The organism is Gottfriedia sp. S16(2024) (assembly GCF_050473765.1).
GTDB lineage: Bacteria > Bacillota > Bacilli > Bacillales > Bacillaceae_G > Gottfriedia.
Window position 1 is genome coordinate 1726544 of sequence record NZ_JBFLUO010000001.1, and the last position, 57671, is coordinate 1784214.

The window sequence follows — 57671 nt, forward strand, 5'->3', positions numbered from 1 at the left end:
TATTGAAGATATCGATTATTAATTTAAATAAACAAAATCATTTTAGATAATATAAAAGTAACGAAAGAAAAATGGATAGAAAAGTTTTGGAGTGAGTATATATGAGAGTAACAATGCCGAAGCCATTTACGTTTGAAGGTGGAGATCGAGCAGTATTATTATTACATGGATTTACAGGACATTCTGCGGATGTACGAATGCTTGGCCGTTTTTTAGAAAAACAAGGTTATACTTGTCATGCACCGCACTATAAAGGACATGGTGTACCACCAGATGAGCTTGTTCATACTGGACCAGAAGACTGGTGGAAGGATGTAATGGAAGCTTATCAGTTTTTAAAGGATAAAGGACATCAAAAAATTGCGGCGGTAGGTCTATCTTTAGGAGGAGTATTTGCACTAAAGCTAGGTTATACTGTTCCTTTGAATGGTATTGTCACAATGTGTTCGCCGATGTATATAAAAAGTGAAGAAATTATGTATGAAGGTGTCTTAGCTTACACAAGAGAGTTTAAAAAACGTGAAGGGAAATCTCCTGAACAAATTGAAGTAGAAATGGAAGAGTTTAAAAAAACTCCGATGAATACATTAAAGGCTCTTCAAGGTTTAATTAAAGAAGTGCGTGAAAATGTTGATACAGTATATGCACCAACGTTTGTCGTACAATCTACTGTAGACGAGATGATTAATACTGACAGCGCAATTATTATTTATAATGAAGTGCAATCTGATCAGAAAAAATTAAAGTGGTACGAAAATTCAACACATGTTATTACGCTTGGACAGGAAAAAGACATGTTACATGAAGATGTACTAGCATTTCTTAATGAATTGGAATGGTAGAATGAAATCTTTCTGGACAAACTTAAACTAAATATCCTTTAAGAGTTAGAAAAAAGGAGGGAAAATTATGAATCAACAATGGAAAGAAAAATTATTAGAATTGATGAAAAGTGAAGACTATAAGCCTTTAAATATTCAAGGTATTGAAGAGGCTATGGAGCTGACTGAAGCAAGTGACTTTCGAGAAGTAGTAAAAACGCTCGTTATTTTAGAAGATGAGGGTTATATTGTACGTTCTCGAAATAATAAATACAGCTTACCTGATCAATCTCATTTAGTAAGAGGTAAATTAACTGGCCATGCTAAAGGCTTTGCGTTTGTCATTCCAGAAGAAGCAGGGGCAGAAGATGTATTTATTTCGCCGTCAGATTTAAATGGTGCTTTACATGGAGACATCGTTTTAGCTCGTATTACAAAAGAAAAAAGTGATGCACGTAGAGAAGGGACAATTGTAAAAATTATTGAACGTGGTCAAACGAAAATGGTAGGTACATACCAGGCTCAGAAAAGTTTTGGCTTCGTAGTTCCTGATGATAAACGATTCGGAAGCGATATTTTTATTACAAAGAGCAATTCTCAAGGTGCTGTAGAAGGTCATAAAGTTGTTGTAGAACTTACTCAATTTCCAGAGAATGGGAAAAGTGCAGAAGGAATTGTAGTCCAAGTACTTGGACATAAAAATGATCCTGGTGTTGATATTCTATCGGTTATTCATAAGTTTGATTTACCTCAAGAATTCCCTAAGGAAGTAATGGATCAAGCAAATGCAGTACCGGATGAGATTGATGAATCAGCTATTGGCACTCGTCGCGATCTTCGTGGTGAACAAATTGTAACGATAGATGGAGCAGATGCAAAGGACTTAGATGATGCCGTTACAGTAACAGCGCTTGAAAATGGTCATTACAAGTTAGGAGTACATATTGCAGACGTTACTTACTATGTGACAGATAGCTCACCGATTGATCAAGAAGCACATGATCGTGGAACAAGTATATACTTAGTTGACCGAGTTATACCGATGATTCCGCACCGTTTGTCTAATGGAATTTGTTCATTAAATCCAAAAGTAAATCGATTTACACTTTCATGTGAAATGGAAATTGACCAAAAAGGTGAAGTTGTTAAGCATGAAATTTTTGAAAGTATCATTAAAACAACTGAACGAATGACATATAGCGATGTTAATAAAATATTAGATGAGCAAGATGCTGAATTACGTGAACGTTACGAACCGTTAGTCCCAATGTTTGAGGAAATGGCTAAGTTAGCGAAAATCTTACGTAATAGACGTATGACTCGTGGAGCAATCGATTTTGATTTTAAAGAATCGAAAGTATTAGTTGATGAAGATGGTCATCCAACTGATGTCGTCATACGCGAGCGTTCAACTGCAGAAAAACTAATTGAAGAATTTATGCTAGTAGCGAATGAAACAGTTGCTGAGCATTTCCATTGGTTAAATGTACCGTTCATGTATCGTGTTCATGAGGATCCAAAAGAAGAAAAGTTACAACGATTCTTTGAATTTATTGCATCATTTGGTTATACAGTAAAAGGTGCTGGAAATGAAATTCACCCGAGAGCGTTGCAACAGGTTCTAGATATGGTTCATGGGCAACCAGAGGAGACAGTCATTTCAACAGTTATGCTTCGTTCAATGAAACAAGCGAAATACGAAGCTGATAATCTTGGTCATTTTGGATTAGCAGCGGAGTATTATACTCACTTCACATCACCGATTCGTCGATATCCGGATTTAATTGTTCATCGATTAATTCGTAAATATTTAATCGAAGGAAAAATGGATAATGAGACTAAACGTGAGTGGGATGATAAATTACCTGCAATCGCAGAGCATGCATCAAATATGGAGCGTCGCTCAGTTGAAGCAGAAAGAGAAACTGATGATTTGAAAAAAGCAGAGTACATGCTTGATAAAATTGGTGAAGAGTATGAAGGTATTATTAGCTCTGTAACAAATTTCGGTATGTTTATTGAACTGCCAAACACAATTGAAGGATTAGTTCGAGTTGCTGATTTATCAGATGACTACTATAACTATGACGAGCGTACGTACGCGATGATTGGTGAAAGAACAGGGAAAATCTTCAGAATTGGTGATGAAGTAGCTGTTCGAGTAGTTAACGTTAATAAAGAAGAACGAGCAATCGATTTTGAAATTGTTGGCATGAAATCGAATAAACCTCGTAGAAGCGGCGGTAGAGGACCAGTTAATCTTGGCGGCGGCTCTGGTGGCGGTAGAGGACGAGGTGGACGCGGCAGAGGTTCTTCTGATCGAAATGGAGATAGCTCTCGCAGTGGCCGTTCTCGTGGAAGACGTGGAGATAGTTCTTCACCTCGAAATGAAGAGAAAGAAAGCGGACGTGGTGGTAAATCATCGAGAAATAAACGCGATGATCGTTTTAATCCAACGAAAAGTAAAAGTAAGAGCAAAAAGAACAAACCTTTTTACGAAAAAGTAGCAAAAGGTAATAAAAAACGATAGTAAGTAAAAAAGCAGTGGATAAAATGTCCACTGCTTTATGTATACAGACATAATATATGGTAAAATAAGTAAAGATAGAGAGGTGTTATTTATGCCAAAAGGTGAAGGGAAAGTAATTGCTCAAAATAAAAAAGCGTATCATGATTACTTTATCGAAGAAACGTATGAAACAGGTATCGTTTTACAAGGTACTGAAATAAAATCATTACGAGCTGGAAAAGCTAATCTAAAGGATTCTTTTGCACGTGTTCAGGGCGGAGAAGTATGGCTTCATAATATGCATATTAGTCCATATGAACAAGGAAACCGTTACAATCACGAACCATTACGTACTAGAAAATTACTACTACATAATAGAGAAATCGTGAAATTAATCGGTTATACAAAGGAAACAGGTTATACGTTAGTACCTTTAAAAATTTACTTGAAAAATGGCTATGCTAAGCTATTGCTTGGATTAGGTAAAGGTAAGAAACAATACGATAAACGTGATGATTTAAAGAAAAAAGAAGCAAAACGTGAAGTAGAACGTGCATTCAGGGATCGTCAACGAATTTAATTGGATAATTGTTGAAGCATTGGAATTCTGTTTTTCTTTTAGAAACAATTGTTAATTGCAACTTGAGTTGGATATGCTATAATAAGTTTGTAAGTTAATCAGCAACACAAATTGCACGATGTGCAGTTTTTATAAATTATGAAGCCTTTGCTTTATGCTTCGTAAGTCACTCATAGCGAACATATCTGAATAAGTTATGTGAGCATTTTATATGGGGGCGTTACGGATTCGACAGGGGTAGTTCGAGCTTAAGTCGCGAGTCGAGGGGTCGGCCTCGTTAAAACGCAAAAGCCAATAACTGGCAAAAACAACAATTTCTCTTTAGCTGCTTAATTGCACTAAAGGCTCCTCCTATGTATCGCCCATGTGCATAGCTTAGAGGGGTTCACTCATTAGTGGGCTACGCCGGACCTCACCGTCTGAGGGGAAAGGAAGAGATTAATCAGACTAGCTATCAGGAAGCCTGTCATTGGGCCGAATGGTATGCGAAATTCTAATACAGTGACTACGCTCGTAGAAGCTTAAGTGCCGATATTCTTGGACGTGGGTTCGACTCCCACCGTCTCCACCAATACATACTGTTTGGTGGTTTTTTATTGTTTAAATATCAATAATGAAACCTCTTTAAACATTGATATATCAGTGTTTAAAGGGTTTTTTCTATTTAGGAGTAACTGCAGATAATTATAGTTTTATAAATATGCTATATTTTTAGTACGTTCATCTATATAAAATAATAACCTTTCTTGAATTTAAATTAGAACAATCAAATAGTGAGCTAAGGCGATCTATCAATCGTGAATATATAAGTTGATTCGGATAGAGGCAAGCTAGAGGAATGAATGGAATGTTTAGAAGTTAGACATAAAATGTTTCTACGTAGGAGGGGAGAGGATACTATCTTAAAGTTCTGATCGTCAAAAAATCAAAATGGATAATTGTTGAAGTATTGGTAACTAAACTAATGTATTAGAAACAATTGTTAATAGCAACTTCAAGTGGATATGTTATAATAAGTTTGTAAGTTAATCAGCAACATAAATTGCACGATGTGTAGTTTTTATAAATTATGAAGCCTTTGCTTTATGCTTCGTAAGTCACTCATAGCGAACATATCTGAATAAGTTGTGTGAGCATTTTATATGGGGACGTTACGGATTCGACAGGGGTAGTTCGAGCTTAAGTTGCGAGTCGAGGGGTCGGCCTCGTTAAAACGCAAAAGCCAATAACTGGCAAAAACAACAATTTCTCTTTAGCTGCTTAATTGCACTAAAGGCTCCTCCTATGTATCGCCCATGTGCATAGCTTAGAGGGGTTCACTCATTAGTGGGCTACGCCGGACCTCACCGTCTGAGGGGAAAGGAAGAGATTAATCAGACTAGCTATCAGGAAGCCTGTCATTGGGCCGAATGGTATGCGAAATTCTAATACAGTGACTACGCTCGTAGAAGCTTAAGTGCCGATATTCTTGGACGTGGGTTCGACTCCCACCGTCTCCACCAATACATACTGTTTGGTGGTTTTTTTATGCTTAAAAATATTAATGCGAAAACCTCTTAAAACTTTGATTTATCAATGTTTTAAGAGGTTTTTCTATTTAGGAGTAACTGCATTCAATAACTTTGCCAAGTTAATGAAAGAATCCCCCACTCACACTACGTGTTGAAGTGGGAGGATTCTGGTTAAAATTGATAAAAAGGAACGAAAAGCAACAGTGTTTTTGCTATTTCGTTCCTTTTTGTATCTTTATTGTTGTTTCATCAACTTCCCCAGTTAAGATTTGTTCATGATAAATAGAACATCAATACAAACATTTGGTATTTTAATCCAAAATTAACATTCATTACTTAGTAAGGAAAACAAAAGAAATGGAAAAATAAACATAACTTTTGAATTGGAGGTTCTTCATGAAAACGGAATCTTTTCTAGATTTAAACGAAAAAAAACTCAGAGAGATGTTATGCGATACCTCCGATTTTAAAACAAGTGATGTTCGAGTTGGTGAACAATGGTACCGTCTTTACTACTTTGATACGATGGTTGATACAACTATCGTGCAAGAACACATTATCCGCCCGTTGCTTCATAATCAACACACGAGTGTTCGTGAAGCGGTCACTATTCTAAAATATCAAGAAACTGAATGGTTATCAGAAGTATCAAAAGCACTAGTCGCAGGAAAAACAGTGGTTCAAAGAAATGGAGAAACCATTTGTTATCTATTAGACACTGAAAAAACAAATGATCGTTCGATTTCCATTCCGATGAATGAACGTGTGTTACGCGGTTCTTATAAGGCACTAAACGAAAATATCGATACAAATATAAACATGTTGCGCAAATTAGTTGAAACACCAGATTTTATCGTGAAGAGTTACTCACTTGGGCGTCGTTCAAGTACAAAAGTAGCCATTTTATACCTGCATTCTTTGGCAAACGAAGTCGTCTTAATGGAATTGGAGAAAAAAATCGAAAGTATCGATATCGATTATGTCGAGTCACCTGGTTTTATAGAGGAATTAATAACAGATGATAAATTTTCACTATTTCCGAAATTTCTCATTTCTGAACGGTCAGACCGTATCCGTTCTTATCTAATGGATGGGAAAATGGCTATTTTAACAGATGGGTCGCCTCAAAGTGTTATACTACCGGTTTCATTTTGGTCCTTTTTTCAAACACCAGATGATTATCAAGTTGGTTGGATCGTCGGTAGTATGTTTCGTTTCCTTCGGATTATTTGTTTCATCTTTGCCGTTTCATTACCAGGATTGTATGTAGCGCTCGTAACATTTGATCCACGAATTATTCCATTTGAAATTGCCTTAACACTTAAGAATTCAATGCAATTGGTTGCTTTACCTCCGATTTTAGAAGCGATAATCATGCTTGTTACGCTTGAAATCTTACGCGAATCAGCCATTCGACTACCAGGTCCAATTGGTCAAACAATTGGAGTAGTTGGTGGAATTGTTATTGGTACAGTCGTTGTTCAAACGAATCTGATTTCAAATATGATGGTAGTTGTTACTGCTCTCACGGGTGTATCTTCCTTTATTATTCCTTCATACGAAATGAGTAATGTCGCACGAATCATGACTTACCCTTTCTTAGTGATGGCGTCTATTTTTGGATTAATCGGGTTAGAGATTAGCTTCTTTTTGTTATTAACACATTTAGCTCGGATTCACACGATTGGTATTCCTTATTTTTATGCGTGGTTTACCAAAGATGCGATAAAAGATACCTTATTTAGAGCACCAATCAAACGTCTAAAAAAACGGCCAATAGAAAGTGTCGCAAAAGATCTGACGAGACTAAATGATCCAAAGGGGTAGTTGACGATGATCCATCTAAAAAAGATTTCAATTAACCAACTGATATGTCTTGTGATTACAACACAAATTGGTGCACACGTTTTGTCGATCCCATACGCAGAATCTCGCCATACAGGACATGATGCGTGGATGTCTGTTTTGGTTGGAGGTGTGTTCTCACAAGTAGTGATATTTGTTATTTATGGACTTGGTAAGCGTTATCCTACATTAACATTTCAGCAGTATCTCTATCAGATTGTTGGAAGACCAATTGGTGTCATGTTAAATTTTTTGTTTGCCTTATTTTGCGCGCAGAATTGTATCATTGTTGTAATTTCTTATGCAGATATCCTTCATCGGTGGGTTTTGTATGAAACACCTTGGATTGTAATTGTCGGTTTTTTGTTTCTGATGTCAGCCTATACTGCATCATCTTCTTTAAGAAGTATTTCGACTGTCTCACAATCCGTCCTTACATTGGTTGTTATTTGTGCGGTGATTATCATCATAAGTGGCATGGGTAAAGGGAATTGGCTTCATTTCTTACCGATTGGCACACATGGAATCGTGTCAGTCTTAAAGGACTCGATTCCAACATTTTGGGCGTATACTGGATTCGAATTACTTCTATACGTTTTTCCATTTGTCCAGTGCAAAAAAAAGATTGAGATTTTATTTGCGATGTCAATAGCAAACGGAATTACGACATTATTTTATGTGTTGATAAGCGTCATCGTCATCTATAATTTTAGCGAAAGCCAATTGGATACTATCACAGAACCGATGGTGTTCATCCTTCGTAAATTTAGATGGCCTGTCGTGCAGAGTTTAGATATCGTCTTTATCACAACTTGGATATCTGTCATAACAGCAACCGTCTATATGTATTTGTTTTTATCCGCACGGTATGTCGCAAGTATACGAAAAAAAGAAATCAATCGTCATTCTTTATTGGTTTGGGTGATTGGCGTTTTTGGCTTTGTCATTGCTTGTTTTTGCGCTGATCGACAACGAATGTTTCGTTATTCAGATGTTCACAATGTACTTTCTTTCATCATGATTGTCGTGATACCAACATTTCTTTTACTTGGTTCGATTCTACGTGAAAAGGTGGCAAAAGTATGAGAAAAGTTGCCATTTTACTTTTATTGTTGCCACTTTTAACAGGCTGTTGGGATCGCTTACCTTTAAGAAATTTACAATTTGTCGATATAGCAGGACTCAATTGGAATGAAAAGAATCGTGAAGTCGAATTAGATTATGTCATCACCAACATAAAAAGTACTGGTCCGGGTTCAGGTGAACCACTTTCTGAGACGGTTGTTTTAAAAGGACCTAATGTTATTGAAGCCGTTAGTCAAGGGCAGTATATCGATCAAGCGCCTTTTTTAGGGATCAACACAGGGATTTATTTGATGAGTGAATCTTTTGTGAAACACGAACCAATTTTACAACTTAATTTTTTATTACATGCACCGTATACGTCTATTAACTCACCGGTTGTAATATTCAAAGGGGACTTAGGAACTTTTTTAAAGACAACTCCAAAACAGAATGGAAAATTCGCTGGTAATTTTGTTAGGTTTAACTCGGCGTTAGATAAAAATAATATCATTAATAGTGTGACGATGATGCAATTATTAGAATCAAAAGAATACGAATTATCAAATCTTGCGATTCCAATTGTGAAACAAAATGAGAAAGGTACAGAATTAGAAGGTGGGCTATTAATTAGCCACGGGAAGAATACAGATGTAGAACTTAATAAAGAACAATTGCGTATGATGATGTTAATTACCGGGAAAGAAAAAGGAAGACAACGATATAGTGGTAAATTAGAGAAAGTTAGCGAAGAAAAGAACGATTATCGAAGTTACAGCTTTTCATTAAAAAAAGGAACTTCAACGATTCGTGTGATACCGCAATCAAAAAGACCACCAAAAGTGAATCTCAATGTTAACATCGACATCGTTGTCATCAAATTAGGAAAATCATATCACCAACTTAATGCAAAATATGTGAATAAAACCGAAAAAGAACTAGGTAAACAATTAGACAAAAAAGCGTTAGAGACAATTCAAATCATGCAAAAAGCGAATTGTGATTTGCTTGGGATCGGTGAAAGGATTAAGGCATTTCATCCTAAAATTTGGAGGAATTTAAATTGGGAAGTGGACTATCCTAAAGTGAAGATCAAGCCACATTTCAAGGTACATATCTTAAATGTGGATCGAATGTAAATTTCGCCTATCTTCTGGTAATTTGGGTTACAAACAAAGCACACATGAATAGTAAAACCTCATAAAAATGCACCTCCAAATGTTAGACACCGTCTAATATAAGGAGGTGCATTTTTATGACTTAACTTACAATTGAGAAGAAATTAATTGCCGTAAAACGCTACTTAGAAGGGGATGAAGAGGAAGGAACATTCGAAATCTATCGGAGTAGAGCATTCTGTATTTCGAACATGGATACAACAGTAACACGTATATACCTGGGTTTTAAAAGGTTTTTATTTTTTTAAACTCCTTCCGTTTTTATTGAATTAGATTAAATCACCTAGCATGAAATTCATTTTCCATTTATGTAGATTGAAAAAAATGTCGAAAAACTAATAATAAAAAGTAAATTTTATTAATGAAAATAATGGAATATAGAAATACATAATCAAGATTTTAATAAAAAAGTGAGAATTCCCCCAAATTTGACTATTTTGATATTAATTTACCAAAAAGTCAATTTAACTGAATTTTTAGGTCCTTTAGGGTGAAAAAACGGGGTAATAAGACTAGTTTCGAAGGGAAAATGATAAAATATGATAATTTTCATTTAAATACTAATGTATTTGTTCGTCGTTTAACTACAATTTTCTGCAAATTCCCCCAATGTAGCTTCATTACTTTTTAACGTATTATTAAGTCACAGATATAATTATTTAATATTTTTAAATATTATATTAAATAATTATCAGGACGACTAATAGTGGGGGGAGTAACATGAAAAAGAGACAAAAGAAACGAACAATATCGGCTGTTGCGTTAAGTAGTGCGATGTTACTAAATGTCGTATTACCACAAAGCGCCATTCTAGCACACGCGGAGTCGAATGTTGATCAGAAAAATTCATCTGATGGGAAATTTACAGCAGATGAAGTGAACCGCATTTTGGCCGGATTAACACCAGAACAAAAAGCAAGCATCAATAAGCTGACTGGTGCGGATAACACACAAAAAATCCACGTGGATCAGAAAGATTTAAAAAGCGGAAAAAATATTGATGTAATCGTTCAATTTAAGGTGGATCCAGCAAAGATCCAAATCATAAAGCAATCACTTGAAAAAGGAAGCGCAAGTGCGCAGACATTCTCTGATGATTACGCAGAAGCAAAACAAAAAGTTGCGGATGCACATGCGAAATTTAAAGCGTTTGTAAAGACGCAACCGGCTAAGCAAATTACTGGTGGAAAAGAAGTTCAAACGGGTGTCCGCATCACAAGAGAATACACAGATGCATTTAACGGGGTTGCACTAACGGTACCACCGAGTATGGTTGAAGCGATTGCCAGCCAGGCGGATGTTGCATCTGTCTGGTCAGTAGTTCAATACGAAGTAGAAGAAGGAACCCCTTCATCTGGCGAAACACAGACAGCGACTGAAGCGACAGCAACCGGAAAACCAACTGCAGGACTTTCATTATTGGGTGTTGATAAACTACACGCAGAAGGGAACACAGGGAAATTCTTGTCAGGTCCAAAACAAGGTCAACGAGTAAAAGTAGGGGTACTTGATACAGGGATTGATTACAACCATCCTGATTTATATGAAGTAACACACGATGCGGACGGACATTTATATGAAGGGCACGACTTTATTAACTCAAAAGTAGATGCAGATGGAAATGTGGTTCAAGTAGATGATCATGACCCGATGGAAACGATCTATCCGGATTGGGAAGCAGCAAGAGAAAATCCGAATCCAGAAGAAGCGTCACCGTCTCCTAATTACAAAGATTATATTACGGAGCATGGTACTCACGTATCAGGTACGATTGCAGCGAGTACAACAGATAATAATAACGTTTATTCAGCGGACGGTGTTGCACCAGATGTTGAACTTCACGGGTACCGCGTACTTGGACCGGGTGGACATGGTTCTTCTTACGCTGTACTAAGCGGCATAGACCAAGCAGTAAAAGATAAAATGGATGTAGTGAATCTATCACTCGGTGCAAATGTTAATGACCCATTTTACCCGACTAGTATCGCGATTAACAACGCAACATTACAAGGTGTCGTTTGTTCAGTCTCTGCAGGAAATGCAGGACCAGGCGTCGCGACACTTGGGTCACCAGGGACTTCACCACTTGCCATTACGGTTGGTGCAAGTACTGTTCCAGAACAAATTCCTGTGCAAACCGTAAAATTCGGTAATACGCCTTATCAAGCGCGTTTATTCGGGAAACATTTTGCAGACGCTGATGATGCGTTCAAAGGATTGTCGATTCCAATCGTCGATGTTGGTCTAGGAAGCAAAGATGATTATGCAGGAAGAGACATGAGCGGAAAAATTGCTCTTGTGAAACGCGGAGTCGATACATTAACTCAAAAAATGGCCAATGCGAAAGATTCTGGGGCAAAAGGGATGATTATTTGGGATAACCAAGCGGATGAAGAAACCCAAGGGTATAATCCAAACTTTTTAGGGATTAGCGCTGACAATGTATATGCAATTTCTATTACACAAGCACAAGGTGAATCACTTGCGAACGCAATAAAAGCCGATCCCGGGAACGCTAAGATTACGTTCCCAATGACGCTTGATGCCCCACTCAACAAACCGGCTGATCAATTGGCGTCGTTCAGTTCAACAGGGCCAGTAAAAGATTGGAGCATCAAACCAGACGTCATCGCACCAGGTGTTGACATTTTCTCAACTCAACCATACGATGTGTGGGAACCAAATGCTGATAAAGATTATAAATATGCCTACCAATCAATGTCAGGTACATCAATGGCTGCGCCTCACGTAACAGGGATTTCAGCACTTGTATTAGCTGCACATCCAGATTACACACCAGCCGATGTGAAAACGGCATTAATGAATACAGCAAAAGACGTGAGTACCGATTCAAAAACATACAGTGTGTACCAAGTTGGTGCAGGGCGTGTTGATCCAGTTCGAGCGGTACACTCAGATATCAAAGTACAAGTATTAGATAAAGCAACAAGTACTACAAATATAGATGGGCAAGATCAGTATACTCCAATCGATAACACGACAGGTAGCTTCTCGTTTGGTTTTAATGGACGCGGAGAAGGAGCGAAAACGGGCTCTGATGATGTTGTCAAATCAAAAGACTTCACGATTACAAACCAAGGTTCAACAAGTAAAACGTTCAAACTCAGTTCAAAGTTTATCACAACAAAATTTGCGAGTTCAAATCCAGTTGGACAAGGTACTGGAAATAATGTGAAAATCGACTTTTCAACTGGTGAGTCAAATGTAACGTCTGTCAGTGTGGACGGAAAAAGCTCAGTGAAAGCGAAAGCGACAATTACCGTACCAGCAAACGCATTAGACGGTACGTATGAAGGATATGTAAATGTTGTGAATGCAAATGATGCGAACGAATCATACCGCATGCCATTTACCATCACGATTGCTGAAAAAGGAATTGATTTTAAAGTAGACATCAAAGCGATGACACTATCTGAGCGTTATACTGGAAACTATAACCCAAATGCGGGACAACCTGGTTCAGGATACACCTTTTCTGTAAACGGCTCAATGGATAGTGCCTATGTTCTATTGAAAGATAAAGATGGAAACTATATCGGAGTCGTACAAAATGTGAGCAATATCAGTGGGGCTGGCCCTGGAGTCGTTTATGGTCCTGTAACAATGCTTGTTAATGGACTCTATTTACCATTTACAAAACCATATAATGGCTCACTTGATCAAGCTGGAATCGGAAAAACGCCTGCGGTGCTAAAAGAAGGTGCCTATTCGGTTGAGATGATCGCAACTGACAAAGATGGGAAAAAGTTCACAAAAGAAGACACGCTTTATGTCGACTACAAAGCACCTACCTTAACGATGGATAGTGATTCGCAGCCGGGTATTTATGAAATCGACCCTACAGGTTACAATCCAGGACAAGAGGTTAAGAAGTTTTATGGAACCGTTTATGACTCGAATATTGATGTCATGAAAAATAATGGCGAAACGACGTTAAAAGATTATGATACGCTTAAGCCTTCACCTGTCGATCAAGGGCAGAACACAGTGTTTGGTTATCAAGATGGTCCATTTGTCACACACATTTTTAAAACGGATGGAAACGGTCGTTTCAGTTTTGGCTTAGAGCCTAACGACATTAAAGCAAGTGGAATGAAGTATGTGATCTATCCTTCCGACTATTCTGGAGCAGGCGACTGGTATTCAACGAAGAAAAAGTATTACTTCATCAAAAAAGGTTCGCCATATGTAACAGTCACAACTTCTGGAGGCGTAGACCCAGCACTAGAAAGCAAAGGGAATGTGGTCGTTGAACCCCAAAAACCATTTAAAGTATCATTAGCGACGAAAAATGGAATTGGAATGACTGGCGGTACCTTTACAATTGAGGCAGATCCTATACTTGAATTTTCAAACATTAAGCTTTCTGACGAATATAGTAACTATTTAGGAAGTAAAGGCATTACACCTACACTAACAGTTGGTCAGCCTTATTTAGATAAACAAACAGGCAGACGTTCAGTCGACGTGACTATTTCTGGCGTTTCTGAAGCAGGCGCACTGACGAAAGACACGCAAGACATGAAGATTTTAGAAGCAAATTTGACTTACACAGATAAAAGTGCATTTGTTGGCCCAATTGACGAAAGTTTCGCTGTCGAAAATTCGAGCTTCACATTGGCTGGAAAAGAGACAGTCGTTCCGGCTTTCTTAACGAATATGCCACTTGTCAAACAACCGAAGTCACAAGTGACGGGTGGTCTGTTTGCGGAAAGCTTCAAAGCAAACAATTTAAGCGGAAGTTTTACGAATATTACGAAGGATTCAGGTGCGACCGTTACGGCAAAAGATGCCGATGGTAATACGTATGTAACGGATAACACAAGCGACGCAAACTCCGTTCAAATCGGAAATCAAACGTCAGGTACGTATTCCATTACAATGAAAGCAAGCGACAAGCCGTATTCAATTGAAACGTATATGCCAGGTCATTTTAAAGGATATCAAACAACGCCAGTCATTGGATCCAACAAATTCGGATTTCAATCAGGCTCATACTTTGATTTTGCATCGATGAACACACCACTTTTACTTGGTGGAGATGTAAATGGCGATAATGTGATTGATATGAAGGATTTAGTTTCAGAAATCCAAGCATATGCTGATTTCGATTTTCTAAAAGGTGTATCAGCATCTTCTAAAGAAAAAGCGGAATTCTTTACAAATTCTACTACGCATCGAAATAATGACATTAGCTGGGCTTTCTCAGGACTGAATTCATTTGGCAGTTACTCTTTCAGTAATATAGATTACAATGATTTTTACTATATCTTTAAAAACTTTGGTCAGAAAAATCAAAGTGCGATTGATGCAGGTAAGGTAGTCCCAGAACCACAACTTACTTTGACAGAAAATCTATCGATTTCATCAAATAGAGGAACGTATACTGCTTCTTCTGATGATTCGAAAGTTAAAACCTATAACTTATCTGCTGGTAATGGTCTAAAAGAAGTTATGGCAATGCTAAATTTTGCAGGTCCAACGCAAAAAACATCCGTAACTCAATTACCAACTTTCCAAGATTTGAAAAATGGTTCAACTGTTTCGTTGATCCCAACGAGCAATGTCATGTTAGATGATGTTGTATGGCGAAAAGCGATTACTAAGGTTGAATTAGGATTAGGCAGTAATTTCACTGACGTAACGAATGCAGTTGTACCAAATACAACCGTTCCAGCCGTATCGATTACATCCGGCTACGTCAAGAATGACCCGATACAAGGGATCGTAAATGTACCAGCTACACTATCATTACATGGTTCATTATTTAATACGACTGGTACGTACACGGTACGTATCACGGCTACTGGCTATCAACCAGTTACGAATAGCTTTACAATTGCATCAGTACCAATCCCAACTCCTACCATTCCAATGGTCACTGATCCAGCAAAAGCGCATATCGGAAACGATGTCACATTTAACTATACATTTGCTGATGACTCTAATTGGCGAAAGGGTATCAATAAAATCGTTGTCAAAACAGCAGGTTTTACAACAGGCTTAGATATTACGAATCTAAAAGATGGAAATGGTAATCTGTATTACGATATTTCACAACCAGGAAAAATTACATTTAAAGCCGATTTATTTAAAACGGATGCAGCGATTAATCCGAATGACGCAAAATCGTATAATTCAGCGATTAATCCAGGTGGAGCGAACTATTTACCTCAATTGTATAAATTCGAGATCAACTCAACCGGTTTAGATGGAACCATTTACCCGATGGTAACGATTGGCGGAGATGGCACGAATGCTGCTCAACCAATTGGATATGGCATTACGTTTGACTCAAAAGGTGGAAGCGCGATAAATCCAATTTCATTCGGATTTAAACCAAGCAATTCTCGATATAATGGAGGACAGTATATTTTCAATAGTATCTCCCCAAATCGAAGTACGCCACTTTCTGTCAAATCTGGCTATAATTTTGTTGGTTGGTATAATGTCGATCCAGTGACGGGTGCATTAACGACTCCTTGGGTTGAATATAATAACTATGCTTCAGATATAAAGGTTGCTGCAAAATGGCAAGTGAATTACACGCAAAACTATTCACCTGTTGATTTATCGAAACCAGATGGTGATAATTTAGGTGGTACCGTACTTGGTGAAGGTCCAGTTACGATTAAAATCCCAGACTATACAACGAATACACCATGGTTAAAGACAAAGAATGATATCGCAAAAATTGACGCAACGTATAGAAAAATGAAAGCAGATGGTACGTTTGAAACAACTGACAGTACGTATACGTTAGATCCAACTACGTATGATTTAGTTGATAATGGTGACGGTAGTGGTTCATTAAAGTTCACAACGGCGACAGAAACATATGCAACAGCTCACCCTAGTGAAAAGTTTGCATTTAGTCAAGCACCAAGTTCAACTGGTTATCAATTGACACTAACGTCAACAGCTGGGGAAACCGTTCAAATTCCAAATGTAAAGCTAGGTTATCGCCGACACATTGATTTAAATGGAGGTACATTAAATTCACCAGGTGATGTCTTCTTCAGTGACAAACTAGTCAATGGAAAAGCATTTGGTGTTGACATGGTGACAGCAGCAACAAAAGTAAAAAATGGCACCCTTTCCATGATGCCAACCCTTTATTATGATGCGGCAGGAACAAGCGGACAAGATGTACCAATTTCAACAGGAACTGGTAAGGTATTGAAAAACAATGAAACGTATTACATCGCTTGGATGAAAACACCGCCTCAAGTAACAAAAGATGTTGTTGGAAATGTTGTTGGAAGTGATATTACAATCGCCTTTACAGACGACGGAACTTGGCGAAATAATATCAAGAAAGTAAGCATTGGTTCAAAAGTACTAAATTCGGGTACTGATTATAAATTAACGTATGATTCAGTAACACATAAAGGATCAATTACACTTGATAAATCATTATTTACAGCTGGACAAAAAGTAAATGTGACCATTTCGTCAGAAGGGTACTTGGATGCGACTGTTACAGACCAAGTCATTGGTTACACAGTTTCATTTGAAACAAACGGAGGCGATGCAATCGAACCGCAAATCGTTGACTCACGCGTTACAATGCCAACTGAACCCACAAAAGTTGGTTACAAATTTATGGGATGGTACAGTGACGAAGCGTTAACAACGCCGTTTGATTTCACAAGCATTGTCACAAAACCAATTAAACTGTATGCAAAATATGCCTTAGCAACATCAATCGTATCAGCAGATACAACTGATAACGCGTTAGGTAATGAGATTACACTCGAATTTAGCGACAAAGATTGGGCAAATGCGATTACGGGTATCAAAGTGGCTGGTACAGCGATTGACGCAACAAAATACAAAATTGATGCAACACATGGCACACTCACGATTGATCAGAGCGTATTCAAAAAAATAGGTGATTTTATCATCAACATTAGCGCAAACGAATATGCAGATGTTACAGTTACGCAAAAAATCGTAAACGGAAATAACATTCACTATGTTCTAAAAGGTGAAAAAGCTCCATTTGAAGTAAAAGACCAAATCGTCGTACGTCGTATTACAGAACCAACCGTACACGGATACGATTTAAAATGGTTCGCAGATGAAGATTGCACAATCCCTTGGGATTTCACAAATTCTATTTACTCTGCAAAAACAATTTACGGAACATGGAAACCAGCAAAATACACTGTAATTTATGACACACAAGATGCTGGACTAGTAGTATCAGTGAAAGCAGAGTATAATTCATTACTTGATGAATCAAAACCAACAAGAATAGGCTATACTTTCCTTGGTTGGACTAAAGATGCTGAAGGTAAAATACCGTGGAACTTTGCAACAGACAAAGTAGCAGACAACATGATCCTTTATGCGAGATGGGATATTAATTCTTACACTGTTCACTTCAATAGTAATGGCGGCAGTCAAGTTGCCGACAAAACTGCAACATATAACTCAGGTATCACTGCTCCGACAACAAACAGAACAGGCTACACGTTCGTTGGATGGTACAAAGATGCGGAAGGAAAAGTAGCTTGGAACTTTGCAACAGATAAAGTAACAAGTAATACAACGTTATATGCGAAGTGGAAAATTAATTCTTATAAAGTGAGTTATGTAAGCAATGGTGGTTCAACAGTTCCTGCGCAAACTGCAGATTACAATAGCGTCGTTAATTTACCAAAACCAACAAGAACGGGTTATACGTTCGCAGGATGGTACAAGGATGCTACATTAAATACATCAGCAGGAAATTCTTTAAAATTAACAGGCAACATCACACTTTATTCGAAATGGAATATTAACACTTACACTGTTAAATTTAACAGTAACGGTGGAAGTTCCGTTGCTTCAAAAACAGCAAATTACAATTCAACAATTAGCCAACCAGCGTCACCAACAAGAAAAGGTTATGTATTCCTTGGATGGTACAAAGATGCTGCAGGTAAAGTAGCTTGGAACTTTGCGAAGGATCGTGTTACAGCTAATAATACAATTTACGCGAAATGGGTAGCAATTCCAGCTAAACCATCAAATGTGAAATTAACGAAATCAGGAAAAGACGCTGTGAAACTAACGTGGTCAAAAGTATCAGGTGCAACAGGATATGAAATTGTTAAATCAACTTCAAAAACAGGCACATTCTCACATCTAAGCAGTGTAACAACAACAAATTACACAAACAAAGGATTAAGTAAAGGTAAAACATACTACTACAAAATCCGTTCTTACAAAATGGTTGGATCGCAAAAAATCTATGGTGAGTGGACAAGCGTAATGTCGATCAAGCTATAAAAATGAAATAACTAGCAGTACAAATTTACTCTCAAGTAAAAAAGTCATAAAGGGTGTTTAATGATATTAAGAAGATGGATTAAACACCTTTTTTGGAAAAGTAAAACGATTTTATCTTTTTTCAATTAAAAACTTTCCCTTAAAAATAATAAAAGACAAGAATACAATTTCCGTATTCTTGTCTTATTTTTTTTAGAAGTTGACTTCTAAAAGCACTTGAATAAAAACAAAAGCTGGTTTCTAGGAAGAGAACCAGCGATATAACTATAAATAGTTATACTATTAAAATATATAAGTCCTAAGCATTTACGATTAATTGTGCAATCTCCATTGCTTGTTCATTTAAATTCATCTTTTTATAATAATTGAATAATTCCTTTTTAGAGCGTTCTACTAAAAAAGTAAAACCATTTTTTTCAAACATAGGTAAAGCTTTACTGTTTAAATAATGATGATACTCTTTTTCTTTTGACTTTAATAAATAAAGTAAAAGTTTATATAAATGGATATATAAAATGTAATTATTTTTTTTCGCTATGAAAAGTCCTGCTTCAGCGTCATGCACAAGTTCTTCTACGTTAGAAAAACCACCATCAAAGGAACTACGAAGATAGCCTTCCAACGATAGTAAATACGTTGAACACTCTGGATCTTTTAGCATCATGGACTGTTTATAATATTTACTTGCTTCCCTATAATTTTTACCTCTATAAAACACATAGGCTAAATTATGTAAAGCTTTTGCTTTTCGATCAGGAGCATTACACAACTCACAGCTTCTAATCAAATTTTTGAAACGATTAATAATTTCTTCCTCTAAAGTGTCACTTTGAACCTGGATAATCATTAACATCTCTGCATCAATTACCCTAAGATAGTTATTAATTTGCTTAAAAAATTGATGAGATTTTTCAGCATGATAATAGGCTAACACAGGAGAATTTAAAGTATGGTAAGCCGATGCTAGATGGTAAAAATATTCAGGATTTTTATAAACTGTATTATCAATCGACTTTAAAATTTCGATCACTTTACTGTATTCTTGCTTTGCTAAAGAATAAATTCCTAAAATATGCTTTAATAAATTTCTTTCATATGGAGCTAATTTGTCTTCTTTTTTTTGTAGTTTTTTAATGATTTTAAAAGCCTCATTGCATTTATTATGCGCAAGAAAATATTTCGCTCTTAGTAATTGATACATATCATTATACTCTGAGATTTGGATTAATTCTTCCATTTCAAATTCATAATAGATTTGATTCATCTCTTCGAATAACTGCATAATAATTACATCATGCCAATGTAGTAATCGTTGTTTTATATTCATAAAATTAGCTACTTCTAAGTCCATATCAATTCCAAGCCTATTTGATAATAAATTTATAATTTCTGGTGCGTACTTCGTTTGAGCACATTCTATTTTACTGATATGGGTAACGGAGCAAATGTTTTTTCCCAACTGTTCTTGCGTTAGTTTGTATTTTTCTCTATAAAATTTGATAATTTTTCCTTCATACATAACTAAGTCCTCCTCCCATCCAAGATATAAAAAATAGTACCCAATACTAAAATTCTACATTTAACAACAAAATTAGTATATTTAGAAAACTCGTATAGTATGTGAAGTAATACTTAAAGATATATTAAGTAAAAATGAAATTTGGATAGGATTACCACAAGATAGGAAGTAATTAATTGAAGTTATTCCTTCAATCTTCTAATACTTTACTAATATTTCCACGGACGAACATTTCGTATTTTTATTGTTATTTCAGAATGTAATAGTTATCTCCACTCCTGAAAAACAGCTTATTAGTGGGACAAGAGGTTAAGAGCATAGCCAAGGAAAGATTAGGCTCGATTTTAGAGGACTATCTTTATTTCCTACTTTTTCATTCCAATTTCTTTACCTTGGCACAGAATTTATACTTTGTTTCCAATTCTAAAAAGTAAAGATAATTGCTTAGCCAGATATTGAGGGGTATACGGCATGTCATTTCTTAACCACGAGACAATTGTACCAATCAGAGCTGATGATCCATACCAGATAATAATATCCTTTTGAATATCGGTCTTAATATGTAAAGAATCAATTTCTCTTCTTTTCGTTATTGTTTCAGTAATGATTTTTAATAATTGCTCTGTGAAGATGGGTGTTTTAGTAGAAGCAAGAACTACTTTATAAAACTTTGCATTTTCTGCTATATGTTCAAGCAAGTTTAAAAGCTTCACCGAGTCAGTTTCTTCTATTGAATTATAGTTTGGTGAATCCCTCATAATTTGTCCAAGCTTATCACCCATTTCCAAAGCCATTTTCTCCATCATATCTTGTATATCACGATAATGTAGATAAAATGTAACTCGATTAACTGTTGCACGCTCCGATATTCGATTAACTGTTATTTTGTTTAAATCCATCTCCTGAAGTAGATCGATAAAAGCGTCTTTAATTAATTGACGTGTACGAATGATTCTAGGATCCATTTTTGTTTTATCTTTCAAATCAAATCACCTTTTCCATGAAATTTACAATTTCTTTAAATGTGTTTAATATGTTTAGTTTTAACTACAAAACTAAAAAGAGTGATAACTACAATACATTTCTTCAAATATTGTCGGTTGTAAGAATGAACTAACTAATTATAATTTAATTTATATCATGTTTATTATTAAACACTTTGTAAATTATGTCCATGATAAAGAGAGAAAGGAATGATGGGGGATTGAGTAAAACAACGGGAATAGACACAAATTCGATAAAAAAAGGACCTATTATGTTCATTTTGATTTTAGGTGCCTTTCTTGCAACATTAAACCAAACGCTTATGAGTGTTGCCATTCCTGAGTTAATGGTTGATTTTCATATCAAGGCAGGAACAGCACAGTGGTTAACAACAGGCTACATGCTAGTAAATGGTGTATTAATTCCGATTACAGCCTATTTAATGCTACGTTTCACCACACGTGAACTATTTCAAGCTTCAATGATTATCTTTTTAGCAGGAACAATTGTATCGGCAATTGCGACCGATTTTCCTGTCCTGTTAACAGGACGCTTGATTCAGGCTGCAGGTGCAGGAATTATTATGCCACTACTTACTAACGTTATTTTGACGCTATTTCCGCCAGAAAAACGTGGAGGAGCAATGGGGATGGTTGGGCTGGCGATAATATTTGCCCCAGCAATCGGTCCTACACTTGCAGGTTATATAATGGAGAATTACAAATGGGAAACGATGTTTTACGGAATGATTCCATTTGCTATTCTTGTAATCGTACTTGGTTTCATTTATCTGCGAAATGTTTCAGATCGTATCAAAACTAAATTTGATCTTCTTAGCGTTACACTGTCTACAATTGGTTTCGGTGCAATGCTTTACGGTTTCAGCCGAGCTGGAAGTTTAGGTTGGTCGAATTCAGAAGTTATTAGTACGATTGTTGTCGGTGTATTGGCACTTGTCCTTTTTGCATGGAGACAAATGGTTTCGCAAAATCCTTTACTTGATTTACGTGCATTCAAGTTTAGTATGTTCTCATTAACGACAGTTATTAATATCGCAGTAACGATGGTAATGTATGCAGATATGATGCTACTTCCTCTTTACTTACAAAATATTCGTGGCTATACACCGGTTGAGTCAGGTCTTCTATTACTTCCTGGTGCATTGGTAATGGGCTTTCTAATGCCAGTTACTGGAAAGCTGTTCGACCGAGTTGGTGCGAAATGGCTAGCTATTTTCGGGATGATTATTACAATTGCGACAACACTTGGCTTTACAAACTTAACGGACTCGACAAGTTACACATATCTAGTACTAATGTCCACTGGACGACGAATCGGTATGGCATTAATGATGATGCCAATTCAGACAGCTGGTTTGAATCAACTTCCAAAGCAATTAAATGCACACGGTACAGCAATTACAAATACAGTTCGTCAAGTTGCCGGAGCGGTTGGTACATCACTTCTAGTTACAATTATGACAGATCGTACTAAAACGCATATACAGGATTTAATTCCTACAGCGGCTTCTAAGGGATTAACACAAGCTCAAATTATAAAAGAAGCTTCAATTAACGGAATAAACGATGCTTATCTGGTGATTGTTGGAATAGGTGTCCTTGGATTATTACTTTCTTTCTTTATCAAGAAAGTTAAACAAGCAGCTTCTGAAGAGGCAACAGTAAAATTAAAAAAGGTAACAGTTAAAGCATAATACATCATAATTAATTGGAGGGAAAATCATGAGACTTCAAAATAAAGTAGCTGTAGTAACTGGTGCTGGTTCTGGTATGGGGAAAGCAATTGCTACCCTTTATGCTAAAGAAGGTGCAAAAGTGGTTGTATCTGATATTAATGCAGATGCTGCAAATGTTACCGTAGAAGAAATAAAATCAAACGGTGGGGACGCTATAGCTATTATGGCAAATGTAGCACAAGAAAATGATATTCAAAACCTAATTGATACTGCCGTAGATACTTTTGGTACATTAGATATTCTAGTTAATAATGCAGGAATTATGGATAACTTTGAACCTGCTGGTGATATTGAAGATGATAAGTGGGAAAGAGTTTTCGCTGTAAACACTACAAGTGTAATGCGCTCAACAAGAAAAGTCTTACCGATCTTTTTAGAAAAAGAGCAAGGAGTTATTATTAATGTAGCTTCTGCAGGTGGACTTCAAGGGGCGAGAGCTGGAGCGGCCTATACAGCGTCTAAGCATGCAGTTGTTGGATTCACGAAGAATACTGGCTTCATGTACGCAACGAATGGAATCCGATGCAACGCAATTGCTCCCGGTGGAGTTGAAACAAATATCGGTTCCTCCATGACAAATATTAACGAATTTGGTATGGGACGTATTCAAGCAGGATTAGGAGTAAATCCACGAGTAGGTAAACCAGAAGAAATAGCAGAAATAGCTTTATTCCTTGCTTCAGATGAATCAAGCTTTGTTAATGGTACAGTTATTACTGGTGATGCTGGTTGGACTGCTTATTAGGATAGGGAACTTTATAATGAAGAGGGAGGACCGTCTGATATTTTGGACGGTTTTTTTTATTTTTGTGAAATATTTTATGAAAGTGTTAGTTGGAAATATGAAGAATACTACTTTATTGTGACAGAACTATGAAAAATATGGAAAGTACACAAAGTTTTCAGATTATTTTGGGTGATGGTCAAGTTTAAAATGATACATTAAAAATATATTAATATTTTATTAGTTTTGGATTTTTTAATTGAAACTAATGCTAGATTAATAAACAAAAAAATTTAAAAAAGGAGCGTCAGTATGAAGAAGAAAATTATTTTTGTAATTTGTTTGTCCCTTCCCATTTTCGCAAAATCTGTAGAATCAGCATCTGCGACTCAGAAGTTTGATGGGAAACTAACTGGGTATTTAGAATCCAAAAATGCATTTAATATTTCTAAAGGGTGGTTACATGTAAAACACGAACAATATAGTGCAGGGGGAAAATCAATTAAAATAACACCATTAAAGAAAAGTATAGTAGGGTTATACCTCCCTGTAAATAGTGCTTCACAAACATTTCGTGGAAATACTTCAGTAACATATCAAGAAGGGGTAGGCAATGGTCAGTATAGACTTTCATTTGAAGTTATTAAAGGCGAGGATAAATCGTATGTAGGTGTTAAAGGCCAATTTTGGTAAGGGAACTTGGCTTTTATGAAAATAAAACTAAATAATCTATTTACATTACTAATATCTACATTATTTGTACTTTTTGTTATGAGAGCATTTCTTGGAGACTTTCTTTCAAGGCTTATTCCATATGCAAATGCTTTTTTTGGATATAGTTTATTTTTATGTTTAGTATTAATTGTTAATATAATAATAAATATGGGTTTGTACTATAAAAAAAATAGGAAATTCTATATTAGTAAATTTGGTTTCGGAGCATTTACACTTACTTATATAGTATTTTTGGTTTCTGTTCTTTTTTCAAGAAACTCACTGGGAAATCATTATAGAAACAATTATATACCGTTTAAAACGATTTTAGGATATTTAGACAGTAAAGCTGACTTTATTTATATCTTTTCAAATATTGTGGGGAATATTGTAATTTTTATTCCTCTAGGATGTATAGTTTATTATTACTTTTATAGAACGATGAAAGTTTCTATTTGTATTTTAGTTTCTATATTATTAGTCATACTTATAGAATTTTTACAAAAAAAATATGTTGTAGGAAGTTTCGATATTGATGATATACTATTAAACTCACTTGGGATTTATTTAGGTATAAAAATATTAGTAGGAAAAGGTAACAAAAAATCTAAAAACCTTCTTGAAAAATCAGATTAGGACAGTATATTAAATTAAGTGCAGATGAACTAACTTCACCAATAATTCGTTGGTGGCTTTTTTTTAGGGAAGAGTTATAAAAAAATAACCCCTCATCTTAAAAGATGAAGGGTAGATACTCAGAATATATTATCCAACGTTTTTCTTAACGTCTTTCTCATCAACCCATGCCTCTAACTGATCACGACCTGGTAAGTTATCGATTTTATCAGCAGAGAAAACTGGATCCAAACCTTGTTTCTTTTGAGAAACATAATCTTTTAATAAAGCTTTTACAACTTTAGCTAAACGCGTAATTGCGTAAAGATTAACTAGTACCATTAATCCCATGAAAATATCAGCTAAAGACCAAATTAATTCAGCGCTATATAATGCTCCGAATAACACCATTCCAATTACAGCAAAACGGTATACGTAAATCGATTTTTTCGAATGCTTCATGAAGCTAATATTCGATTCACCGTAGTAATAGTTACCCATTATTGTACTTAATGCAAATAAGAATACTGAAATTGCAACGAATGTTGCAGCAAAATCACCAAGACTTACACGTAATGATTCCTGTGTTAAAGGAATACCTGATAGTTCAGATGTTTTATACACGCCTGAAACTAATACGATCATTGCTGTAGACGAACAGATGATAAATGTATCTACAATTACACCTAAAGCTTGAATAAAACCTTGTTTTATAGGGTGAGTAACGTCAGCTGTTGCAGCTGCGTTTGGAGCAGAACCCATTCCAGCTTCGTTTGAGAATAATCCACGACGAATACCGTGAAGTACTGCAGCACCCATAACGCCGCCAAACATTTGTTTAAACGTAAAAATTCCTTCAGAGAAAATTGCACCAAATACATCTGGTAAAATATCGAAATTTGAAATCATTACCCATAAAGCTAAAATAATGTAAACACCAGCTTTAATAGGTACTAAAACAGTTGAGAATTTAGCAACTGAATGTACGCCACCAAAAATAATAAGTGCTGTAATAATAGCCAGTACAATCGCAGTTGTTTTTGTATTTACGCCAAATTCATTATTAATAGAGGCAGCAATCGTATTTGCTTGTACTGCATTAAAAATAAGACCAAAAGATAAAGTAATTAAAATACTAAAAATAACACCAAGCTTTCGATTACCTAAAGCTTTTTCCATATAATAAGCAGGTCCACCACGCCATGAAGAGCCATCTTTCACTTTATAAAGCTGAGCTAATGTACTTTCTACAAATGCTGAAGCTGAACCAATTAATGCCATTAACCACATCCAAAATACTGCACCTGGTCCACCTAATGCAACTGCTGTTGCAACACCAGCAATATTCCCCGTACCAATACGAGCAGCCATTCCGATCATAAATGCTTGTAATGAAGAAACAGTCTTTTTGTCTTTGTCTCTGTTTCGACCATCAACTAATAATCGAATCATTTCAGGGAAGAATTTAAACTGAATAAATCCTAAATAAACTGTTAAAAATAGGCCGATTGCAACTAATAAAATAACAAGTAATTTAGCCCATAGATAGTCGTTGAGTACTGAAACCAAATCTGTCATGAATCCCTCTCCTTTGTAAGAATATTAGCAAAATTATCCAATAATTTTGACTACAAAGTGTAATAATAAATTATTCTGTCGTTGAAGGCAACGATTTTTTTAATGATTATCCAAAAAAAAGGTAACATTAAAAAAAGATTAAAAAAGTAAGTGTTCACTTACTTTTTGTTGACGAAATTCATTTTGGTTAATATACTATAAAAGTGAATAAACACTTACTTATTTGCAGCACGCTAAATACTAAGAGTTAATGCCTTTTTAACAACGTTTTTTATGGAGGTAAAAAGTGAATAAGGGAGAAAGAACAAAACATCACATCCTAGAAAAGTCTATCCAACTATTTGCGAAAAATGGTTATGATGGTACGACAATTAATCAAATTGCAAAGGAAAGTAAAATTTCCGAAGCTACGATTTATAAGTATTTTAAAAGCAAGCTGGATGTATTGATTACTTGTGTCAAACCAGATATTCAAGACGTTTGGATGGAAGAGGATTTTAGTAAATATTCGATTGAAGAATTACTTAGGATCTATGTAGAGAAAAGGATTAAATGGGTCGAACAGAATCGAAATCAAATTGAAATTTTGATTAGTGAAACGTTAAGACACCCTGAGCTATCAGAAATTTTCTTTCAACAAATCTATCGTAAAACACCAATTGAAGAAGAAATAGAAGCTAGAATGCACGCGAAAGAAACAAATTTTCATTTAGAAATTCCGATTTTAAGTTTAAGTATGATTACGACGATTATATCGATTCTTAATCTACAAAAAAGTGTTTTGGATAAAGACCCAAAGCATATTACAGACGACGCCATAAATAAAATGGTGCAATTAGTTTTATTTGGGCTAATAGGAAACAAAGGTCTTGAATAAACTTGAAAATAATCGAGAGAATGGTTTAGTATTTCCTTTTATTTTTTTATAAAAGGAGTATTAGACTATTTATATGCAATAAATTGACCGAAACACAAAAATGGTCAATTGGTCTAAAAGGGGAGTGATTTTGTGTTTAAACAGGAATGGAAAAATATTTTTAAGAAGCCAATGACAATTGCAACAATCATTGCGATTGGTCTTGTGCCAATGCTTTACTCATTAATTTTCTTATCAGCTTATTGGAATCCTTATAATAAAACGGAAAAACTATCTGTTGCAATTGTTAACAATGACAAGGGTACTGAGTTTAATGATAAAAAGCTTAATGTAGGGAAAGATTTTGTAGAAGGATTGAAAGATAATAAGTCATTCAAATGGAAAGTTACAAATAAAAAAGAGGCAATGAAAGGATTAAACGATGAAAAATATTATTTAGTCATCGAATTACCTTCTAATTTCTCTAAAAATGCAGCAACGTTATTAGACGAAAAACCGAAAAAAATGAAATTAAATTATTACACGAATGCGGGTAAAAACTACGTAGGTGCACAAATTGGTACAACCGCAATGAAAGAAGTAAATGCTAATATCTCAAAAGAAATTACAGAACAATATGCTAAAACAGTATTTGATAATTTCAAGGATATTGGAGATGGCATGGTAAAAGCATCTGATGGTGCAGGTAAAATCAATGATGGTGCAGCAAAAATAACAGATGGAACTGATGTTTTAAATAAAAATTTAAAAAAATTAAATGACAGCATGATCACATTTGAAAATGGAAGTACAAAACTGAAAAGTGGAGCGACACAATTATCAGATGGTATTAAACAATCAAATGATGGTGCTAATAAATTAAATACTGGTTTAAACGCTCTTCTGGATGGAACTGGTACATTAAAAGCTGGTTCAAGTGATTTAAATAATGGACTATCACAACTAGTCGGAGGCGGCAATAAAATCGAAGCCGGCTCTTCAAAGCTAGAAGCTGGTAGTAACCAATTAAATGCTGGATTAAAACAATCTTATGCTGGCGCTACCCAACTTCAAAAAAATGAAGCGGGATTTAATGAGAATTTGGGTGCTACAAATGATGCACTTAAATCAATTTTGAATGGATTGCAAGATGGTACTTTAAGTAAAGGGGATTTACAGAAATTACAAGCAATCTCTAATAGCTTAGATCAACTATCAAAAGGAAGTAATCAAATTAAAAATGGTGTTGATCAAATTGCTGCTGCACAAGGTCAATTATATGAAGGTTCAAATAATCTACTTGCTGGACAAAAAGAATTAAATGCAAATTTAGGTTTATTTAATAGTAAATTGCAAGAAGCATCTAATGGAGCAAATCAACTAGCTCAAGGAAGTAATGCTTTATATAATGGTACAAAGGAATTAAGTGAAGGAAGTTCGTTACTTTCAATAGGCCTAGGTAAATTAAATACAGGCGGGGACCAATTAGTCCAAGGGATCAATCAATTAAATGATGGTTCTAAACAACTATCTGATGGTACAAATAAGCTATATAGTGGGTCTGGAGACTTATTAAAAGGAGCTACTGATTTAACAAAAGGAACAACAGAACTTCATAAATCTCTGAAAGATGGTGGAGATGAAGTAAACAAAGTTAAAACAAGTGATGAAACCGATAAATTCTTTGCAGAACCGACAGAGCTAGTTTCTCATAAATTGAATAATGTAAAAGAATATGGTGTAGGTTTAACACCTTATATCTTATCAATTGGGCTATTTGCAGGTGGGTTAATGTTCACTTCAGTTTATCCGATGAGAAAGAATTCTATTGCTCCGACTACTGGATTAGCTTGGTTCTTTAGTAAATATAGCGTTCTAATCTTCGTGGGAATCATGCAATCGATCGTAGCAGATATGGTTTTAATTTATGGTATGGGTCTTGATGTGAAAAACGTGTGGTTGTTCGTAGTGTTTACAATGATTACTAGCTTGACCTTCTTTTCATTAATACAATTCTTAACTGTTACATTAGGAAATATAGGGCAATATTTAGTGTTTGTTATGATGTTATTACAAATTGGTGGAACTTCAGGTACTTTCCCAATTTCATTAACACCAACATTTTTCCAAACGATTCATCCATATTTACCTATGACGTATGCTATAAAAGGATTCAGAGAATTAATCTCTAGTTCTGTTAGCAAAGGGTTTGTATGGGATCAAGTCTACTATTTATGTGGATTTGCAGTGTTATTCATTATCTTAACAAATGTAACCTTTGCAGTTCGTGTTAAATTATCAAAGAAAAACCAATTAAGTGAAATCGAAGCTTAAAACGATAAAATAATAAAAAGGATTGAAGTCTAATAAAAAAAGATTTCAATCCTTTTTTATAAATTATTATTATTGTTATTTAAGGGAATTATTTCTAATTTGAAATCTCAAATCTCATTTAAGATACTGAGGTAAGGTATTGTATGAATTACACTAAAATAAATAAAATGTTTTGTGGAGGTGTAAATGTATGTCACATACCGGACATCTAAATTCAAACTTAAAAAGTTCTTTGTTTAAAAAACAGAAAGTTTATTTACCTTTTGCTTCCAGATCAATTTTTGCTAATCCAGGAAATATTAGGAGTGCACACGAATATATCGAGTCGAATGATTATGATAAGCCAATAGTTTCAACCAATAGAAATAATGACGGCATTTCAGGTTACTTTACAATTAGTTGGCATCCAGATTCCAAGGCAATTATGTACCTAATTGCTATATTTAATGGAATTTACTATCAATATCTATCTGTAGATGGAAATCAGAATAGTTGGAGTACAAGAGGTAAGGGGATCTATCCTAAAAAACAGCACTTTAAAAAAGAAGATATTGGCTTTCGAGCAGATGGACGTGGCACGGAATTTGCTATTGATCCATTTTTATTGTATTCAAAGTCCAGTAAGATTTATGGCGGAAACGAAATTCAATCACTTGGTTTTGACGATACTAGAAAGTATTTTGTTCGTATTTATTCCGTTTATACAAACGGGGACATTAATTCATTATCTAATGAATTAAAAATTACTTTATAGGAACAAATGAAGGGGAATTTACTAAAAAAATATTCGCTGGTAAATGAGAAAATTAAAAAGTTCCAAATATATAAGTCTATCAAGTGCAGAGGAAAAAATAAGGGAGTATCTGAAAGATTGATGCAATAATTCCTTAAATTTTGTGATGATTAAGTAGTATTCTCCACTTGTTATAACAGTTTATTGAAATGGAAAAGCTAAATAAAATACTTATTTATAAAAGAACGTTAGGTGATATTATGAACAGATTTGATGAACGACATGCAAGTTTAATTTATTTTCTTTTTGAAAAAAATGATTGGTGTAGTTTAGCAGATTTATCCGAGAAGACAGGGTATTCTCGAAGTACGATTTGGAGAGATATTACTTTTTTAAATTCAGCTTTACCTAAAGGGTGGTTCATTGAAAAAAGTGAAACAGAGGGAGCGCGTTTAATTAAATCTCCGAACGGTACCCTTGAGGGGATATGGGCTTATATGAAAAATGAGAATCCATATTTTCAAATCTTAGAGTATATTATTCTTAATAACGGTGTGACGATTAATGAAATTTCGACAGCTTTTCATATAAGTAGATCAACTGTATATAGACAGTTGGATCAGATAAAAGAAGTTGTAGAAGAAGCTGGTATTACTCTTGATACTAGTCCTTTTAGATTAAGTGGTGACGAGAAAAAGGTACGTCGATTTATGATGCAATACTTGGAATATAAGGGGCTAGATTATCTAAACGATCTAAAAAATATAGATCTCCAAAATTTTCGAGATGCAATTGTAAATTATACAACTGATCTTTCGATTACTCTTCATCTTGGAGCTATTCAACGTTTATCTTTTATTTTAGAAATTATTAATATAAGAATTTCTATGGAGTGTTATATTTCTTTTTCTAAAGATATATATGATAAATATAAAAATACTGCGTATTTTGATATTGCAAAGAAAATGTTTCCCTTTATGGAAAAGTGTCCATCTAGAGAACAACAAACACAAGAAATTTTATACTTTTGTCTCTGCCTTTTAAGTGAAGTTATGCCAAATAATATGACTGAAGAGCTTTATAAAATACGTATTAAAATGAAAGAGAATAAAGAAGATCCTCGTGTACATTTTTTAAATGGATTATCTGATTATTTGCACTTTGATTTAGCTCAGGATGATGACTTTCTTTATAAATATTTTTCAACAATTAAACGTACAAAGTATGATACTCAGTTTTATACGGATACTCGCATGAATACTGCGCTTCCATTTTTACCTTACGTCGAGGAACATCCATTATTTATTGGAATTGGTAATTTAGTAAAAAAGCATCTTGAGAATGAAACTATGTCATATGGAAAACTAGAAATTTTAGAATTGTTTTTATTAGTAGATGCCTTTTTAATTCGCAAAAAAAATAGTATGAAGATCAATACTGTATTGATTTGTCGAACCTATATTGAATTGGATTATATTTACGAACTTCTTGATTATCACTTTGGAAAACACCTTGATATAAAAATTTATGATTTATCAGATATAGATGTAATTAAGAGACACAATCATTTAGATTTAGTGATATCAACATTAAAAGGTCAATTTTTGAAGGAACATTTACCAGTTTTAAAAATATCTACGTTTCCAACCGAAGCTGAATTAACTGGAATTAGAAAGTTTATTGATCAATACTTTACTAAAAGACTACATTTACACGAAATATTACCAGATTAATTCTTAATGAAAAAAACTCTTAGTCATTATAAGACCAAGAGTTTTTAATATTTTATCAGGTAGTTGTTTGGAATAGATAACCTATTCAATTAAAAGTAAAACAATGAGGTAATCAATTTATATATAAAAAAACTTTCTATAGCTAGTATTCTTTAACTTGAATATACGAACAAAAGCAACATCAAGAACGATGATGCTTTTGTTTATATAATTAAATTTATTGAGAAATAAACATTTGTGTCCATGCATTAGAACGTGAGTCATAACCTACACCAATTTGATCTAATTTAGCGTTCAAAATATTTGCACGATGTCCTGCACTATTCATCCATGCTTTTACTACCTCTTCTGGAGTTTTTTGTCCTTTTGCAATATTTTCAGCTGCATGATTATAAGAAATTCCAAACTTTTTCATCATATCAAATGGTGAACCGTAAGTTGGACTGTTATGATCAAAATAATTTTTATCAGTCATGTCTTTTGACTTAATACGAGAAACTTTAGATAATTCATTATTAGCTTTAAAAGGTTTTATACCAGCTTTTGTTCTCTCTATATTAGTTAATTCTATAACTTTTGATTCATATGCAGATAAAGAAGCAGGCACTTCGATTTTAGATGGATTTTCAGGTGCCGGATCTATTGGTTTTGATGGAGTATTTGGTATTACTGGTTGAGTAGGCTTTGATGGAACATTTGGTATTACTGGTTGAGCAGGCTTTGATGGAACATTTGGTATTACAGGCTTAGCAGGCTTTGATGGAACATTTGGTATTACAGGCTTAGCAGGCTTTGATGGAACATTTGGTATTACAGGCTTAGCAGGCTTTGATGGAACGTTTGGTTTTATTGGCTGAACAGGATTTGATGGAACGTTAGGCGTTATTGGTTGAACAGGTATTAGTGGAATATTAGGTGTAATTAGTTGTGAAAGTTTAAATGGTATATTTGGTATTTCTATTGTTGTATTTTGTTGGTGATTATTGTTGTTACTCGCCTCTTTAAAACTTTTAATAGTTTGGCCAAGGTTACTTACTATATTAGATTTAAAAAATTCACTAAGTTGTATGGAATTATTTGAAGGTAATTTATTAGAAAATATATTCTCTATTGATAGTTTAGGTAAGATAAAATATTGATATAAAGTATTATTATATAAATGATTTTGTTGAATAGATTGTTTTGTATCAGCATGTGTATGTGTATTAAAAATTAGAGATCCAATTAAAACTGTCAATGTAATTGTTTTTTTCATTTGTAAATCCCCCAATTAAGATTATTGTGTTGTGCTCCTGTCGAGAAGAACAATTTAAGTCTAACAATTATCTATATAAACAATCGTTTCATTATTGAATTGAGTAATTTCTTAAATAAAACGATGTGGCTTGGTAATTGTTTTTACTAACTTTTCGATAAAATGAATAAATAAATTTGGAAGCATTACGAAAAAATAACTTGATTCTTTACTTTAATAAGCTAACCTTCATAATTAAAATTGGTAATTAAGTTTGCAGACATGATACACTCCATTTTCAAAACATTAGTATTCTGATCTAATACAAAAAAGAGCCTTCCTTGAAAGAAGGCTCTTTTTCACGTTGTTGGAAATCTTAAATACCGTTAAATAAAATAATCAGATTGTAAATACCTTTTAATTTGAATAACTATTTAGTTTAACCGGAACAAAGCAAAGCCAATATAGGATTGCTTCAATAATGTTTTTTCATTTAATCAGCTAAGTAATAAGGAATAAAAATGTGGCGACTATTTTATCAAAAAAAAGTAATTTAAACAGTGAATGTGAATTATGTCACAAAATAGACAATTTATAGACACGATTTAGACAAATAAGATTAAGTCAAAACCCCTTTGAAAAAGTAAACTATAAGTAACAAGAGTACCATTGAGTGGTTCTCTAAAATTTACTTAATGAATTATTTGTGAAAAAATGTTCAAAGTTTTGCTCGGGCATAATGAAAATTTTTTTGAAATGATTTTTATCCTAAGGGGGATGTACTGTGAGTGTATTAGAGCTTGCAAGAATACAATTTGGTTCCACAACAATTTTCCATTTTTTATTTGTTCCACTTTCAATCGGTTTAGTATTTATGGTAGCAATAATGGAAACATTGTATGTTTTTCGAAATAAAGAGGAATATAAAAAGTTAACAAAATTCTTTGGGCACTTATTTTTAATTAATTTTGCAGTTGGTGTTGTGACAGGTATTATTCAAGAGTTTCAATTTGGTATGAACTGGTCTGAATATTCCCGTTTTGTAGGGGATGTATTTGGTGCGCCACTTGCAATTGAAGCACTTTTAGCATTTTTTATGGAGTCTACATTTTTAGGAATTTGGATATTTGGTTGGGAACGACTTAATAAAAAAATTCATTTAATGTGTATTTGGCTAGTTGCTTTCGGAACTTTAATGTCTGCGTTTTGGATTTTAGCAGCCAATTCTTTCATGCAGGAGCCAGTAGGCTTTGCAATTAAAAATGGTCGTGCAGAAATGACCGACTTCTTAGCAATCATAACAAATCCACAACTTAAAGTTGAGTTTCCTCACACGATTGCTGGAGCATTAGCAACTGGAGCGTTATTTGTTGCGGGTGTAAGTGCGTATAAAATCTTAAAAAAACAAGAAACAGAACTTTTTAAAAAGGCGTTTAATCTTGCAATGGTGTTCGCTCTAATTGCAGGAATTGGTGTTGCATTTAGTGGACATTCTCAAGCGAAACATTTAATGAAAACACAGCCGATGAAAATGGCTGCAAGTGAAGGGCTATGGAAAGATAGCGGTGACCCAGCAAGCTGGATGGTCTTTGGTCTGATTGATTCGAAAAAGAAAGAAAATAAATATGAGGTTGAAGTACCATATTTATTAAGTTATTTAGCTTATGAGAAGTTCGAAGGTAAAGTACCTGGTATGAATACTTTACAAAAACAATATGAAAAATTATATGGTCCTGGAAATTATATTCCACCAGTTAATACAGTTTTCTGGAGCTTTAGAATTATGGCTGGAGCAGGAATGGTCATGATTTTAATGGCGATGCTAGGTTTATATTTTAGCTATCGTAAAAAATTAGAATCAAAAAATCTATTCTTAAAGGCATCAATTTTACTAATTTCTTTACCGTTTATTGCAAATACAGCTGGATGGGTTATGACGGAAATAGGTCGTCAACCATGGACTGTATTCGGTTTAATGACTACTGCTGCATCTGTATCACCTAATGTTTCAAAAGGATCACTCATTTTTTCAATCACAACTTTTACAACAATGTATGCAATTTTAGCAGTTGTTTTAGTTTACTTGTTTGTGAAAGAAATTAAAAAAGGAACACACCATGCTGAAACTGAAAAAGTTCCTACGGTCGATCCGTTTGAAAGGGAGGCGACAATCGTATGATTGCGTTAAATGAATTATGGTTTTTACTCGTAGCAGTTTTATTTATCGGGTTCTTCTTTTTAGAAGGCTTCGATTTTGGTGTAGGTATATCTACAAAGCTACTAGCCAAAAATGATACTGAACGAAGAATATTAATAAATACAATTGGCCCGTTTTGGGATGCAAATGAAGTGTGGCTATTAACTGCAGGTGGAGCAATTTTTGCAGCATTCCCAAATTGGTATGCAACAATGTTTAGTGGATATTATATTCCGTTTGTATTTGTTTTAATGGCATTAATCGGACGTGGAGTTGCGTTTGAATTTAGAGGGAAAGTCGAAAGTTCAAAATGGTCAAAATCTTGGGATTGGGTCATTTTCTTCGGTAGTTTATTACCACCATTTCTATTCGGTGTATTATTCTCAAGTATCCTTAAGGGGATGCCGATTGATCAAAATATGAATATTTCTGCAGGGTTTACTGATTACGTTAATTTATTTACTGTAGTCGGCGGTGTAACTGTGACATTACTATGTCTCTTACACGGATTAATGTTTTTAACATTAAAAACGGTTGGAGAATTAAGAAACCGTGCACGTTCTCTAGCACGTATGGTAATCATACCAGTGTTCTTATTCTTAGTCGCCTTTACTGGTATGGCATATTTTGAAACGGATATGTTTAAAGTAAAAGCACATATAACAATTCCACTTATTTTATTAATCGTAGTATCTTATATTCTTGCTACAATATTCATCCTTAAAAAGCGAGATGGTTGGTCGTTTGCTATGTCGGGCCTTGGTATTGTACTAACAGTCGGGACATTGTTTACTTCTCTGTTCCCAAGAGTCATGATTAGTTCAATCAAAAATACGTATGACTTAACTGTTTATAATGCTTCATCTGGTCCTTATTCGTTAAAAGTAATGACAATAGTTGCATGTACATTATTACCATTCGTATTAGGTTACCAAATTTGGAGTTATTATGTTTTTAGAAAAAGAGTGGATGAGAAGGATTTGACTTATTAATGGGAAAAGATCTTATTAAATATAAAGGGATTAATCGTTTATTAATAATCCTATCTTTTTTAACAATTATACAAGTAACGACAATCATTATTCAGGCATATATGCTTTCACAAGCTATTGTCAGATTGTTCAATGGAAAAAATAGTAGCGATATTTTATACGCTACTATTTTCTTCATCAGTGCATTTGTCTGTCGATATATTATGTCGACGATCAAACAAAAATGTTCAGAGCATTTTGCGGACATTGCTTCAACCGAAATGAAAATGAAAGTATTGGAGAAAATCTTTAAACTTGGACCTAGATTTGCAAGAAAATCAGGAACCGGTAATATCGTAACGCTTATTATGGAAGGAACTACACAACTAAGAAATTACCTAGAAATCGTTCCATTGAAAATGATTAACTTAGCAATTGTCTCACCAATAATCGTAATCTATATTTTCTTTGTTGATAAAGTTTCTGCACTTATACTAATCGTAACATTTCCAATCATTATTATTTTTATGATTCTACTCGGTTTGGCAGCTAAAAAGAAATCAAACAAACAATGGAAGGTTTACCGTATTTTATCGAACCATTTTACTGATTCATTACGTGGTTTAGAAACATTGAAATTTCTTGGTTTAAGTAGAAAACATATTAAAAAGATAGAAAGTGTAAGTGAAAGATACAGAGAAGCAACGATGGGCACATTAAAAGTAGCTTTTTTATCATCATTTGCACTAGATTTATTCACAATGCTGTCAATCGCTACAGTTGCAGTCTTTTTAGGACTTCGATTGATTGACGGAGTAATTTTATTAGGGCCAGCACTAACAATTTTAATTTTAGCTCCTGAATATTTCTTACCAGTTCGTGAAGTTGGAGCTGATTATCATGCTACATTAAATGGTCAAGAAGCTGGAAAAACAATGCAAGATATTTTAGATGAGCAGGAGTTTAAAGATCAAGAAATTTCTCCTCTTTCAGATTGGAATCGTGCAAGTAAAATTAATTTTAAAGATGTTTCAGTAAAACCCGAAAAAGATGGCCAAACGATTTTATCAAATATAAATTTGAATATAACAGGGTTTCAAAAAATTGGGATTGTTGGAGAAAGTGGTTCTGGTAAATCAACGCTTATTGATTTAATAGGTGGATTTTTAGAGCCAGCAAATGGAACTATTCAAATTTTTGGTGAAGAGGTATCACATCTTCAAATACAAGATTGGCATAAACAGTTAATCTATATTCCACAAAGTCCTTATATTTTCTCAAAATCATTAAACGATAATATAAGCTTTTATAAACCTAATGCTACTAAAGAAGAAATTGAAAGTGCAGCAGTTCAAGCTGGGTTAACTTCTTTAATAGAAGAATTGCCAAAAGGATTAGAAGAAAAAATTGGTGAAGGTGGAAGAGCTTTAAGTGGCGGGCAAAGCCAACGCGTTGCCCTTGCTAGAGCATATCTTGAAAACCGACCAATTCTTTTATTAGATGAACCTACTAGTCATCTAGATATTGAAACTGAGTTTGAATTAAAACAAACAATGCTTCAGTTATTTTCTAATAAATTAGTGTTTTTGGCTACACATCGCTTACATTGGATGAAGGAAATGGATCAAATTATTGTGATGAATGAAGGTAGCATCATTGAAGTTGGTACCCATGAAGAACTATTAATGAAAAAAGGTCATTATTATCGATTAATTCATAGTTAGAAGGTAAATATATGTTAAATAAAAATGGATGGATTTTACCATATATAAAAGAAAATCGTCGTTTATTTATAGTTGTGATTTTCTTAAGTTCACTGACTATCTTTGCAGCGGCTTCTCTTATGTACACTTCCGGCTATTTAATCTCTAAAGCAGCAACTAGACCTGAAAATATTTTAATGATTTATGTTCCAATCGTAGCTGTACGCACTTTTGGTATTTTAAGGTCAGCCTCTAAATATGTTGAAAGATTAGTCGGACACAATACAATTTTAAAAATCTTATCTAGAATGAGAACAAGATTATTTAGTAATCTTGAACCGTATGCACTTAATATCAATTCAAAGTTTAAAACAGGGGATATTTTAGGGTTATTAGCAAATGATATTGAATATTTACAGGATATTTATTTAAAAACTATTTTTCCTGGAATTGCCGCATTGTTTATTTATTTTATATCGGTTGTTGCTCTTGGTTTCTTCTCTATTCCATTTGCAATCTTAACAGCAGTAATTTCCTTTGTTTTAATAGGTGTTCTACCGTATTTTTCATTATTAGTTGAAAAAGCGCGAACTTACCAAATAAAAAATGAAAAGAGTCATTTATATGAAAATTTAACTGATGCAGTTATGGGTATAAGTGATTGGCTGTTTAGTGGTAAACAAAATAGCTTTATAAAACAATATAGAGAAATGGATGAATCGTTAAGAAACATCCAAAGTAAGGAAAAAGGATTTAGAAGAAGACGCGATTTAATTGCACAATTTATTGTAGCAATTTTAGTTTTAATGATGCTTTATTGGGCAGGTAATGAAAGTTTAGCTGGAGATATTCCTAAGACTTTTATCGCTGCATTTGTTTTAGTTTTATTTCCTTTAACTGAGGCTTTTATTCCACTATCAAATTCTCTTGGAAGTGTCCCTTTATACTCTGATTCAATCAATCGCTTAGAAGGGATTGAAGAAGTGAGTCGTGATCAGGAATCACCTATTATTGGAGGAAATATTGAAGATTATCGAAAAATCGAGTTTGAAAATGTAACTTTTCATTACTCTGAAAGCGAAACTATTCTAAAGAATGTTTCTTTTACAATTGAGGAAAACAAAAAAACTGCTTTATTAGGTCCGAGTGGTTCAGGAAAATCGACCATTCTTAAGCTAATTGAAGGAGTAGAAACTCCTATTGGAGGAAACGTTAAAATAAATGAGATTGAAAGTATAGCTTTAGGAGACCAAATTTCGAAAGTAGTGTCTGTACTTAATCAAAAGCCATATTTATTTGATACTACAGTTATCAATAATATACGTTTAGGAAATCCAAAAGCAAGTGACGAAGAGGTAATAGAAGTAACGAAGATGGTCGAACTGCATGATTATATTGCCTCACTTCCAGAAGGCTATAATACACCTATGCAAGAAACAGGTGTAAGATTCTCTGGTGGAGAACGACAAAGAATAGCCTTAGCAAGAATACTTCTTCAAAATACACCAATTGTTATTTTAGATGAACCAACTGTCGGATTAGATTCTATAACAGAACGAAAACTACTTCAAACAATTTTTAAGGTATTAGAAGGAAAAACAGTATTATGGATCACACACCATTTAATCGGAGCAGAAATGGCTGATCATATTCTTTTCTTAGATAAAGGTAAAATTGCAATGAAAGGCTCACATGATGAACTTATCAAAACTGAAGACCGATATCGCAAGCTTTTTGAGCTAGATCGACCATTTAGAAAATGACTTTGACAAATTTGTCTGAGTCATTTTTTTTGACCATTTGACGGAAAATGAATTACATGATATATTTATCTCGAATTCGAGATATCTTGAATTCAAAATAAATTTTTACTAACTTTTTACTAATTTTTTTAGTATTCTTCAGCAATAGATTCACAAAATAAAAGAGCTTATATATAAATAACTAATTTAAATGGAGGAATTCGTATGAACGGCTTAAAGGGGATCCATCATGTAACAGCAATAACTAGCAGTGCAGAAAAAAACTATGAATTTTTTACTTATGTTTTAGGAATGCGTTTAGTAAAGAAAACGGTCAATCAGGACGATATTCAAACGTATCATTTATTCTTCGCAGACGATAAGGGAAGTGCAGGAACGGACATGACATTTTTCGATTTCCCTGGAATTCCAAAAGGAGTACATGGAACAAATGAAATTTCAAAAACATCTTTCCGAGTACCAACTGATGCAGCATTAGATTATTGGGTGAAGCGTTTTGACCGATTAGAAGTGAAACACTCAGGAATCAAAACACAATTTGGTAAGAAAACATTATCTTTTGTTGATTTCGACGACCAACAATATCAATTAATTTCAGATGAACATAATAAAGGCATTGCCTCAGGCACACCATGGCAAAAAGGACCAATCCCATTAGAATACGCAATTACAGGACTAGGACCAATTTTTATCCGAGTAGCTAATTTTGAATTCTTTAAAGAAGTAGTTGAAAAAGTACTTTTATTTAAAGAAATTGATAAAGAAGATTCATTCCACTTATTCGAAGTCGGTGAAGGTGGAAATGGCGCACAAATTATTGCGGAGCATAATGAAATATTACCTCAAAGCTTCCAAGGCTTTGGTACCGTTCACCATGTCGCATTCCGTGTAGAAGATACATCTGTATTAAAAGAATGGATTAAACGTCTTGATTCATTTAGATTACCAAACTCTGGTTATGTAGATCGTCATTTCTTTGAATCTTTATACGCAAGAGTTGCCCCACAAATTCTATTCGAATTTGCAACAGATGGACCAGGATTTATGGGAGACGAACCTTACGATACACTTGGTGAAAAGTTATCATTACCTCCATTCTTAGAACCAAAACGTGATGAAATTGAAGGAATGGTTCGTCATATTGATACTGTAAGAAGTACGAAGGAATTTATTAAAGAATAAAACTTTAGTAAAAAACAACACTCACAATTTAAGTGGGTGTTGTTTTGTTATTTCTGCTTATAAATCAAGAATCTGTCCTACTTCTAATTTAAACTTTTCTATTACTCCAACAGGAAGCTCTAATACAGAATAAGCATCAGTAACTGGCGCAACAAACTTCCAGGGCTGAAGATTGTTAATTAGTTTTACGATTTGTTTATTTTTATTTAAAAATACGACGTCAATTGGAAAGTTCATAAAACACATATGGATTGAATTGCATGGGATTATCCAGAGACCTTCTTGATCTAGTGGTTTTTTTCGGAACATAAGACCTTTAAGCCTTGTAGCGAATGTATCTGCTTTTTTTATTGTGTAAGGTATTGTTATACATAAGTTTTTATTAGTGGTTGTTAACATATTTCACGCTCAATTCTTAATAATTAATAGATTTAAAGTAAGTATAGTAGAGTCTTATTTTGTTCTCAATACGAGAGTTCGGTAAATAAATGTTAAAATTTTACATAATTTTTCACTTTTTTTCACGATTCATACAAAATCCCCCAAATTAAAACAATAATAAAACATTTGGGAAATACGGGAAATTTGAAGTGATTAAATGGAAAATGGATTAAATTTTCCCACTTTTTTCATTGTAAACGGTCGAATTCCCCCAATACAGTAATTATTAAAATTCCATTATACTAAGAATTGTAAATTTAATGTTACAAATATTACGAATTACATAATTTGAATGTAATACATAATAACTGTTTGTTAAAGTTCAGAATCATTTGAGAATATGGGGGATCATGATGCTATCAGTATTCAAGAACCTGGCAGTGAGAGAAGATGGACAAGGTATGGTTGAGTATGGTCTTGTTTTTCTGGGGGTTGTAATCGTAGCTGCGACGGTAATTGGTTTATTAGGAATTGCAGTAGAGGATTTAATTCGTCCAGTAATCAACCTGTTTTAATGAGCAGTTAATGAAACCTTTTATATATGTTTTTTTATGAGATGAAAATAACAAATTTCTTGGTATCAAGTGGGCAAGACAGGGGTATCATGCTCCGTCCACTTTTGTCTACTAATAATAAATGAAACTTAAGAATAGGAGGACGTAATATGTTAGAAAGAATCAAAAATTTGGTAGCTGAAGAAGAAGGACAAGGTATGGCAGAATACGGCTTAATCTTAGCGGGAGTAGCAATTGTGGCTATTGTTGGTATTAAATTATTAGGATCAGAAATCAACACGTTAATTGGTAAGGTTACAGATGCATTAAGTAAATAATTTAATATCAAAATAGAATTAAAAACTGAGGAATATTAATACTAAACTAACATTTCTTTTAGTATAAGGTGGACAAAAGGTGCACTAGTTATAATTGCAACTTTTATCAACTTATCATACATAAAATTTAAAATCATTAGGAGGAAATAAAATGTTAAAGCAAATCAAAAATTTAGTAGTAGCAGAAGAAGGACAAGGTATGGCAGAATACGGCCTAATTTTAGCTGGTGTAGCTATTGTAGCAATCGTTGGTATCAAATTACTAGGAACAGAAATTAGCGCATTAATTGGTAAAGTTACAGCTCAGTTAAAGACTACGCCATAATAACGCAGATTTACGCTTAACGAAAATTGGGTCAAAAAATTAAAGTAATAAATATCAAAAAAAGTATTTTTGTAGCCCTACTTAATTTGGTAGGGCTATCAATCTATTAAAAACAGAGGTTAGATTTATGATTATAAAAACAGTACTTGCTATAGTATTACTGATTTCACTTATAACTGATATTCGAAATAGAAAAATATTGAATATTGTCACACTCCCTGCAATCTTTTTTGGATTTATCTACTACACAATTACCCTCGGCTTTGATGGACTTATTTTTAGCAGTAAGGGATTTCTTGCTGGTTTAGGTTTCCTCATTATCCCTTATCTTTTAGGTGGAATGGGGGCAGGTGATGTTAAGTTAATGGCAGCTATAGGTGCATTAATGGGGACGATTTTCACTTTTTATGCATTTATTTATACGGCTGTTATCGGTGGGATTATCGGAATCATTCTAATTATTAAAAGAAGAGGAGCTTGGAACTCAATTAAGTCCCTTTTTTATACTCTGGCATTTCAAAATAGTAATCTTGGATTTAAGTTAACGAATCAGGATAATCAGACTAAAATTTTGTTTCCTTACGGTGTACCAATTGTCCTCGGGACAATATGTGCAACCGTTTTGGGTATACGATGATGAAATCAGAAAAGGGTCAATCGTTAGTAGAGTTTGCATTGGTAGTTCCTGTACTTATCCTACTTTTATTTGGAATATTAGATTTTGGAAGAGTTTATTACACATATTTGACATTGGATCATGCAGGAAGAGAGGCAGCAAGGACGGCTAGTATTGGAAAAGACGATGCAACGATTAAAGGTGTAGCTATTAGTGATGCAGCAGGTATTAAATTAACTAGTGATAAAATCACAATTAGCCCAGGGACTCGTTCATCTGGCGATAATGTAACGGTTACGATTACATATCCGGTAGATTTTCTAACTCCTGTTATTGGGCAAATTGTCGGCACGTTTAATATAAAAAATACCACCGTAATGAGGGTAGAATAGATGAAAAAATTTTTAAATGTATTATCATATTTTCGAAATGAAAATGGAAATGTATTTGTATTAGTTGCATTTGGAATGTTGGTATTACTTGGATTTACTGCCCTAGTAATAGACGGAGGGAGATTGTATTCAGAAAAAGGCAAGCTTCAGAAAGCAGTTGATGCTGCTGTTCTAGGTGGTGGACAAGTATTAGTAAACGACCAAACCCAAGCAAAAACAGTAGCCAAGGATCTAGCACAAAAAAATACATATTCACTCGCGGATAGCGATGTAGAAGTCACAAGTACTTATATTAAAGTGACAAAAGAAGTATCAGTGCCTATGACTTTTGCAAAAGCGATAGGAATTAAAGATGTGAAGGTAAAGGCATCTGCAAAAGCAATAGTAGGACCACTTAAAGCAGGAAAAGGAATTACTCCTATTGCAGTAGTAAAGAGTGCTGTTCCAGCCGGTAAAGAGCTAAAGTGTGAAAGTACAGGACAGAATAAAGGAAATTGTGGTTATCTTGATTTAAATGGTAGTGGATCAAACGGATTGGCTGACGGAATTATAAACGGGAGTAATGTTGCAATTGATAATGAATTTGCCGAAACGGAAACGGGTCAAAAATGGGGACCTGTAAAAGATGCTTTTCAATTCTTAATTGATAGTGATATTAATAAACCACAATGTCAAAGTGCTGCTACTGCCGATAATTCGTGTAAGCGAGTAATCTTTGTTCCTATTATTGATTCATTGGACTATGCTGCAGGTAAAAGTACTGTAAAAATAGTTGGTTTAGCAGCCTACTGGATAGAAGGAATTACGAATCAAAAAGAAATAAAGGGTCAATTCATTAAAATGGTGGGTCCAGGAGAAATAGGGAGTATAGGTATTGGTGAATACAATTTGTACGGCATAAAGCTTGTTGAATAATAATATATTTGTCAACTTTTTAGGGGGAACTATGAACACGAAACGAATTTGGATTTGGTCTTTAATGTTTGGACTTTTGACTGCATTAGTACTATATATTGCAGTATTCTCAAAAACGTCAACTCCTACAACGGTTAAAGAGACTAAAAAGCCAGTTGTAAAAGCTAGTATACAAACCGTAAAAGCGGCAGAAAAGAAAAAAGAAATGCCAAAAAGAAAAATAAAGAATGAAATGATTCCTGTAAGTGAAGGTAAGAGAGCCATTTCTTTAAAAGTAGATTTAGAACAAGGGATATCAGGATATGTCGAGCCTAATTCGATGGTCGATATCATTGCTTATGAAACAAATATTAATCAAAAAACGAAGAAGGAGTTTCGTTCAGCTATTCTAGCACTTCAAAACATTAAAGTATTAGCATCTGGTAAAGCATCAGATAGTGATGATGAAAGACTAAACTATGAATCAATTACTGTAGAAGTTACTCCAGAAGAAGGAGTAGCCTTAAGTCTAGCGTCTAAAGACAAGAATGGTTTTTATTTTATGCTTCGTAATGTAAAAGATAACAAAACAGAAACAAAGGATGTCCGTGTAACAAGGGAAGTAGTGAAAGGTGAGGATGAGTAATGGAGATTAATTGGTACTATTTTTCCGATACCAACACTCCAGCAGGAGAGATTGACGAGATACTTACACGAAAGAATTATTCGCTAAAAAGTGTTTTAAGATTAGAACATATACACCAGCATTTAATCCAAAATGATAATGCGGTTCTTTTTATTAAAGCGATCACTGTTTATAACGTCTATGATCTTTGCAGAGAAATTTCTGTAATGTATCCTCATGTTTATATTGTTCTTATTTCTCCGGATAATATGGAAAATATAAAGAAGGCTATGCACGTCGGAGCTTCAGATATTTTACGTTCTTCTTACGAATTAGAAGATTTACTTAAGGTAGTTGTTCAAGCAGAGAAATATATGACTCATCGAGCGAAAAAAGAAAATACATATTCTTTGAATCTATTAAAAAGTGATAGCAAAGTTATTTCGATTTGTAGTACAAAAGGTGGTGCGGGACGAACAACAATGACTGTAAATTTGGCTGCTGCTTTTGCGAAGCAAGGAAAAAAAGTAGCTGTAATCGACTCAGACCTCCAGTTTGGTGATATTGCAATGTATTTTGATTTGAAGCCAAAGCGTTCGATTTATGAGTGGGTTAAAGAGGGATATGGATATAATCACTACTCAATTGACCAGTATATGGTAAAGCATGACTGTGGTGTATATGTATTAGCGGCACCACCTCGACCTGAGTTTTTTGAAATCATTAAAGAAGAACATATAAAGTCAGTAATTGATGAATGTAAAAAATTGTTTGATGTTGTTTTAATTGATACCTCTGCGTATTTATCTGAAATTCATTTGAGCTGTTTGAAAAAGTCAGATGAAATTTTACTGTTAATATCGAATGATTTACCAACACTACGAAATAGCAAGTTATATATTGACACACTGGAATCTTTAAATTTAAAGGGAAATATGAAACTCATTTTATATCGTGAGACCAAAATAAAGACACTGGAACCAAAAAAAATAGAAGAAATCCTTGGAGACTCTATTTTCGCTATAGTTCCGAGTCAAGATCCTATTGTACATCCTTCTGTAAATCAAGGCACTCCATTTGTCTTAACTCATGCTAAAACTCCGGTAGCAAAGGCAGTCTTCGCTTTAACTGATAAACTATTCAATTATGATAGTAAAAGTGTGGAAGAGAAGAAAAAAAATAAGCGTAAGTTCTCATTAAGAAGATAGAAGGTTGGGAAGAAGCATGTCATTGTTTAAACGATTTAGTGATGAAGGAAATCGTGATTCTAGTAAGACTCAAATTATTTCTCCAGTTATCTTAAAAACAAAAGAGTTTTGGGAAATGGAATCAATTTTACATAATTACTTAGTCGAAGAGCTTAAGAAATTTAATAGTACTGATATCGAAGAAGAGAAGAAGAAAATTCAGCAATTAGGTGAAACATTTTTGGAACTTGAAGGGGCCCGCTTTACTTTTGAAGAGAAGAAAGAGCTTTTGACCTTTGTTGAACATGAACTTTTGGCATTTGGTCCTATCACTCCTTTACTTGAGGATTCTCGCATTTCAGAGATCATGGTAAATAGCCCAAATGAAATCTACTATGAACAAAAAGGTAAACTTTACAAGTCAAACGCAGAATTTCGAGATGATCAGCATGTTATTCGAGTAATTGAAAGGATTGTTTCTCCTATAGGTAGACGTATAGATGAAAGCTCACCTATGGTGGATGCTCGTTTGCCTGATGGATCACGTGTAAATGCGATAATTCCTCCACTTTCATTGAAAGGTCCTAGCTTAACGATTCGTAAATTTTCAGATACGCCATTTCAAGTGGAAGATTTAATACGATTCGGCACGTTGGATGATAAGATGGCAAAGTTCTTGGATGCATGTGTAAAATCACGTTTAAATGTTTTTATTAGTGGCGGTACTGGTTCGGGAAAAACAACATCCTTAAACGTGTTATCTTCATTTATTCCAAATGATGAGCGCATTGTTACAATTGAAGACGCGGCAGAACTAAAATTATCACAAGACCATATTGTTTCTTTAGAATCTCGACCACCTAATATTGAAGGAAAAGGTCAAATTACAATACGAGATTTAGTACGAAACTCTCTTCGTATGCGTCCAGATCGAATTGTTGTTGGTGAGGTTCGTGGTGCAGAAGCATTAGATATGTTGCAAGCAATGAATACTGGTCACGATGGCAGTTTGAGTACTGGACACGCGAATTCTCCAAGGGATATTCTATCTCGTATAGAAACAATGGTGTTGATGGCTGGATTTGATTTGCCAGTGAGGGCAATTCGTGAGCAAATTTCAAGTGCAATCGATTTAATCGTACAACAATCTCGTATGAAAGATGGTACTAGAAAAATAACTCACATAACTGAGGTAATAGGAATGGAAGGAGATACAATCGTCCTTCAAGATTTATACGTATTCCGTGAGTCTGGTAGAAGTACTGATGGGTTAATTGAAGGTAAATTTGTCTCAACCGGAATTCGTCCAAAGGTAGGAGAGCAATTAGAATTGAACGGATTTGAGCTACCTGCTTCGATGTTTATTGGAGAGTGGTAATATGAAAGTATTTTTAGAATTGTTCATTGTATATTTTGTTTCAACTCTTCTTTTCTATGTTTTTGTAAACAATAGAATAAAACGAAGACATGCAGTCCGACGGATTAATGAATTTATTCCTTCATCCTCTATTGTAGAGGAAGTAAATACAAATGAAAAAAAGGAAATTCTTTTTAGAGGAGTTATTACTGCTATCTCAAAAACGTTTTATGGAGTTAGATTTGTACAGAAATATGAAAAGAAGCTCCAGGAAGCAGGTAGTAAGTTAAAACCAGAAGAATTTTTTGCCTTAAGAATCGTTGCTGCAATAGGATCAGGATTATTTGCTTTATTAATTGAGTTAAGTATATTTCTAGTTATTTTAGCGATGATAGTTGGGTTTGTACTTCCTTCTTATAATATGGAAAGAAAGAGAAACAAACGATTAAATCAAATATCTTCACAGCTTATCGAAACATTAGGTATGATGGCGAATTCTATGAGATCAGGCTTCAGCTTTATGCAAGCAATCCAATTAGCAGGAAAAGAAATGCCAGATCCATTAGGTCCTGAATTCGAACGAGTTGTTCGAGAGGTGGGACTTGGTGTATCTTTTGAGAAAGCATTTCATGACCTCGTAGATCGACTACCAAATAAAGAGCTAGAAGTAGTTATACAAGCTATTTTAGCCCAACGTACTAGCGGAGGAAACCTAGCTGAATTAATGGAAACGATGGAAGACACAATACGTGGGAGAATTCGTATACTTGAGGAATTAAAAACCTTAACTGCTCAAGGTAGAATGTCTGCTTGGGTTATTACATTATTACCTGTAGGGTTAGCTTTTTATTTATATTTTTTTAGTGCAGATTATTTCAGACCAATGCTTCATCATCCGCTAGGCATAGTTATGATTTTTGCTGCGAGCAATTCTTGTTTAATTGGATGGTTAATTATCCAGAAGATTATCAAAATTGAGGTGTGAAAATGCTATTACATTTTATTATCATTCTGTTAACTGCTATATGTATTACGCTGTTAACAGCAGGTGTGATGTTTTCGCTTTATCAGAGAAAAATTTCCTTTAACAAGCGGGTTCATACATATTTAGGAGAACGAAAAAGTACTAAAAGTATATTAGATACAGAGTTAAAGGGAAAAGGGATTAAAAGAAATACGCTGTTAAAAGTATTCTGGGAAAAAGGTATCCAACAAGTTAGTAATCGAGTTTCTAAAACAAATCTAAAAAAGCTAGATGTCATGCTACGTGATGCGGGATTATCTTTTAAACTATCAGCAATCGAATTTCGATTAATTCAGATATTGCTAAGTGCTGGTGGTGGGATACTGATTTTAGTTTTATTTCTTCCAATTGCTAATAATATATCAATGTTATGGATCATGGCAATAGCGGTGGCTATGCTAGGATTTCGATACCCAGTCTTTTATTTAGCTAAGAAAAAGACACAACGTGTAAAAGAAATTAATATAAATATGGCTGACTTTTTTGATACTGTTAATCTACTGATTGAAGCTGGAATGGGATTAGATGCAGCTATTGCAATTGTATGTCAAAAAATGAAGGGGCCAATTACAGAAGAGTTCAAACAAACATTGGAAGATATGAAGCTTGGTAAATCAAGAAGAGAAGCTTTTTATGACCTAAGAAAGCGTGTTCCGTCTGATACTTTTCAAAGCATTATTACATCACTCATACAAGCAGATCAACTAGGAATTGGTATGGCAAAGGTGCTTCGAAATATGACAACGCGTATTAGAGAACAACGTCGTGAAGCAGCAAGAGAGCAAGCTATGAAAGCTCCTATTAAAATGTTGTTTCCAATGATTTTTTTCATTTTTCCATCTTTATTTATCATTATTCTTGGCCCAGTAGTAATCCAACTTATTACAAAAGGTCTTGGAGGGTAAAAACACTTACTAATTTATTAGTAAGTGGTTTTTTTATTAAATAACGCTTAATCAAACTTCCAAAAATTACCTAAAAAATTAATGCATAAAACGATTTGTTATTCTAATGAAATATTTCACTGAATAAAAATCTTATGAACTAAAATAATTTTTTAGGAGAGGGAACATGAATAGTACATCTGGTAGGCGTTTATCGAAGGATGAAATGGTTACTTTAATACAAAATGGACTAGAGCGGACAACTAATCCGAAAAAGATTGTTATAGTAGGAGCGGGAATTTCTGGTTTAGTAGCAGCTTCTTTATTAAAGGAAGCAGGACATGAAGTGACGATTTTAGAAGCAAATGGTCGAGTAGGTGGTCGGATTTATACGAAAAGAGCACCTTTTATTAATGATCAATATTTGGAATTGGGTGCAATGCGTATTGCTTCTAATCACAAGCTTGTACTTGAATATATTAATAAATTTAAATTAAAAGTGAATGACTTTATAAATGGGAAATCAGAGGATATTATCTATGTAAATGGCGTAAAAACAACGCAAAAGTTATACGAACAAAATCCAGATATTTTAGGCTATCGTGTATCGGCCGATGAAAAAGGAGTAAATGTTGATCAGTTAATTGAAAGATCGTTAAAAACTTTAATTGACTTTATTAATCAAAATCCTGATGAGAACTGGAAAACTATTATTGAAAATTATGATAATCATTCGATGGATTCATTTTTAAGATATAATCCAATCGGAACACCATTGTCACCTGGTGCTGCAGAAAAAGTGAAGGTACTTCAAGGGATGGAAGGATTTCCTGAGCTTGCCTTTACTGCTATTTTAAGAGAGTTCATTGTATTACTTTCAAAGGAAATTAAGCTATACGAGATTACCGGGGGGAATGATCTACTACCTAGAAAGTTTTTAACACAATTAAAGGAGAATATATACTTTGGTCAAAAAATGAAAAAAATAGTGCAAGAAAATAATCAAGTAACTATTCACTCAGATCATTATACAAGCCATCTGCCTTATCAAACTACTGCTGACTATGCCATTATTACTATCCCCTTTTCATTATTAAATTTCACTGAAGTGATTCCAAGAAACTCATTTTCTTATAATAAATGGAAAGCAATTCGAGAATTACACTATGTTCCTTCTACAAAAATTGGACTCCAATTTAAAAGTAGATTTTGGGAAAAGGATGGGACATTAGGTGGGAAATTAATTACAGATTTACCTATTCGCTTTGCTTACTACCCAAGCAATCATAATGGGAATAACGGGTCAGGAATCATTTTAGCCAGTTACACTTGGGAAGACGATGCATTGATTTGGGATAGTATGTCAGAAAATGATCGCATTATGAATGCATTAAAAGATTTGGCTACCATACATGGTAAACAAGTATATACAGAATTTATTACAGGTTACACACATAGCTGGGCTCTTTATCCATACTCTGGAGGAGCGTTTTCAATGTTTAAGCCTGAACAAAATAGAGAGCTGACGCCATATATCGCTACACCTGAGGGTAGAGTACACTTTGCCGGAGAACATACATCATCAGCACCTGCATGGATTGAAGGTGCAGTCGAATCTGGAATACGTTCTGCATTTGAAGTAAATACCCGAGCTTTGCAAGAACGATAAAATTCATTTTTTATATTTTACTCGAATATAGTGGAAATAGTGGATGTTTTTTTTATTTGAGGGAGTGATCAGTTTGAACGAAAATAATCAAGGACTTCAATTTACCCCTGTGAAATCATGGAATGTTTTTCATGGCCCAAATGACCCGTGTCCACCAATTGGTACAAAATATTACTCTACACCTCCACACTTATATTTAGGGTTTCAGCCACCAGGACTAGAGCAATTTTCTTACAAAGAGGCATTAAAAAAGGGTACTTTATGGAAAGTGTTTTATGACTATTACGAAAATCCATATAAAGCTAGGAGGGATTAAGAATGACTGAGCAACTTCCTCCAGAGTATTATCAGGATTTAGAGGAACTGCAAGCTGTTGACTTCGTACTTGTAGAACTAACTTTATATTTAGATACTCATCCCAATGATCAAAATGCAATCAACCAATTTAATCAATATGTTCAATATAAAAAGCAAATCGAAGCTAATTTCGAATCAAAATATGGACCATTATATCAATTTGGTGGCAGTTATTCAGATCAAAACTGGAACTGGCATAAAGGCCCATGGCCATGGCAAGTTTAGAAGGAGGGAGTATTCATGTGGGTTTATCAAAAAAAATTACAATATCCAGTTAAAGTAAGTACTTGTAACCCGATGCTTGCCAAATTTCTAGTCGAACAATATGGAGGAGCGGATGGTGAGCTAGCGGCTGCTTTAAGATACTTAAATCAACGATATTCTATTCCAGATAAAGTTATTGGACTTTTAACGGATATCGGTACAGAGGAATTTGCTCATTTAGAAATGATTGCTACGATGATTTATAAGTTAACAAAAGACGCAACTCCTGACCAAATGAAAGCTGCCGGCCTAGATACACATTATGCATCTCATGATAGTGCATTGTTCTACCATAATTCAGATGGTGTACCGTTCACTACCGCTTATATTCAAGCTAAAGGAGATCCTATTGCGGATTTATATGAAGATATTGCAGCTGAAGAAAAGGCTAGGGCAACATATCAATGGATCATTGATCTTTCTGATGACCCGGATTTAAATGATAGTTTAAGATTTTTAAGAGAACGTGAAATTATTCATTCACAGAGATTTAGAGAAGCTGTAGAAATTTTGAAGGATGATCGACAACAGCGGAAGATATTTTAGTTGATTGATATTATATTGAACCTGTTCCTTGTATTTTATCGAGAACAGGTTTTATTTATTTGTCATGTTTCGAATAATTGGGCTACTTCATTACTCAGTTTAAATAAATAAAATTGAAATGTAGCTAAAGGGGGAGGATTTATTTTAGGTTGATAAAATTGTTCTTTTTTAAAGATAATTAGCCAATTTTTATCAAGTTTTTATTCTATAGAGCATATTTGCTAGTTTTCCATTTGAAATGAACTTCTATTGTAATGTATTCAAGGCCATAATACCTCTACTAGTATGAATAAAGTTTATTTGTGATTAATCTGGGTTTAATTGCAGTTCTGCCAAATTTATTTGCGATTATCAGATTTTATTTGCAGTACACTGTTTATTTGCAGCATATCTTCATTTGTTTGCTATTCTAACAAATTTAATTGCAGCTGAGCCTCAACTTCGCTACATCATTCCCATAAAAAAATGAGGGGTCTCGGGGACTCCCTCACATAATCTTATTTCTTCTTAAGAATCGCAACCAATAAAGCAATCACCGAAAGAACAGCTGCCACAATCGACATAACCAAAGAAGTATTACTTGAATTTGATTTTTCAGTATCTTTCTTAACTTCCGTAGCTTTAACAGTTTCACCTTTTGCAGTTGTGTCTTTTACAATATTTGTAATCGAGTGTGGTGCTTCTGATTTCTCGTCACCAGTCCACTCAACAATACTGCCATCTTTATAATATTGGTATGCATCCCAAGCTCCATTTACTTCAGCGTCTGGGTTTTTGGCCATAAATACGAATTGTTGAAATTGTCCTGCTAAAATACCTTCGTTTTGTGCACTCCAAGTTACGGATGTAACAGTACCGTTTGCATCTTTTGTTTCGCTAAACTTCCATCCTGGGATAGGTTGATATGAAACAAATTCAAATTTTGAAGGGATTTTAAGTGTAACTTTTGTTGTAGCTATTTCTTTTTCAGATGGTACTTTCATTGTGTATGTTTCCCAAGCGCCAGGGGTTGAAATTTTAGGATTTACTACAACATGCGCACTTGCAATTCCAGTAAAGAACATTGTCATCGCGAATGCTGAAGCGATAATCTTAGTCGTTTTTGAAAAGAATTTTTTCATTTTTTGTTAGTCTCCTTTGAATGTAATTAACTATTTACTTCCTACTATATATTTAAAATCCGCATCTACCGAATCAAGAGAGTTAGTTAGAATATGGACTTTTACATTCCAATGACCTGCCATATCTGTAAAATATCCTTGCGCTTCATAAACACCTGACGAAGTTTCTTTAACTTGAGTTGTGTTAGTTCCCATATTCATGTCAGTGTTTTTAAAGGTAAGCGTGACTTGTTGGATAGAAGACACAGGTTTATTGTTTTTGTCACGTATATTTATTTTAAATGTGTTTTTACCGACTATGTTCGGAGTAGCATGCAATGAAATTGAATATCCTTTATTTTGCTTTGTGCCATTAAAAGGACCAGGGGATTCCATTGCTGTAGGTAGGTTTGTTAATAAGGATGTTAGGATAAGAACGATGATTCCTATACTTATTTCAAGCCAAACTGACTTTCCTAGTTTATTTTTGCTACGTTTTCCTTTGATAAAATGAATAAACCCTAAAATTAGCATGATCACAAATAAGATAACTTTTCCACATAACACTTTGCCATAGGTTGTATGTAATAAAGCATAAAAGTTAGGTACATACTTTAAGCTTGCATAAATTCCTGTTCCTATAAGTAAAGTTACAGATAAAGTCGCCCAAATAGAATATCGTTGAATGGTTTTCCAATAATTCTCATGTTTCTTTTGAATTTTAGGAAGTAAATAACTGATTCCTATTAATCCTCCTAGCCAAATCGAAACTGCGAGTAAATGAATGGAATCAAGCAAAATTGGTAAAAAATCATTTTGCATTGATGCGTGACCGATAAAAGCTTTTGAGATTAGTAAGAAAAAGCTAACCAATAAAGCACTTAACCACCAATAAAATGAAGATTTTTGCTCACTTTTCCAGGCCATATATAACGAATTAGCTAAAACAATAAGTAGAAGAAGTTGGATTACCCATACATTTCCGAATTTCGTACTCTTTATTGTTTCCAATAACAAATCTTTGTGGAAAATACTTTGCCATGAACCATTTGCATAGTTTTTTGTTTCAACAAAAAGGCTGAACAGAACACTAAATAAAATTCCAAAATAGAAGATTAACAATAAAGCTTTAGAATTTTTAAAGGCAATCATTCTATTTTTCTGATCGCTTTTGTAAACGAATAAACAAAAAAATAAAAGTCCAACAAATAAAAGTAAACTCATATATTCAATCCAGTAGGTTCCCATTACGTCTGTGTTGGGTAAGGATTGGCTTGCTTTATTGGAAATCGCTGATGAACCATCAACCTTTCCAACTCTGAATGGAATTACACCGTTTACTGAATGTCCGTCACTGGAAATCACTTTCCATGCAATATGATAATTTCCATCTGGTAAATTAGGTTTTAAGTTCCCCTCTAAAATTGAATGATTTTGCTTATTTATTTTTCCATTTTGCAAATCAACTCGATTACCTGATTCATCTAAAACTTGTAAAGAATGAAATGCAGACTGCACTGATTCATCAAACTTTATTTGAATACGTTGAGGAGAATTCACAAAAACTTGATTCTCTGAAGGCGTAGATTTGATGATATAAGCATGTGCTGATGCTAAGGATGGAAATAAAGTAGAAGCAATCAATAATAGTAAGAAAGAAAACCCTATAACTCGGATTTTCATTTTTTTATGTCACCTCATATCTATTAGAGTGAATTAGAAAATAAAACAACTTCTAAATTCTAAAGTAAAATTGTGATAGAAATGTGATAAACTTTAAAATTTTATTAGGATTAGGTATTAGATAATAAGATTATTCAACGGTACTATACTCTTTATACAAAAAAGAATCCACAAGTAAAACCAATTACTTGTGGATTTCAGTGTGTAAACATAGTTCAAAAAATTGATTTTCAGACTGATTGCAAGCGCTTGTCTTTCGAGGCGCGAGGCCTGGTGAGGAGCGGAGTTACCTTAGACGGTAATGAGCACCGCAGAAAGCGAGCGTTTGTCAACAGTCTGAAATATTTATTTAACAACCAACTTACCAACAGAGTTAGAAGGCTCCAAAGAGATGTTATATTCTCCTTTTAATGGATTATTTAATAAGAGAATATTTTTACCGGTTTTTAATGGAATGTTAATACCTAAGTCAGTAGAGGTTAATTTTGCATTGCCCCCGGCATCTTGATCAACATCAACAATAATTTTAGTCATTGTCGCAGGTTTAAAGATTGTATTTTTCGGACTAAAACCTGATGGCGTTACGTGAATTGTTGCGTATTGAAGGTCATTTTGATCATCTTGTTTTGCAGCTTGCTTTTGTGGTTGCCCAATCATACCAACTTTTACTTTATTCAAATTAACAGTAAATATGATGACAAGTATAAGTAAGATTGAAGTTAATACTACCGTACTGTTTGATGATTTGGCATGATCTCTCTTCTTCTTATTTTTGGGATTTGAATTTGAAACTAGCTTTCGATCAACAAAAAATAATAATAGATAAATGAAAACGATAAACAGAATATCCACAATAACGACGCTTATGCTTGAACTGAATGTCATATATCCGATGACAGTCCCTATAAATGCACCGAGCAAGGACGGTAAAATTTCAGTAATGCCAGTATTAAATAGTTTCTTCGATAAAACCCAAAATAATATGACTAGTAATAGATTGAGAATGATCGATAATAATACATTATAATTTGTAGTTAACATGATTAAGAAACTAATTGTAGCTGAAGATACACCCACCAATAAAGAGATAATTGATTTTAAAGTACTAGGAAATCTCTCTTTATTTCGATAAAAATGATTAAAGCTATAATACGTAAGAAGGAGTACTAAGAAAAGACTTCCATACTTTAATACCATATAAACACCTCTAAATTAATTTTAAAGCTACAGCTTTGATCCAAAGTTCCAATCTGGATACACGTATTGAACACTTGGAGATTTAGCTGGCTCTGATTGTTGAACGTTTATTTTAATGACTGTTTGACCACTAAAGCTTGTCTTTCCGATTGTTCCAGTAATTGTTACCCAAGAATCATTCGTAAATTGCTGTGAATTGGTTGATTCTGCAATAATACCAAACGGTGAAATATCGGCGATACAATGAGTCATACCCATTCTTGCAATAATAAATTGATTACCTGCTAACTTAGGGTCTCTATAGATAAAACCTTTAATTTTAATTTGTTTATTTTGGAAATTGTCGACAAATGTATTCATTGATTGTAGTTTTTCAATAAACCACTTGTCCTTCATCTCGATTGTACTCTGTTTGTACAGTAGCATCCCAAGTTTAGCGTAGTCTTGATCATACACATTTGTTTTGAACATTTTTTTTAAAGCAGGGTCCTCATGACTTTTCACTTCAACAGCCTTACCATTTGAAGAAGTTTGCACAGCTAGTCCTTTAAAATTCATTTCTTTGTTATTAGCAAGCGAACTAGAACTCGCATGGTTTGGCAAAATATATCCGAGTAATAATGGGAATAAAAATAGGCTGTAAATAAAAATGTCTTTTACGACTGACTTTTTTAAAAGATGATGATGCTCATGACTAAAAACTTGGTCGTGACTATGATCATGACCACAATCACAAATAATGACATGTCTTTTTAAAGAAAGAACGGCTATATAGATTTGAACGATTGCGACACTGAAAAGAATAACAGTTGCAATTTTTACATAAATGACAAGCTCCGGTACGATAAATTGCAGGATCTCGTCTGTAAGTGTTAA

General features: G+C 34.1%; 44 protein-coding genes and 2 other RNA genes (1 of these 46 cut by a window edge). 37 read left to right on the forward strand and 9 right to left on the reverse strand.

From position 1 onward, the window contains the following. The first annotated feature begins 101 nt into the window (after positions 1-101). The 9 genes from AB1282_RS08160 to AB1282_RS08200 all read left to right on the forward strand — a co-directional run bounded on the left by AB1282_RS08160 (position 102) and on the right by AB1282_RS08200 (position 18806). The gene (locus tag AB1282_RS08160) at positions 102-842 is read left to right on the forward strand and encodes an alpha/beta hydrolase (protein WP_429898856.1); all 741 of its coding nucleotides are present in this window, start codon (positions 102-104) and stop codon (positions 840-842) included. 67 nt (positions 843-909) lie between these two features. Further along, entirely contained in the window at positions 910-3351 is a 2442-nt protein-coding gene (rnr, locus tag AB1282_RS08165) for a ribonuclease R (protein ID WP_429898857.1), read from the forward strand. Positions 3352-3442: 91 nt separating this feature from the next. Continuing rightward, complete coding sequence (gene smpB / locus AB1282_RS08170) at positions 3443-3910, forward strand: SsrA-binding protein SmpB (protein ID WP_056469927.1); 468 nt, start codon at positions 3443-3445, stop codon at positions 3908-3910. 213 nt (positions 3911-4123) lie between these two features. Continuing rightward, positions 4124-4481, forward strand: a transfer-messenger RNA (tmRNA) gene (gene ssrA, locus AB1282_RS08175). 573 nt (positions 4482-5054) lie between these two features. Further along, positions 5055-5412, forward strand: a transfer-messenger RNA (tmRNA) gene (gene ssrA, locus AB1282_RS08180). A 405-nt stretch (positions 5413-5817) separates the two neighbouring features. After that, a complete protein-coding gene (locus AB1282_RS08185) occupies positions 5818-7248 on the forward strand; it encodes a spore germination protein (RefSeq protein WP_429898858.1) in 1431 nt (476 codons plus the stop codon). A 6-nt stretch (positions 7249-7254) separates the two neighbouring features. Next, positions 7255-8352: a GerAB/ArcD/ProY family transporter gene (locus AB1282_RS08190; protein WP_429901085.1), complete on the forward strand. Its 1098-nt coding sequence runs from the start codon at positions 7255-7257 to the stop codon at positions 8350-8352. Then, complete coding sequence (locus AB1282_RS08195) at positions 8349-9467, forward strand: Ger(x)C family spore germination C-terminal domain-containing protein (protein WP_429898859.1); 1119 nt, start codon at positions 8349-8351, stop codon at positions 9465-9467. The genes AB1282_RS08190 and AB1282_RS08195 overlap by 4 nt, the downstream gene beginning before the upstream one ends. A 759-nt stretch (positions 9468-10226) precedes the next feature. After that, a complete protein-coding gene (locus AB1282_RS08200) occupies positions 10227-18806 on the forward strand; it encodes an InlB B-repeat-containing protein (protein WP_429898860.1) in 8580 nt (2859 codons plus the stop codon). A gap of 298 nt (positions 18807-19104) precedes the next feature. Here AB1282_RS08200 and AB1282_RS08205 read toward each other — a convergent pair whose 3' ends face one another. Both AB1282_RS08205 and AB1282_RS08210 read right to left on the reverse strand, forming a co-directional pair. After that, on the reverse strand, positions 19105-20325 hold the full coding sequence (locus tag AB1282_RS08205; protein WP_429898861.1) for a helix-turn-helix domain-containing protein: 1221 nt from the start codon (positions 20323-20325) through the stop codon (positions 19105-19107). Positions 20326-20729: 404 nt separating this feature from the next. Next, positions 20730-21290: a TetR/AcrR family transcriptional regulator gene (locus tag AB1282_RS08210; RefSeq protein WP_429901087.1), complete on the reverse strand. Its 561-nt coding sequence runs from the start codon at positions 21288-21290 to the stop codon at positions 20730-20732. A 290-nt stretch (positions 21291-21580) separates the two neighbouring features. On the opposite strand from AB1282_RS08210, the gene AB1282_RS08215 reads away from it, so the two are divergent. The 4 genes from AB1282_RS08215 (at position 21581) to AB1282_RS08230 (ending at position 25139) form a co-directional block, all read left to right on the forward strand. Then, positions 21581-23023 (forward strand): DHA2 family efflux MFS transporter permease subunit, encoded by a 1443-nt coding sequence (locus AB1282_RS08215; RefSeq protein WP_286131637.1) that lies wholly within the window; start codon positions 21581-21583, stop codon positions 23021-23023. 28 nt (positions 23024-23051) lie between these two features. Beyond that, complete coding sequence (locus AB1282_RS08220; protein ID WP_056468993.1) at positions 23052-23810, forward strand: SDR family oxidoreductase; 759 nt, start codon at positions 23052-23054, stop codon at positions 23808-23810. 291 nt (positions 23811-24101) lie between these two features. Beyond that, entirely contained in the window at positions 24102-24482 is a 381-nt protein-coding gene (locus tag AB1282_RS08225; RefSeq protein WP_056468988.1) for a hypothetical protein, read from the forward strand. Between the two features lie 15 nt (positions 24483-24497). Beyond that, positions 24498-25139: a VanZ family protein gene (locus AB1282_RS08230; protein WP_429898862.1), complete on the forward strand. Its 642-nt coding sequence runs from the start codon at positions 24498-24500 to the stop codon at positions 25137-25139. A 129-nt stretch (positions 25140-25268) separates the two neighbouring features. On the opposite strand, the gene AB1282_RS08235 is transcribed toward AB1282_RS08230, so the two are convergent. Beyond that, positions 25269-26696: an alanine/glycine:cation symporter family protein gene (locus tag AB1282_RS08235; RefSeq protein ID WP_056468983.1), complete on the reverse strand. Its 1428-nt coding sequence runs from the start codon at positions 26694-26696 to the stop codon at positions 25269-25271. A 286-nt stretch (positions 26697-26982) separates the two neighbouring features. On the opposite strand from AB1282_RS08235, the gene AB1282_RS08240 reads away from it, so the two are divergent. The 4 genes from AB1282_RS08240 to AB1282_RS08255 all read left to right on the forward strand — a co-directional run bounded on the left by AB1282_RS08240 (position 26983) and on the right by AB1282_RS08255 (position 32352). Beyond that, positions 26983-27573 (forward strand): TetR/AcrR family transcriptional regulator, encoded by a 591-nt coding sequence (locus AB1282_RS08240; RefSeq protein WP_429898863.1) that lies wholly within the window; start codon positions 26983-26985, stop codon positions 27571-27573. A gap of 132 nt (positions 27574-27705) precedes the next feature. Beyond that, complete coding sequence (locus AB1282_RS08245) at positions 27706-29886, forward strand: YhgE/Pip family protein (RefSeq protein ID WP_429898864.1); 2181 nt, start codon at positions 27706-27708, stop codon at positions 29884-29886. Between the two features lie 190 nt (positions 29887-30076). Then, on the forward strand, positions 30077-30640 hold the full coding sequence (locus AB1282_RS08250) for a hypothetical protein (protein ID WP_429898865.1): 564 nt from the start codon (positions 30077-30079) through the stop codon (positions 30638-30640). 239 nt (positions 30641-30879) lie between these two features. Continuing rightward, positions 30880-32352: a BglG family transcription antiterminator gene (locus tag AB1282_RS08255; protein ID WP_429898866.1), complete on the forward strand. Its 1473-nt coding sequence runs from the start codon at positions 30880-30882 to the stop codon at positions 32350-32352. Between the two features lie 217 nt (positions 32353-32569). On the opposite strand, the gene AB1282_RS08260 is transcribed toward AB1282_RS08255, so the two are convergent. Further along, positions 32570-33607 carry a CAP domain-containing protein gene (locus AB1282_RS08260; RefSeq protein WP_429898867.1) on the reverse strand — a complete coding sequence of 346 codons (1038 nt, stop codon included), beginning with the start codon at positions 33605-33607 and terminating at the stop codon, positions 32570-32572. A 763-nt stretch (positions 33608-34370) separates the two neighbouring features. On the opposite strand from AB1282_RS08260, the gene AB1282_RS08265 reads away from it, so the two are divergent. From AB1282_RS08265 to AB1282_RS08285, 5 genes are all read left to right on the forward strand, one after another. After that, on the forward strand, positions 34371-35765 hold the full coding sequence (locus tag AB1282_RS08265; RefSeq protein ID WP_056468943.1) for a cytochrome ubiquinol oxidase subunit I: 1395 nt from the start codon (positions 34371-34373) through the stop codon (positions 35763-35765). Beyond that, positions 35762-36775: a cytochrome d ubiquinol oxidase subunit II gene (cydB, locus tag AB1282_RS08270; protein WP_056468941.1), complete on the forward strand. Its 1014-nt coding sequence runs from the start codon at positions 35762-35764 to the stop codon at positions 36773-36775. The genes AB1282_RS08265 and cydB overlap by 4 nt, the downstream gene beginning before the upstream one ends. Beyond that, entirely contained in the window at positions 36775-38478 is a 1704-nt protein-coding gene (gene cydD, locus AB1282_RS08275) for a thiol reductant ABC exporter subunit CydD (RefSeq protein WP_429898868.1), read from the forward strand. The genes cydB and cydD overlap by 1 nt, the downstream gene beginning before the upstream one ends. A gap of 11 nt (positions 38479-38489) precedes the next feature. Beyond that, positions 38490-40220 carry a thiol reductant ABC exporter subunit CydC gene (gene cydC / locus AB1282_RS08280; RefSeq protein ID WP_429898869.1) on the forward strand — a complete coding sequence of 577 codons (1731 nt, stop codon included), beginning with the start codon at positions 38490-38492 and terminating at the stop codon, positions 40218-40220. Positions 40221-40424: 204 nt separating this feature from the next. Next, entirely contained in the window at positions 40425-41402 is a 978-nt protein-coding gene (locus tag AB1282_RS08285; protein ID WP_429898870.1) for a ring-cleaving dioxygenase, read from the forward strand. A 57-nt stretch (positions 41403-41459) separates the two neighbouring features. Here the strand turns inward: AB1282_RS08285 and AB1282_RS08290 are convergent, their stop codons facing one another. After that, on the reverse strand, positions 41460-41801 hold the full coding sequence (locus AB1282_RS08290) for a DUF192 domain-containing protein (RefSeq protein ID WP_429898871.1): 342 nt from the start codon (positions 41799-41801) through the stop codon (positions 41460-41462). Between the two features lie 395 nt (positions 41802-42196). Here AB1282_RS08290 and AB1282_RS08295 point away from each other — a divergent pair, with 395 nt between their 5' ends. From AB1282_RS08295 to AB1282_RS08365, 15 genes are all read left to right on the forward strand, one after another. After that, a complete protein-coding gene (locus tag AB1282_RS08295; RefSeq protein WP_429898872.1) occupies positions 42197-42358 on the forward strand; it encodes a Flp family type IVb pilin in 162 nt (53 codons plus the stop codon). A 149-nt stretch (positions 42359-42507) separates the two neighbouring features. Beyond that, complete coding sequence (locus AB1282_RS08300; protein ID WP_429898873.1) at positions 42508-42675, forward strand: Flp family type IVb pilin; 168 nt, start codon at positions 42508-42510, stop codon at positions 42673-42675. Positions 42676-42826: 151 nt separating this feature from the next. Further along, positions 42827-43000 carry a Flp family type IVb pilin gene (locus AB1282_RS08305; protein WP_429898874.1) on the forward strand — a complete coding sequence of 58 codons (174 nt, stop codon included), beginning with the start codon at positions 42827-42829 and terminating at the stop codon, positions 42998-43000. Positions 43001-43127: 127 nt separating this feature from the next. Continuing rightward, entirely contained in the window at positions 43128-43637 is a 510-nt protein-coding gene (locus AB1282_RS08310; RefSeq protein ID WP_429898875.1) for an A24 family peptidase, read from the forward strand. After that, positions 43637-44008, forward strand: coding sequence for a TadE/TadG family type IV pilus assembly protein (locus AB1282_RS08315; RefSeq protein ID WP_429898876.1), 372 nt, complete (start codon positions 43637-43639; stop codon positions 44006-44008). Before AB1282_RS08310 ends, AB1282_RS08315 begins: the two co-directional genes overlap by 1 nt. After that, entirely contained in the window at positions 44009-44923 is a 915-nt protein-coding gene (locus tag AB1282_RS08320) for a pilus assembly protein TadG-related protein (protein ID WP_429898877.1), read from the forward strand. It abuts the gene before it with no gap. 31 nt (positions 44924-44954) lie between these two features. After that, positions 44955-45548, forward strand: coding sequence for an RcpC/CpaB family pilus assembly protein (locus tag AB1282_RS08325; RefSeq protein WP_429898878.1), 594 nt, complete (start codon positions 44955-44957; stop codon positions 45546-45548). Then, positions 45548-46735: an AAA family ATPase gene (locus AB1282_RS08330; RefSeq protein WP_429898879.1), complete on the forward strand. Its 1188-nt coding sequence runs from the start codon at positions 45548-45550 to the stop codon at positions 46733-46735. The genes AB1282_RS08325 and AB1282_RS08330 overlap by 1 nt, the downstream gene beginning before the upstream one ends. A 16-nt stretch (positions 46736-46751) precedes the next feature. Continuing rightward, complete coding sequence (locus tag AB1282_RS08335) at positions 46752-48092, forward strand: CpaF family protein (protein WP_429898880.1); 1341 nt, start codon at positions 46752-46754, stop codon at positions 48090-48092. Between the two features lies 1 nt (position 48093). Beyond that, positions 48094-49056: a type II secretion system F family protein gene (locus AB1282_RS08340; RefSeq protein ID WP_429898881.1), complete on the forward strand. Its 963-nt coding sequence runs from the start codon at positions 48094-48096 to the stop codon at positions 49054-49056. Positions 49057-49058: 2 nt separating this feature from the next. Next, positions 49059-50000 (forward strand): type II secretion system F family protein, encoded by a 942-nt coding sequence (locus AB1282_RS08345; protein ID WP_429898882.1) that lies wholly within the window; start codon positions 49059-49061, stop codon positions 49998-50000. A gap of 166 nt (positions 50001-50166) precedes the next feature. Beyond that, a complete protein-coding gene (locus AB1282_RS08350; protein ID WP_429898883.1) occupies positions 50167-51648 on the forward strand; it encodes a flavin monoamine oxidase family protein in 1482 nt (493 codons plus the stop codon). A 109-nt stretch (positions 51649-51757) separates the two neighbouring features. Next, positions 51758-51964 carry a spore coat associated protein CotJA gene (locus tag AB1282_RS08355; RefSeq protein ID WP_056469058.1) on the forward strand — a complete coding sequence of 69 codons (207 nt, stop codon included), beginning with the start codon at positions 51758-51760 and terminating at the stop codon, positions 51962-51964. Positions 51965-51966: 2 nt separating this feature from the next. Next, entirely contained in the window at positions 51967-52230 is a 264-nt protein-coding gene (locus tag AB1282_RS08360; protein WP_056468917.1) for a spore coat protein CotJB, read from the forward strand. 15 nt (positions 52231-52245) lie between these two features. Continuing rightward, positions 52246-52815 carry a manganese catalase family protein gene (locus tag AB1282_RS08365; RefSeq protein WP_335410145.1) on the forward strand — a complete coding sequence of 190 codons (570 nt, stop codon included), beginning with the start codon at positions 52246-52248 and terminating at the stop codon, positions 52813-52815. 497 nt (positions 52816-53312) lie between these two features. On the opposite strand, the gene AB1282_RS08370 is transcribed toward AB1282_RS08365, so the two are convergent. The 4 genes from AB1282_RS08370 to AB1282_RS08385 form a co-directional block, all read right to left on the reverse strand. Beyond that, entirely contained in the window at positions 53313-53936 is a 624-nt protein-coding gene (locus AB1282_RS08370; protein WP_390310262.1) for a YcnI family protein, read from the reverse strand. A gap of 30 nt (positions 53937-53966) precedes the next feature. Further along, positions 53967-55598 (reverse strand): copper resistance CopC/CopD family protein, encoded by a 1632-nt coding sequence (locus tag AB1282_RS08375; protein ID WP_429898884.1) that lies wholly within the window; start codon positions 55596-55598, stop codon positions 53967-53969. Between the two features lie 345 nt (positions 55599-55943). Continuing rightward, entirely contained in the window at positions 55944-56795 is an 852-nt protein-coding gene (locus AB1282_RS08380; protein WP_429898885.1) for a hypothetical protein, read from the reverse strand. 27 nt (positions 56796-56822) lie between these two features. Next, a protein-coding gene (locus AB1282_RS08385; RefSeq protein ID WP_429898886.1) for a TIGR03943 family putative permease subunit crosses the window boundary here: on the reverse strand, positions 56823-57671 show its 3' portion. The gene runs 84 nt beyond the window's last position; the window shows 849 of its 933 coding nt (coding positions 85-933); the start codon falls outside the window, past its right edge; it ends in the stop codon at positions 56823-56825.

Coding starts and splice junctions, on each gene's coding strand:
- AB1282_RS08160 (WP_429898856.1), top strand. CDS start 102: ATGAGAGTAACAATGCCGAAGCCATTTACGTTTGAAGGTGGAGATCGA.
- rnr (WP_429898857.1), top strand. CDS start 910: ATGAATCAACAATGGAAAGAAAAATTATTAGAATTGATGAAAAGTGAA.
- smpB (WP_056469927.1), top strand. CDS start 3,443: ATGCCAAAAGGTGAAGGGAAAGTAATTGCTCAAAATAAAAAAGCGTAT.
- AB1282_RS08185 (WP_429898858.1), top strand. CDS start 5,818: ATGAAAACGGAATCTTTTCTAGATTTAAACGAAAAAAAACTCAGAGAG.
- AB1282_RS08190 (WP_429901085.1), top strand. CDS start 7,255: ATGATCCATCTAAAAAAGATTTCAATTAACCAACTGATATGTCTTGTG.
- AB1282_RS08195 (WP_429898859.1), top strand. CDS start 8,349: ATGAGAAAAGTTGCCATTTTACTTTTATTGTTGCCACTTTTAACAGGC.
- AB1282_RS08200 (WP_429898860.1), top strand. CDS start 10,227: ATGAAAAAGAGACAAAAGAAACGAACAATATCGGCTGTTGCGTTAAGT.
- AB1282_RS08205 (WP_429898861.1), bottom strand. CDS start 20,325: ATGTATGAAGGAAAAATTATCAAATTTTATAGAGAAAAATACAAACTA.
- AB1282_RS08210 (WP_429901087.1), bottom strand. CDS start 21,290: ATGGATCCTAGAATCATTCGTACACGTCAATTAATTAAAGACGCTTTT.
- AB1282_RS08215 (WP_286131637.1), top strand. CDS start 21,581: ATGTTCATTTTGATTTTAGGTGCCTTTCTTGCAACATTAAACCAAACG.
- AB1282_RS08220 (WP_056468993.1), top strand. CDS start 23,052: ATGAGACTTCAAAATAAAGTAGCTGTAGTAACTGGTGCTGGTTCTGGT.
- AB1282_RS08225 (WP_056468988.1), top strand. CDS start 24,102: ATGAAGAAGAAAATTATTTTTGTAATTTGTTTGTCCCTTCCCATTTTC.
- AB1282_RS08230 (WP_429898862.1), top strand. CDS start 24,498: ATGAAAATAAAACTAAATAATCTATTTACATTACTAATATCTACATTA.
- AB1282_RS08235 (WP_056468983.1), bottom strand. CDS start 26,696: ATGACAGATTTGGTTTCAGTACTCAACGACTATCTATGGGCTAAATTA.
- AB1282_RS08250 (WP_429898865.1), top strand. CDS start 30,077: ATGTCACATACCGGACATCTAAATTCAAACTTAAAAAGTTCTTTGTTT.
- AB1282_RS08255 (WP_429898866.1), top strand. CDS start 30,880: ATGAACAGATTTGATGAACGACATGCAAGTTTAATTTATTTTCTTTTT.
- AB1282_RS08260 (WP_429898867.1), bottom strand. CDS start 33,607: ATGAAAAAAACAATTACATTGACAGTTTTAATTGGATCTCTAATTTTT.
- cydB (WP_056468941.1), top strand. CDS start 35,762: ATGATTGCGTTAAATGAATTATGGTTTTTACTCGTAGCAGTTTTATTT.
- cydD (WP_429898868.1), top strand. CDS start 36,775: ATGGGAAAAGATCTTATTAAATATAAAGGGATTAATCGTTTATTAATA.
- cydC (WP_429898869.1), top strand. CDS start 38,490: ATGTTAAATAAAAATGGATGGATTTTACCATATATAAAAGAAAATCGT.
- AB1282_RS08285 (WP_429898870.1), top strand. CDS start 40,425: ATGAACGGCTTAAAGGGGATCCATCATGTAACAGCAATAACTAGCAGT.
- AB1282_RS08290 (WP_429898871.1), bottom strand. CDS start 41,801: ATGTTAACAACCACTAATAAAAACTTATGTATAACAATACCTTACACA.
- AB1282_RS08295 (WP_429898872.1), top strand. CDS start 42,197: ATGCTATCAGTATTCAAGAACCTGGCAGTGAGAGAAGATGGACAAGGT.
- AB1282_RS08300 (WP_429898873.1), top strand. CDS start 42,508: ATGTTAGAAAGAATCAAAAATTTGGTAGCTGAAGAAGAAGGACAAGGT.
- AB1282_RS08305 (WP_429898874.1), top strand. CDS start 42,827: ATGTTAAAGCAAATCAAAAATTTAGTAGTAGCAGAAGAAGGACAAGGT.
- AB1282_RS08310 (WP_429898875.1), top strand. CDS start 43,128: ATGATTATAAAAACAGTACTTGCTATAGTATTACTGATTTCACTTATA.
- AB1282_RS08315 (WP_429898876.1), top strand. CDS start 43,637: ATGAAATCAGAAAAGGGTCAATCGTTAGTAGAGTTTGCATTGGTAGTT.
- AB1282_RS08320 (WP_429898877.1), top strand. CDS start 44,009: ATGAAAAAATTTTTAAATGTATTATCATATTTTCGAAATGAAAATGGA.
- AB1282_RS08325 (WP_429898878.1), top strand. CDS start 44,955: ATGAACACGAAACGAATTTGGATTTGGTCTTTAATGTTTGGACTTTTG.
- AB1282_RS08330 (WP_429898879.1), top strand. CDS start 45,548: ATGGAGATTAATTGGTACTATTTTTCCGATACCAACACTCCAGCAGGA.
- AB1282_RS08335 (WP_429898880.1), top strand. CDS start 46,752: ATGTCATTGTTTAAACGATTTAGTGATGAAGGAAATCGTGATTCTAGT.
- AB1282_RS08340 (WP_429898881.1), top strand. CDS start 48,094: ATGAAAGTATTTTTAGAATTGTTCATTGTATATTTTGTTTCAACTCTT.
- AB1282_RS08345 (WP_429898882.1), top strand. CDS start 49,059: ATGCTATTACATTTTATTATCATTCTGTTAACTGCTATATGTATTACG.
- AB1282_RS08350 (WP_429898883.1), top strand. CDS start 50,167: ATGAATAGTACATCTGGTAGGCGTTTATCGAAGGATGAAATGGTTACT.
- AB1282_RS08360 (WP_056468917.1), top strand. CDS start 51,967: ATGACTGAGCAACTTCCTCCAGAGTATTATCAGGATTTAGAGGAACTG.
- AB1282_RS08365 (WP_335410145.1), top strand. CDS start 52,246: ATGTGGGTTTATCAAAAAAAATTACAATATCCAGTTAAAGTAAGTACT.
- AB1282_RS08370 (WP_390310262.1), bottom strand. CDS start 53,936: ATGAAAAAATTCTTTTCAAAAACGACTAAGATTATCGCTTCAGCATTC.
- AB1282_RS08375 (WP_429898884.1), bottom strand. CDS start 55,598: ATGAAAATCCGAGTTATAGGGTTTTCTTTCTTACTATTATTGATTGCT.
- AB1282_RS08380 (WP_429898885.1), bottom strand. CDS start 56,795: ATGGTATTAAAGTATGGAAGTCTTTTCTTAGTACTCCTTCTTACGTAT.